Source organism: Streptosporangium sp. NPDC049644, assembly GCF_040675205.1.
GTDB lineage: Bacteria > Actinomycetota > Actinomycetes > Streptosporangiales > Streptosporangiaceae > Streptosporangium > Streptosporangium fukuiense.
In genome coordinates, this window is sequence record NZ_JBFAOJ010000029.1 from 43723 (window position 1) to 91629 (window position 47907).

44 protein-coding genes are annotated in these 47907 nt (G+C 67.9%); 26 read left to right on the forward strand and 18 right to left on the reverse strand.

Going from position 1 to position 47907, the window contains the following annotated elements:
• On the reverse strand, positions 1-667 hold a 667-nt coding region (locus AB0J58_RS18655), incomplete at its 3' end, for a leucine-rich repeat domain-containing protein (RefSeq protein ID WP_364217102.1).
• Between the two features lie 503 nt (positions 668-1170).
• Between AB0J58_RS18655 and AB0J58_RS18660 the strand changes: the two genes are divergently transcribed.
• The 5 genes from AB0J58_RS18660 to AB0J58_RS18680 all read left to right on the forward strand — a co-directional run bounded on the left by AB0J58_RS18660 (position 1171) and on the right by AB0J58_RS18680 (position 4108).
• The gene (locus tag AB0J58_RS18660) at positions 1171-1827 is read left to right on the forward strand and encodes a GNAT family N-acetyltransferase (RefSeq protein ID WP_364217105.1); all 657 of its coding nucleotides are present in this window, start codon (positions 1171-1173) and stop codon (positions 1825-1827) included.
• A 134-nt stretch (positions 1828-1961) separates the two neighbouring features.
• Positions 1962-2567: a DUF1707 domain-containing protein gene (locus AB0J58_RS18665; protein ID WP_364217108.1), complete on the forward strand. Its 606-nt coding sequence runs from the start codon at positions 1962-1964 to the stop codon at positions 2565-2567.
• Positions 2568-2738: 171 nt separating this feature from the next.
• A complete protein-coding gene (locus AB0J58_RS18670) occupies positions 2739-3134 on the forward strand; it encodes a metalloregulator ArsR/SmtB family transcription factor (RefSeq protein WP_364217111.1) in 396 nt (131 codons plus the stop codon).
• The gene (locus tag AB0J58_RS18675; RefSeq protein ID WP_364217114.1) at positions 3067-3549 is read left to right on the forward strand and encodes an SRPBCC family protein; all 483 of its coding nucleotides are present in this window, start codon (positions 3067-3069) and stop codon (positions 3547-3549) included. Before AB0J58_RS18670 ends, AB0J58_RS18675 begins: the two co-directional genes overlap by 68 nt.
• Positions 3536-4108, forward strand: coding sequence for a TIGR03086 family metal-binding protein (locus AB0J58_RS18680; protein WP_364217117.1), 573 nt, complete (start codon positions 3536-3538; stop codon positions 4106-4108). Before AB0J58_RS18675 ends, AB0J58_RS18680 begins: the two co-directional genes overlap by 14 nt.
• A 56-nt stretch (positions 4109-4164) precedes the next feature.
• Here the strand turns inward: AB0J58_RS18680 and AB0J58_RS18685 are convergent, their stop codons facing one another.
• The 3 genes from AB0J58_RS18685 to AB0J58_RS18695 form a co-directional block, all read right to left on the reverse strand.
• Complete coding sequence (locus tag AB0J58_RS18685; protein ID WP_364217120.1) at positions 4165-4887, reverse strand: VOC family protein; 723 nt, start codon at positions 4885-4887, stop codon at positions 4165-4167.
• Between the two features lie 367 nt (positions 4888-5254).
• Complete coding sequence (locus tag AB0J58_RS18690) at positions 5255-5833, reverse strand: DUF1707 domain-containing protein (protein ID WP_364217123.1); 579 nt, start codon at positions 5831-5833, stop codon at positions 5255-5257.
• A gap of 64 nt (positions 5834-5897) precedes the next feature.
• Entirely contained in the window at positions 5898-6533 is a 636-nt protein-coding gene (locus AB0J58_RS18695) for a helix-turn-helix domain-containing protein (RefSeq protein WP_364217126.1), read from the reverse strand.
• 234 nt (positions 6534-6767) lie between these two features.
• On the opposite strand from AB0J58_RS18695, the gene AB0J58_RS18700 reads away from it, so the two are divergent.
• Positions 6768-8462: a ricin-type beta-trefoil lectin domain protein gene (locus AB0J58_RS18700; protein ID WP_364217210.1), complete on the forward strand. Its 1695-nt coding sequence runs from the start codon at positions 6768-6770 to the stop codon at positions 8460-8462.
• Positions 8463-9929 (forward strand): sigma-70 family RNA polymerase sigma factor, encoded by a 1467-nt coding sequence (locus tag AB0J58_RS18705; RefSeq protein ID WP_364217129.1) that lies wholly within the window; start codon positions 8463-8465, stop codon positions 9927-9929.
• A gap of 32 nt (positions 9930-9961) precedes the next feature.
• Here the strand turns inward: AB0J58_RS18705 and AB0J58_RS18710 are convergent, their stop codons facing one another.
• Complete coding sequence (locus tag AB0J58_RS18710) at positions 9962-10195, reverse strand: hypothetical protein (protein WP_364217131.1); 234 nt, start codon at positions 10193-10195, stop codon at positions 9962-9964.
• A 121-nt stretch (positions 10196-10316) separates the two neighbouring features.
• Between AB0J58_RS18710 and AB0J58_RS18715 the strand changes: the two genes are divergently transcribed.
• Positions 10317-10922 carry a response regulator transcription factor gene (locus AB0J58_RS18715; RefSeq protein ID WP_364217134.1) on the forward strand — a complete coding sequence of 202 codons (606 nt, stop codon included), beginning with the start codon at positions 10317-10319 and terminating at the stop codon, positions 10920-10922.
• On the opposite strand, the gene AB0J58_RS18720 is transcribed toward AB0J58_RS18715, so the two are convergent.
• Positions 10891-13047: a histidine kinase gene (locus AB0J58_RS18720; RefSeq protein WP_364217137.1), complete on the reverse strand. Its 2157-nt coding sequence runs from the start codon at positions 13045-13047 to the stop codon at positions 10891-10893. The two genes, AB0J58_RS18715 and AB0J58_RS18720, sit on opposite strands and share 32 nt — an antisense overlap.
• A 175-nt stretch (positions 13048-13222) precedes the next feature.
• Here AB0J58_RS18720 and AB0J58_RS18725 point away from each other — a divergent pair, with 175 nt between their 5' ends.
• Both AB0J58_RS18725 and AB0J58_RS18730 read left to right on the forward strand, forming a co-directional pair.
• Complete coding sequence (locus AB0J58_RS18725; RefSeq protein ID WP_364217140.1) at positions 13223-14380, forward strand: epoxide hydrolase family protein; 1158 nt, start codon at positions 13223-13225, stop codon at positions 14378-14380.
• 690 nt (positions 14381-15070) lie between these two features.
• Positions 15071-16582 (forward strand): S1 family peptidase, encoded by a 1512-nt coding sequence (locus AB0J58_RS18730; RefSeq protein WP_364217143.1) that lies wholly within the window; start codon positions 15071-15073, stop codon positions 16580-16582.
• 26 nt (positions 16583-16608) lie between these two features.
• On the opposite strand, the gene AB0J58_RS18735 is transcribed toward AB0J58_RS18730, so the two are convergent.
• The 3 genes from AB0J58_RS18735 to AB0J58_RS18745 all read right to left on the reverse strand — a co-directional run bounded on the left by AB0J58_RS18735 (position 16609) and on the right by AB0J58_RS18745 (position 19102).
• On the reverse strand, positions 16609-18159 hold the full coding sequence (locus AB0J58_RS18735) for a S1 family peptidase (RefSeq protein ID WP_364217146.1): 1551 nt from the start codon (positions 18157-18159) through the stop codon (positions 16609-16611).
• 308 nt (positions 18160-18467) lie between these two features.
• A complete protein-coding gene (locus AB0J58_RS18740; protein WP_364217149.1) occupies positions 18468-18788 on the reverse strand; it encodes a hypothetical protein in 321 nt (106 codons plus the stop codon).
• Positions 18785-19102: a hypothetical protein gene (locus AB0J58_RS18745; RefSeq protein ID WP_364217152.1), complete on the reverse strand. Its 318-nt coding sequence runs from the start codon at positions 19100-19102 to the stop codon at positions 18785-18787. Before AB0J58_RS18745 ends, AB0J58_RS18740 begins: the two co-directional genes overlap by 4 nt.
• Positions 19103-19193: 91 nt before the next feature.
• Between AB0J58_RS18745 and AB0J58_RS18750 the strand changes: the two genes are divergently transcribed.
• The 3 genes from AB0J58_RS18750 to AB0J58_RS18760 all read left to right on the forward strand — a co-directional run bounded on the left by AB0J58_RS18750 (position 19194) and on the right by AB0J58_RS18760 (position 20807).
• The gene (locus tag AB0J58_RS18750; protein WP_364217155.1) at positions 19194-19460 is read left to right on the forward strand and encodes a hypothetical protein; all 267 of its coding nucleotides are present in this window, start codon (positions 19194-19196) and stop codon (positions 19458-19460) included.
• 584 nt (positions 19461-20044) lie between these two features.
• The gene (locus AB0J58_RS18755) at positions 20045-20335 is read left to right on the forward strand and encodes a winged helix-turn-helix domain-containing protein (RefSeq protein WP_364217158.1); all 291 of its coding nucleotides are present in this window, start codon (positions 20045-20047) and stop codon (positions 20333-20335) included.
• A gap of 268 nt (positions 20336-20603) precedes the next feature.
• Positions 20604-20807 carry a DUF397 domain-containing protein gene (locus AB0J58_RS18760; RefSeq protein ID WP_364217161.1) on the forward strand — a complete coding sequence of 68 codons (204 nt, stop codon included), beginning with the start codon at positions 20604-20606 and terminating at the stop codon, positions 20805-20807.
• Positions 20808-20968: 161 nt separating this feature from the next.
• Here the strand turns inward: AB0J58_RS18760 and AB0J58_RS18765 are convergent, their stop codons facing one another.
• A complete protein-coding gene (locus tag AB0J58_RS18765) occupies positions 20969-21205 on the reverse strand; it encodes a hypothetical protein (protein ID WP_364217164.1) in 237 nt (78 codons plus the stop codon).
• A 358-nt stretch (positions 21206-21563) separates the two neighbouring features.
• Between AB0J58_RS18765 and AB0J58_RS18770 the strand changes: the two genes are divergently transcribed.
• From AB0J58_RS18770 to AB0J58_RS18790, 5 genes are all read left to right on the forward strand, one after another.
• A complete protein-coding gene (locus tag AB0J58_RS18770; protein WP_364217167.1) occupies positions 21564-23513 on the forward strand; it encodes a hypothetical protein in 1950 nt (649 codons plus the stop codon).
• 20 nt (positions 23514-23533) lie between these two features.
• Positions 23534-24106: a hypothetical protein gene (locus AB0J58_RS18775; RefSeq protein ID WP_364217170.1), complete on the forward strand. Its 573-nt coding sequence runs from the start codon at positions 23534-23536 to the stop codon at positions 24104-24106.
• Between the two features lie 7 nt (positions 24107-24113).
• Positions 24114-24416: a hypothetical protein gene (locus AB0J58_RS18780; protein ID WP_364217173.1), complete on the forward strand. Its 303-nt coding sequence runs from the start codon at positions 24114-24116 to the stop codon at positions 24414-24416.
• Between the two features lie 429 nt (positions 24417-24845).
• Entirely contained in the window at positions 24846-25589 is a 744-nt protein-coding gene (locus tag AB0J58_RS18785) for a dienelactone hydrolase family protein (RefSeq protein ID WP_364217176.1), read from the forward strand.
• Positions 25590-25603: 14 nt separating this feature from the next.
• Positions 25604-25876, forward strand: a complete 273-nt coding sequence (locus AB0J58_RS18790; protein WP_030905835.1) for a DUF6295 family protein — start codon at positions 25604-25606, stop codon at positions 25874-25876.
• A 159-nt stretch (positions 25877-26035) separates the two neighbouring features.
• Here the strand turns inward: AB0J58_RS18790 and AB0J58_RS18795 are convergent, their stop codons facing one another.
• Positions 26036-26494: an Lrp/AsnC family transcriptional regulator gene (locus AB0J58_RS18795; RefSeq protein ID WP_343979301.1), complete on the reverse strand. Its 459-nt coding sequence runs from the start codon at positions 26492-26494 to the stop codon at positions 26036-26038.
• A 148-nt stretch (positions 26495-26642) separates the two neighbouring features.
• Between AB0J58_RS18795 and AB0J58_RS18800 the strand changes: the two genes are divergently transcribed.
• Positions 26643-28991 (forward strand): pyruvate dehydrogenase, encoded by a 2349-nt coding sequence (locus AB0J58_RS18800; RefSeq protein ID WP_364217178.1) that lies wholly within the window; start codon positions 26643-26645, stop codon positions 28989-28991.
• Positions 28992-28995: 4 nt separating this feature from the next.
• Here the strand turns inward: AB0J58_RS18800 and AB0J58_RS18805 are convergent, their stop codons facing one another.
• Positions 28996-29952 carry a cysteine synthase family protein gene (locus tag AB0J58_RS18805; protein ID WP_364217180.1) on the reverse strand — a complete coding sequence of 319 codons (957 nt, stop codon included), beginning with the start codon at positions 29950-29952 and terminating at the stop codon, positions 28996-28998.
• Between the two features lie 87 nt (positions 29953-30039).
• On the opposite strand from AB0J58_RS18805, the gene AB0J58_RS18810 reads away from it, so the two are divergent.
• Positions 30040-30717 (forward strand): winged helix-turn-helix transcriptional regulator, encoded by a 678-nt coding sequence (locus AB0J58_RS18810; protein ID WP_364217182.1) that lies wholly within the window; start codon positions 30040-30042, stop codon positions 30715-30717.
• Positions 30718-30882: 165 nt separating this feature from the next.
• Here AB0J58_RS18810 and AB0J58_RS18815 read toward each other — a convergent pair whose 3' ends face one another.
• Complete coding sequence (locus AB0J58_RS18815; protein WP_364217184.1) at positions 30883-33051, reverse strand: transglycosylase domain-containing protein; 2169 nt, start codon at positions 33049-33051, stop codon at positions 30883-30885.
• A 518-nt stretch (positions 33052-33569) separates the two neighbouring features.
• Between AB0J58_RS18815 and AB0J58_RS18820 the strand changes: the two genes are divergently transcribed.
• A complete protein-coding gene (locus AB0J58_RS18820) occupies positions 33570-33917 on the forward strand; it encodes a hypothetical protein (RefSeq protein WP_343979317.1) in 348 nt (115 codons plus the stop codon).
• A 143-nt stretch (positions 33918-34060) separates the two neighbouring features.
• On the opposite strand, the gene AB0J58_RS18825 is transcribed toward AB0J58_RS18820, so the two are convergent.
• Both AB0J58_RS18825 and AB0J58_RS18830 read right to left on the reverse strand, forming a co-directional pair.
• Entirely contained in the window at positions 34061-35005 is a 945-nt protein-coding gene (locus AB0J58_RS18825) for a right-handed parallel beta-helix repeat-containing protein (protein WP_364217186.1), read from the reverse strand.
• Between the two features lie 399 nt (positions 35006-35404).
• Entirely contained in the window at positions 35405-36859 is a 1455-nt protein-coding gene (locus AB0J58_RS18830) for an RICIN domain-containing protein (RefSeq protein WP_364217188.1), read from the reverse strand.
• A 547-nt stretch (positions 36860-37406) separates the two neighbouring features.
• Between AB0J58_RS18830 and AB0J58_RS18835 the strand changes: the two genes are divergently transcribed.
• Positions 37407-38309 (forward strand): hypothetical protein, encoded by a 903-nt coding sequence (locus tag AB0J58_RS18835; protein ID WP_364217190.1) that lies wholly within the window; start codon positions 37407-37409, stop codon positions 38307-38309.
• A gap of 166 nt (positions 38310-38475) precedes the next feature.
• On the opposite strand, the gene AB0J58_RS18840 is transcribed toward AB0J58_RS18835, so the two are convergent.
• Together AB0J58_RS18840 and AB0J58_RS18845 are read right to left on the reverse strand one after the other, a co-directional pair.
• Complete coding sequence (locus tag AB0J58_RS18840) at positions 38476-40095, reverse strand: protein kinase (protein ID WP_364217192.1); 1620 nt, start codon at positions 40093-40095, stop codon at positions 38476-38478.
• An 870-nt stretch (positions 40096-40965) separates the two neighbouring features.
• Positions 40966-41304 carry a hypothetical protein gene (locus AB0J58_RS18845; protein WP_364217194.1) on the reverse strand — a complete coding sequence of 113 codons (339 nt, stop codon included), beginning with the start codon at positions 41302-41304 and terminating at the stop codon, positions 40966-40968.
• Between the two features lie 1398 nt (positions 41305-42702).
• Between AB0J58_RS18845 and AB0J58_RS18850 the strand changes: the two genes are divergently transcribed.
• The gene (locus AB0J58_RS18850) at positions 42703-43467 is read left to right on the forward strand and encodes a maleylpyruvate isomerase family mycothiol-dependent enzyme (RefSeq protein WP_364217196.1); all 765 of its coding nucleotides are present in this window, start codon (positions 42703-42705) and stop codon (positions 43465-43467) included.
• 257 nt (positions 43468-43724) lie between these two features.
• On the opposite strand, the gene AB0J58_RS18855 is transcribed toward AB0J58_RS18850, so the two are convergent.
• A complete protein-coding gene (locus AB0J58_RS18855) occupies positions 43725-44144 on the reverse strand; it encodes a hypothetical protein (RefSeq protein ID WP_364217198.1) in 420 nt (139 codons plus the stop codon).
• Positions 44145-44892: 748 nt separating this feature from the next.
• Between AB0J58_RS18855 and AB0J58_RS18860 the strand changes: the two genes are divergently transcribed.
• The 3 genes from AB0J58_RS18860 to AB0J58_RS18870 form a co-directional block, all read left to right on the forward strand.
• Entirely contained in the window at positions 44893-46572 is a 1680-nt protein-coding gene (locus tag AB0J58_RS18860) for a hypothetical protein (protein ID WP_364217200.1), read from the forward strand.
• Positions 46573-46692: 120 nt separating this feature from the next.
• Entirely contained in the window at positions 46693-47103 is a 411-nt protein-coding gene (locus AB0J58_RS18865; RefSeq protein WP_364217202.1) for a hypothetical protein, read from the forward strand.
• The coding region (locus AB0J58_RS18870; protein ID WP_364217204.1) for a DDE-type integrase/transposase/recombinase at positions 47100-47907 on the forward strand (808 nt) is incomplete at its 3' end. The genes AB0J58_RS18865 and AB0J58_RS18870, both read left to right, overlap by 4 nt.

A 47907-nucleotide genomic window follows, 5' to 3' on the forward strand; every position in this document is an offset into this window, starting at 1 on the left:
CGGGCAAGGAGGTCAACGCGTTCTCGTGCAGAAGGAATGTGGTGAGGCTGGTGAGACCGCCCACCGATTCCGGCAGAGCGGTCAGCTGGTTGCGTGACGCGCGCAGTTCGGTGAGTCTGGTGAGACCGCCCAGCGACGTCGGTAAGGCTGCCAGCTTGTTCACCTGCAGTTCCAGTTTGGTGAGGTTGCTGAGGCCGCCGAGTGACTCGGGCAGGGCGGTCAGCTGATTCTCGCTCAGGTCCAGCGTGGTGAGGCTGGTGAGACCGCCCACCGACTCCGGCAGGACGGTCAACCGGTTGTGTGACGCGCGGAGCCAGTCGAGGCCGGTGAGATCACCCAGCGACTCAGGCAGGGCGGTCAGCTGGTTGCTGCCCGCCAGGAGCTGGGTCAGTTTCGTGAGGTTGCCCAGCCACTCGGGCAGGGCTGTCAGCTGGTTGAAGCTCAGATCCAGTTCGGTGAGGTTGGTGAGGTTGCCCAGCCACTCGGGCAGGGCTGTCAGCCGGTTGTGGCTCAGGTCCAGTGCAGTGATATGGGTGAGGTCGTCGTTCACCGACTCGGGTATCACGTCGATGTGCTGCCAGGACAGGTCGAGTACGGTCGACCCGTCACTCAGGCACCTGCTGATCCCGTCTCTGACAACTTTCTCGTCATAGCCGACCCTGTCCAAGGTTGTTCCTCCCCGTGTCACGCGCATGTCCGGATGCCGTTTCGAGCGCGAGGGCGAGGTTAGGCGCCGGTAATGGGGAATGGCTTGGAAATCGCTGACAGGCCGTGGAGGCGTCCTCCAGATGGAGACGGGAATTGATACCGGTGGTCGGTCACGGCGGTCCGGCCCCAGATGCTGGGTTCGGTGGTCACCGGTCGGCGCAGGAGCGCGGTCGACAGGTGGACGTCACCGGTGGCGGCGTTGCGCACCATGCTGTCGGGGTCGGCGGTCGGCGCGACCAGGAGTCGCGGATGACGTCGGGGTTGGACGCGGCCTGCACGCGACCAGTGGGAGGTGTCGGTGACTGCCTGGTCGATCGGCCAACATGCCGCGCTCACACACCCGTCAATGTGACAGGGGCTCTCGCCTGCCCTGGTGGAAGAGACGTCGAGAAGGCGCGAGCTTACTGCGACTTATTTGCAATAAACTGTCGAGGGCAGGAAGCCGCCCCTCGGGAGGACGCCATGAGCGTGATCGGTCAGGAGCAGCCCACGACCACACCCGAGGTGGTCCGGGCCTGGGTCGGCGGCTGGGCCGTTTCCCGTTCGGTGCGGCCCCCGGTCGAGATGGCCGGTGGATTCCGGCTGGATGTCGGACTGCCCGGACATCGCGTCCGCCACGTGCTCTTCGACCTCGACCAGGTGGCCGAGCTGGCCGTCACCCTGACTGCTCCGGGCACCTGGATCAAAGCGTCCGCGCCCGCCGAGCGGGTCGCGCCCCTGCTCACCTCGGCCTGGACCGTCGGCGAGCCGGAGTACCTGATGACCGTGCCGCTGCGCCGGGCCACCGCGCTCGCTCCGGACGGCTACACGCTGCGTACCGCGACAAACGGCGGGATCACGACCGTACGGATACACGACGCCGATGGAACGACGGCCGCGAGCGGGCAGATGGGGGTGGCCGGCCCGGCGGCCGTGGCCGACAGGATCCTGACCGATCCGGCACACCGCCGCCGGGGCCTGGGCAGCGTCCTGATGACCGCGCTCGGCGACGCCGCCGCCAAGCGGGGCGCCGCGACCGGCGTCCTGGTGGCCACCCGGGACGGCCTCGCGCTCTACCGTGCCCTGGGATGGACCCTGCGGGAAGCGATCACACCCGCGTACCTCCCCGAAAACGAGTAGGCGATACGCCTGCCTGTTTCCCCGGGCGTGGAAACCACACGTGACCCGCGGCTACCGTCTCATCCTCGGCCCACGCGATTCACCGCGATCGGCGGTGGCCGCGTTCGTCCTCATATCTCCGTATCATCGACTACATGACCGCTGAATACCCGGAATCCTTCCACCGTGGTGAGCTGCGCGTCTCCCATGCCGAGCGCGAAGCGGTGGTGGCACGGCTGAACGAGGCGGCGGCCGAAGGCCGTATCGACCTGGCCGAGCTCGATGAGAGGCTGGAACAGGCGCTGACCGCCAAAACCTACGCCGATCTGGCGCCCCTCACCGCCGACCTGCCGCCCGTGGTTTCGCTGGACCCGGGACAGCCGCTGGTCCTCAAGGGGGGCCTTCACGGCGCGGCGCGCGTCGGGCGCTGGCAGGTACCCGCGAAAGTAGTCGCGTACGGCGGCATGGGCGGTGCCAAGCTCGATTTCACCCAGGCCGACTGCCGGCTGCCCGTGGTCGAGGTGGAAGCACACGGCCAGATGGCCGGGGTCACGATCGTTCTCCCCGACGGCTGGGCCGTGGAGACCGGCGGGATGGATCCCGGCCTCGGCGGTCTGAGGGACAAGACCACTTCCGACCGGCTGCCGGGCACGCCACTGATCCGTCTCACCGGCACCGGCGGCCCGGCAGGCGTGGTCGTCCGCCATCCCAACGGCTTTGAACGTCGCAGGCTGAAGCGCATATCTGCGCAACGTCCTTGATCTCATCCTGACGGCCTGGTGCGGCGGGCCCGCGGCGGGGTGATTCACCAGAGGATGGTTCGGGATTCGGTCTCCACGCTGCGAGGGGATGCGCACTTTCAACCAGTGGGTTGACCGGTGGGTGACCTACGGCCTACAGTCCTTTCAACCATTGAGTTGAAAGGGGAGGGGATGACCACGGACGCGCTGTCCCGGGTCTTCGCCGCCCTCGCGGATCCGACCCGGTGTGACATGGTGGCCCGGCTCGCCGAGGGCGACGCGACCGTGAGCCAGTTGGCCGAGCCGTACCGGATGACGCTGCAGGCCGTCTACAAGCACCTGCGGGTGCTTGAGGACGCCGGGCTCGTCAGCCGGCCGCGGGGGCCGCAGCCCCGGCCGGTGCGCCTGGAGGTCCAGGCCCTCGACCTGATGGACACCTGGATCGAGCGCCACCGGGACCGTGTCGAGCGGCGCAACCGCCGCCTTGACGCCGTTCTGGCGGAGATGAACGGAGACGAACATGAACAGGATCACGGAGACGGTCATCGAAGCCGACCCGAGGCTGCCGGTCATCCGGATGACTCGTGACTTCGCGGCCACGCCCGAGCAACTGTTCCGCGCCCACACCGATCCCGCGTTGTTCACCCGCTGGGTGGGCCCCGATGCCACGGCCACCCGGATCGAGCACTGGGACGCGCGTACCGGTGGCAGCTGGCGGTACGTCTCAATGCACGACGGCACGGAGTACGGGTTCCACGGCTGCTTCCACGAGGTACGGCCGGACCGTATCGTGCAGACCTTCACGTTCGACGGCGATCCCGACGGAGTCACGCTGGAGACGTTGTGGTTCGAGGACCTGGGCGACGGCCGTACGCGACTGCGGACACAGTCGCTGGTCGACAGCTTCGAAGGCCGCGATGCGTGGCTGCGCAGCGGTATGGAGATCGGTGTCAACGAGGGTTACGCGAAGCTGGAGAGGATGCTCACCGATGGCGCTGTCTGACCACCCGGCCGAGCGACACCTGCGGGTCGCCGGGCTGTTCACGGACCGGGTTCGCGGCACCAGGTCCTGGGACGCGCCATCCCCGGTCGCCGGCTGGGCCGCCCGCGACGTCGTGCGTCACCTGACCGAATGGTTCCCCGGGTTTCTCGCCTCCGGTGCCGGCATCGAACTGCCCCGCGGACCGTCGGTGGACGAGGACCCGGTCGCCGCGTGGCGGGTTCACTGCGACGGCGTGCAGGCGGTGTTGGACGATGCGGGGACGGCGCATCGGGAACTCGTCAATCCACACGTCGGCAGCCTGCCGGTGGAGACCGCGATCGACCGGTTCTACACCGCCGACGTGTTCATGCACACCTGGGATCTCTCCAGGGCCACCGGCCAGGACGACCGACTGGACCCCGACTTCTGTGCCCGACTCCTCGGTCAGATGGAGCAGATGGAGCAGGTCCTTCGCTCTTCCGGCCAGTACGGCGCCCGGGTCGAGGTACCCGACGGTGCGAGTACTCAGACCAGACTGCTGGGTTTCATCGGCCGGGACCCGTTCTGGCCGGGGCGGTGATCGGGACAGCTCGCTGATCCGCATGTCCGTCACCACCGGCCCCGGGTCCGGTGACGCTATCGGGGGGTCAGCACACAGAACTCATTGCCATCGGGATCGGCCATCAGCACCCGACCGACCGCGCGTCGGCCGATGTCGATTCGAGTCGCTCCGAGGGAGACGAGACGGTCGACCTCCGCTTGCTGATCATCGTGCGCAGGTGGAGCCAGGTCGAAGTGCAGCCTGTTCCTCCCTGTCTTCGGCGTTACCGGCGGACCGCCCCATGTGATCTTCGGACCGCCGTGCGGCGAGCGGATCGCGGTCTCCTGGTCCTGGTCCCAGACCAACGGCCAGCCCAGCGCCTCGCTCCAGAAGTACCCGACCTCCTGCGAACCGTCACACGCGAGCGCTCCGACGAATCCGCAGTCGGCGAGGAAGTCGTTGCCCGGTCCGATGACGCAGAACTCATTGTCCTCGGGGTCGGCGAGCACCACATGACCCTCCTCCGGGCGTTGCCCGATGTCGATGTGCCGCGCACCGAGTTCGAGCGACCTCGCCACCGTCCGCTGCTGGTCCTCCAGGGACGTGCTCGTCAGATCGAAGTGCATCTGGTTCGGACCGGTCCTCTTCTCCTGGGTCGGAAGGCATCGGATCCGGAACCCGGTGTCATCGCTCGGCAGGAGCGCGATGCCGTCGTGGGGGTCGTCGACCGTCTCCCAGCCCAGGACCCCGGCCCAGAAGCGCGCGAGACGGAGTGGATCGTTCGCGTCGAAACAGAGCGCGACGAGCTGAGAGGTCATCCCGCGTCTCCGATCTGCTGGACTCGCACCCGCGTCCTGGCGCATGACGGAAGCAACGCTAGCCCGCACGAGGACTGCGACGCCAATGCTTATGAGTCAGAAGGCGACGCTTCCGGCGCACGATCCGCGATCGGTGACTCAGCCGCCTTCGACACCGTCGACGAACAGGAGGCGCCGGGCCGGTGCGGTCCCGCGGACGGCGATTCGTCCCCGGCCAAGGTCGGCAGATCTCGCGGGGGACCGCGTCGAGTCGTACGAGCAGGAGTCCACCGGTGTCCCTGTTCTGGTTCCAGATGTAGGCGAAGGTTCCCCCGCCCCGGCCCCGGTGAAGGGTGGTGGTGTCCTTGCCCTTATGCCCGGGTTCTGGTCAGGGCGTCTGCCGTGCCGGCTTGGCCCTCGTGCCGACGCCGCCGAACAGGGCGAGGCCGCTGATGACGATCCGCGGCGCCCCACGCTTCCTGCGCGCGGCGCCTCTGCCGAACCCGCCGAACAGGCCGAAGCCCTTGACCTCGACTTCGACGTCGTCGGGAACGACGACCTCCGTGTAACCCCATAGGGCGAAGACCCGGATCCGGATCTCGCGGTCGGTGAAGCGGGCGTCGCGCAGATCGATCTCGCCGCCGCCGAACATCGACAACGACGTGAACTCGCGCGGGGCGACCCACTGACCCTGGCGGGTGAACCAGCCGAACACGCTCACCGCGAAGCGGGAGCTGGGCGCGTCCTCCACCACCAGCGTGTCCGTGCGGCCGGGCTCGGGGAGATCGCGGCCCGCGCGCTCCAGCTCGCCCCTGGTCTTCGCCTCATAGATCTCGGTGAGCCGCCGGTCCAGCTCGGCCAGCTCGATCCACCCCATGGCGGCGGCCGTCCGCAGTCGTTCGGCCGCATGCTCACGGTCCTCGCCGGAGGCGCGCACCTGGTGGTCCGCACGGGGATGCTCGGCCATGCCTCAGTCCTGTTCCGTCGATCAGCGTGACTGACGACATCCTATTATCCAAGTGGACAATAACTCATTCAGGGGGCTCCAACCCGGATTCCTCCACCATGTGAGCCCCCATCATCGCGGCCAGCTGGACACGGAACTCCGCCTCATGCGCGGGATCGTCGGGATCGCGTGCCATGCCCGCCAGCCACGACCGCCCGCCGATGGCGAACCCGTACGCCGCCGACAGCCCGATCAGCGCCACCGCCTCGATACGAGACCGGCTCGGAGCGCGCCGCCCGGCCAGCGCGGCGCGGATCCCCGCCTCGATCGCGTCCATCAGCTCCACCAGCTCCGGCCGCGCGGCCCCCCGATAGTCGGCATGCATCTCGGCCCAGACGAACAGGCGCAGATAGCGCTCGTCGGCCAGGGTGTCGAACAGCACTCTCGTGATCCCCGCTGCGGTGGGTACGCCCCGCTCGGCGCTGATCCGCTCGCGTACCCGTTCCTCGATCCGATCGTTCTCGGCCATCAATACCTCGCGGACCAGGGCGGCGTAGGTGCCGAAGTAGTGCGTCACGAGCCCGTGGGCGACACCGGCGGCCGCGGCGATCTGCCGCAAACTGACATTGTCCGGGCCTCGTTCTCTGATCAGCCGGGCTGCCGCCGCCAGCAGCTCCGCCCGTGATTCCTCGGGACTGCGCCTACGCCTTCTGGATGTCATGCCCGGCAGCCTATTGTCCATTGGACAACAGGCCGTCACCTGCACACCATCGTCACCCTGTGCCGTGGGCGCCGCGCCCTAGACCCCCCGGCGTCCTCCACGGTGATGGGCCGGGTCAAGGCCTCGAACACCACGGAACCGCGGCGAGACCAAAAGAAATTTCCGAAGTCGCGTAATCCGGGCGAGTGGCCGGACTCCTTCCTCGGTGAGTGAAAGGAGCTCGGATTGAGCAAGATGAGATCTGCCCTCGTGCTGCCGCTGTCGGTGTCGCTGATGATGGGCGGGGCGGCGCTGGCGGCGCCGTCGCCCGCCGTGGCGGCGGCCCCGGCGGCCCAGTCGCGGTTCGCCTGCGACGAGGTGGATGCCAAGGACAAGGGCTGGGTGCTGCCGATCTACGTCCACCAGCCTGGGCAGGACAGCTGGGAGGACGACGGCGCCGCCCTGCTGAACACCATCTGGGAGACCGACCAGACGGTCGATTCGAGCGCGGAGCGGTTCGGGGTCTCCCGGCGGCTCCGGTTCGTGCAGGACGGTGACTGCCGTCCGGTGGTGGCGAAACTGCCGTTCACCAAGGGGCGCAACCGGGCCGAGATGGGCAAGGCGATGGCGGAGAACCTCGCCTCCCAGCCGGCCCTGGTGCGTACGCTCTGGCAGACCAACCGGGTCAAGCCGTTGTACTTCGTCAGGGACAACGAGATCACCGGCTCCTGCACGGGCGGCGGCGCCAACGCCGGCCTGAGCACCGGCAACGTCATCCTCCCGCGCTGGTGCTGGAGCGAGGCCGGGCTCACCCACGAGCTGATCCACAGCTTCGGGCTCTCGCACTGCGACGGGGGCGGCGTGAACGGCAACGACCCGGTCTGCCGGAACATGGGCACCCGGAAGGAGTGCACGAGCGACCTCGCGGCCAACTACCACCTTGACTCGTGCCGGATCGACGACTTCCGCTACTTCGAGCCGACGCCGGTACGGCAGCCGGAGCTGGAGAAGCTCAGGAACGTCGCGTTCAGCCCGTACCTGATCCAGGACCAGCCGAGCCCGGTGTGGCGGTTCCGCATCAAGGTGGTGGACGGCGGCAGATGCCTCGACGCGAGCGCGGCGCAGGTCGTGCAGCGCGCGTGTACGGACGGCTCCGCGCAGACGTGGCAGCGCAGCATCGACGACGACGGGTACCTCACGATCCGCAACGCGGCGAACGGCCGCTGCCTGACCATGGCGGACACCGTGGTGACCGGCCCGTGCGCGAAGAAGGACAGGTCGCAGCAGTGGCTGCCGCAGGCCGGTCAGGACAGGACCAACTTCACCGCCCGCTCCGGCGGGCAGCTGTCCGTCAAGGACAACCGTGACGGCGGAGCGGTGGTGCGCGACGGCAAGGGTGAGTTCGTGGCCGAACCGCTGGACGGCCTGGCCTCCTCGCCCACCCGGCCGAGCACCCCGGCTCCGACCGCTACCTCGCAGCCGACCGCCGGGCCGACCGCGTCACCGACCTCTGCTCCGGAGCCGGCCGGCACGCCGGGCCCGGTCGAGTCACCCGCCCCTGATCCCGCGGAGACTCCCGCACAGGGCCGGAACGTCCAGTTCAAGAGCACGTACGGCACCTGCCTGACCGCCTCCGGCACCAGGGTGCGCCTCGGTGCCTGCGGTACCAGGTGGAACGTCGCGACGGTCGGCAAGCACGTGCGGATACGCCACCAGAACCGCTGCATGGCACTCGGCAAGGTCAGCGGTGGCAAGCGCTCGGTCGTCCTGGTCAAGTGCGCCGAGGCCGGCAAGGGACAGCACTGGCTGCTCGAAAAGGCCGGCGGCTCGATCACGCTGAAGGCGGCGACCACGAAGGCCACCCGGCTCATCGCCCTCACCGCCAAGCCCGCCGGCGTCTACGCCAAAGCCGCATATCAGAAGAATTCCATCAAATTTATAATCAGATAAATGACCGAACCGGAAAGCGCGGACCCGGCCCTGACCCGGCTGGTCAGGACCGGGGACGACCGCGCCGTCTCCGAGTTGTACGAGCGGCACCACCCGGCCGTCATCGCTTTCGCCCGCCGGCTGTGCCGGGACCCGCACACCGCCGAGGACCTGGCAAGTGAGGCGTTCGCGCGGACCCTGCGCACCGTCCGGAGCGGCCCGACCGGCCCGACCGGCGACTGGCGTCCCTACCTGTACGCGGTGGTCCGCAACACGGCGGCGGAGTGGGCGCGCTCCGATCAGCGGTTCGTGCCGACCGACGAGTTCCGCGAGGACGATCTCACGACGGCCGCGCCGGAGCCGCCGGACGATCTCGTGACCCGCGCCTACCGCTCGCTGCCGCCACGCTGGCAGACCGTGCTCTGGCACACCCTGATCGAGGACGAGGAGCCCGAGCGGGTCGCGAAGATCCTTGGCATCACTTCCGGCAACGTCGGCGTGCTGGCCTTCCGCGCCCGCGAGGGGCTGCGCGAGGCGTACCTGGCCGCGCACGTGTCCAGCGCGTCACCCCGCTGCCAGGAGTACGCCGAACCGCTGGCGGCGATCGTGCGCAAGAGAAGCGGCCGCCCTCCGCGGGCACTGCGCGCGCACCTGGAATCCTGCGCGAGCTGTGCCCGGGCACACACGGAGCTGCTCGACCTCAACGCCACACTCCGCGCGGCGCTGCCGATCGCACTGTTCCCGCTCGCCCTGGAGGCGAGGAAGGGGATACCGGCCATGGCGGGGGCCGGGAAGTCGGCCGCCGCGTCGAAGGGGGCCGCGATGCCGGGCTGGGCGATCCCGGTGTCGGGGGCGGCTGCGATCATCGCCGCCGCCGTGGCCGTGTTCGGCCTGTCATGGGACCCGGCCCCCTCCCCGCCCGCGCAGGTCGCCGCTCCCGCGCCGAGCGCGTCACCCACCCCGAAGCCCACCCGTGTGAAGACCCGGGCGCCCGCCCCGGTGAAGACCCCGACCGTCCGCGCGACGACGCCGAGACCCGCGTCGAGGTCCCCCCACAGGCCCACTCCCCAGCCGGGCACCCGGATCGCCTACGCGGGCCGGTGCGTCGGCGCGGTGGGCGGGCTGGTGGCGGCGCTGCCGTGCGCCGACCCGCGTACGGCCTGGCGTACGCGGGGCGGTGCCCAGCGGTTCCAGCTCGTCCACGTCGCCGGTGGCCGCTGCCTGGCCGCCGGCGAGCAGTACGACACCGTCGCCTTCAACGGCGGCGGCATGCTCGCGGTCCGGCTCAGGCCCTGCTCCTCCGCCCCGGCCCAGCGCTGGCACCGCCCGGCCTTCAGCGACGGCGTGCGCCGACTGGTGAGCGTCCCTTCCGGCAAGGCGCTGTCCATCGGCAAGGAGTTCGTCGGCAAGCGTCCGCCGACGGCGTTCATCCTCTACGGCCCCTACACCGGCTCAGCCGATCAGCGCATCACCCTCGTGGACGGCTGACCCGGCCTGCCGGCAGAACGAACCAGCAAGTCCTACCGGCGGGGTGAGGGGATGCGGCCCCGCGTGAGGTAGGCGATCGGACCGAAGGGCTGGACGAACAGCAACGGCCACCACAGCGCCTTACGTCCCCGGATCTGTCCGGCCGGCCTGCGCCACAGGTCCGCGGCCGCCGTGGCGGTGAGCGACAACTCTATGGAGACCAGCGTCAAAATCGCCGCCCGTTGCCGGTCGGAGAGGTCACGCCAGCGCTTGTGCGAACGTGCCATGAGTGCTCCTTGGTTGAGAACGGCGCGCGCTCGATGCGGAACAGTGCGGTGGTGATGTCGGAGAGTCTCCATGGACCTCCCTATCCTGACAGCGAAGGATTCATCACCGTACGGGGGCCGAGTGATCCGCGTTCTGCTGGCCGAGGACATGACCATGTTGCGCCAGGCACTGGCCGCCCTGCTGTCGCTGGAGGACGACATCGAGATCGTCGCCGAGGTCGCGGCCGGTGACATGATCGTGGCCACCGCGCTGCGCACCCGTCCCGACGTGGCCGTGATCGACATCGAGCTGCCCGGGACGGACGGGCTCAGTGCGGCGGCCGAGCTGCACGAACTGCTGCCCCAGTGCCGGACCCTGATCCTCACCGGCGTGGGGCAGCCGGGCAACCTGCGGCGGGCGCTGTCCGCGCACGTGGCGGGGTTCATGGTCAAGGACTCCCGGCCGAAGGAGCTGGCCGAGGCGATTCGTACGGTCGCCGGGGGCGGCAGGGTGGTGGATCCACAGCTCGCCTTCGCCGCTCTCGACCTCCCGGCCAGCCCGTTGACCGAGCGGGAGACCGAGGTGCTGCGACTGACCGCCTCCGGCGCCGAGCCGCCGGAGATCGCCGCGCAGGTCGGTCTCTCCTACGGCACGGTCCGTAACTACCTGGCCTCCTGCGTCACCAAGCTCAACGCGCGCAACCGGGTGGACGCGATCAGGATCGCGACCGAAGCGGGCTGGCTTTAGGCCCTGTCCCCCGCCCTGTCCCCTGGATCTTCCGCCCGGCAGGATCCGCGGGACCGGGCCCGAGATCGGCGGTCAGGGTGAAACGGTCGCCGTCGCGCCGTACGGTCAGGCTCCCGCCGGCCTCCTCGGTCCGCGCCGTGAGGTTGAGCAGCCCGTTGCCCGCCCGGCCGTGCCTCTCGGGGAGCGCGCCGTCGTTCGACACCCGCAGCCAGACGCTGCCCGCCTCCGGCGACGTCTCGATCTCGCAGGTCCGGGCACCGGAGTGCCGCACCACGTTGGTCACCGCCTCGCGCAGCACGATCGCCCCCAGCGAGCCGGTCGGTGTCGCGCCGAGCCGTACCCGCGCGTCGATCCCGGCGGCCGAGAGCATGGAACGCGCCGCCTCCACCTCCTCGCCGAACGCCGGCGCGGCCCCCTCCTCGGCGATCGACCGCACCGAGGAGAGCGCCTGTTCCGCGACCGTGACCAGCTCGGCCAGGTGCACTCGCGCCGCGCCGGGGTCGGCGTCGGCCAGCCGTACGGCCAGCTCGCCCTTGACGGCGATGGCGGAGAGCTGGAACCCCAGCAGGTCGTGTACGTCGCGGGCGATCCTCAGCCGTTCCTTGACCACCGACATCCGGGTCAGCTCCCGGCGGGCCTGTTCCAACTGCGCGGCGATGACCGGGAGGCGGCAGAGCGCGTACACCATGACCATTGACACGAGGCTGAGCAGCACGGTCACGTGCACGACGGAGCCGGGCGACAGCAGCAGGGGCAGGCAGACGAGGAGCGCGGCGAACACCCACGACCAGGGGGCTCGCATGTGGAAGAGCACCACGCCCGCGACCAGCCCGGCATAGGACGGGGGCACGAGGTCACCGACGAAGGCCATCGGGGTGAAGACCAGAACGATCTGCAGGAGCAGTGTCCCCCGCCAGGCCAGGTGTTCTCGCGGGAGCACGTGGCGCAACTGCAGCACGGCGACCAGCGGCAGGCAGACCACGACCACGATGACCTGGATCATGCTCGGCGCGGCGAGCGCCAGGTCGCGGGCGCCGAACAGTTTCAGCGCCACCGTACCGATGTGATCGATCTCCAGGACCAGCAGGACCACCCAGGCCAGCCAGCGGGGGGTGTAGATCCTTTCCCTGGCGCGCGGGCCGAGCGGGATCCGTGCCTCCAGCGACACGGTGCCGCCGGCTTCGGTGACCTCGGCCTCGACCGGCATCGCGGCCTCGCGCAGCGGTGCCCCGGGCAGGCCGGTGAAGACGATCCTGAGCCGGCCGGTATCGCCCACCTCGATCAGGCAGTGCTCGGGCGTGCCGTGCCGCAGCGCGGCGGTCACCGTACGCCGGAGCAGCGCGGCGAGGACGGCGTCGGCACGGTCCGGGAGGCGGAGCTCCGGAGTCTCGATCGAGGCCGGCACCCCGGCCGCGCCCAGCACCGACCGTGCGGCCGCCACCTCGGCCGCCAGCGACCTGTCGCGGTAGTCGTCGGCCACCGACCTGACCCGGTCCAGCGCCTCCCGCGCCACCTCGGCGATCTCGTCCGGCCGGTTCCGCGCCGCCCGGATGACGACGGCGAGCCGCTCGCCCAGGACCGCACGCAGTTCGTTCGCGATCCGCAGCCGCTCGCGCTCCACCTCGAACGAGGCATGTTCCGCGCGGGTCGCGCGCAGCTCTTCGACCAGGTGGGCCAGGCGCGCCATGGCGAAGAAGCCCAGCCCTATCGCGCCGGTCGCGAGCGTCGCCCAGGCCGCGTACACGAGCCCACCTCCGGGCAGCCACCACACCCTGATCAGGAACTCGGCGAGCGCGACGAGCGCCGCCGGCAGCCAGGAGACCCGGCCGGGGAAGCCGAGCAGTACGGAGGCGAGCAACAGCGCCGAGATCGGACCCCAGGAGTCGCCGATGACGGCGTACGGCCCGAAGGTCAGCAGCGCCTGGACCATCATGATCCAGCGGGATGGGACCCGGAGCACGACCAGCGCGTACAGGCAGCCGAGGGCGACCACGACGGCCGTGCCGAACGCGAGGACCGCCGCGTCCGGCGGCCTGCCGAACGATGTCCCGACCGTCAGGACGCTGATCCGGAAGGCGCCGTACATCAGAAGGCAGGCGAACGACGGCGACAAGGCCCACCGCATGCGCCGCCCCCTCATCGAATGCCCGGAATGGACATTATGTCCGCCGCATATGACGGATGTGCGATTCGCATGGCGGGGCATGCGAACCCCATCGGAGCCGGTGCTGGAGGCACTACCGGCACGATGACGCTCCTTGCCAGGATCGTGCAGGTCAGAACCTGTCAAGGAGGCGTTCATGAGCACTCACGAGAAGATCGAACCGTTCCGTGTCGAGGTCCCGCAGGCCGACCTGGACGACCTGCGGGACCGGCTGGCCCGCACCCGGTTCGCCGAGGCACTGCCCGAGTCCGAGGTGACCGACGGGGTACAGAAGGGACCGGTGTCGCCCGGCTGGGAGTACGGCGTGCCGGTGTCCTTCGTCCGTGACCTGGTGGCACGGTGGCGTGACGGCTACGACTGGCGGGCGTGGGAGGCGAGGATCAACGCCTTCCCGCAGTTCACCACCGAGATAGACGGGCAGAGCATCCACTTCCTGCACGTCAGGTCACCCGAACCGAACGCCACCCCGCTGATCCTCACCCACGGCTGGCCCAACACGTTCGTGGAGTACCTGGGCATGATCGGCCCGCTCACCGACCCAGCCGCGCACGGCGGCGACCCGGCCGACGCCTTCGACGTGGTCATCCCGTCCATTCCGGGTTTCGGCTTCTCCGGGCACACCGCGAGCAAGGGCTGGAACATGGCCCGCATCGCCGACACGTGGGCCGAGCTGATGCGCCGCCTGGGCTACGAGCGGTTCGGCGCGCACGGCAACGACGCCGGCGCGATGGTCAGTCCCGAGCTGGGCCGCCGCCACGCCGACCGGCTCATCGGCGTGCACGTCAACCAGATCTTCTCCTTCCCCTCCGGCGACCCCGCCGAGTTCGAGGGCCTCTCCCCGGAGGACATGGAGTACCTGGGCTTCCTGCAGTCGTTCGTCGCACACTCCGTCCACGACATCGCCCAGCAGGCGCAGCCGCAGACCCTCGCCCACGCCCTGGCCGACTCACCGGCCGGTCAGCTCGCCTGGATCGGCCAGTTGCTGGCCGGGGTCCCGGACCCGGACCTGATCCTCACCAACGCCACGATCTACTGGCTGACCAACACCTCCGCGTCGTCGGCCCGGCTCTACTACGAGAACCACCACGCGGAGCAGGACACGTCGCGGACCACCTTCCCGATCGGCCTGTCCTCCTTCGCCTACGACTTCCGCCCGCTGCGCCGGTTCGCCGAGCGCGACCACGCCGACATCGTGTTCTGGAAGGAGCACGACCGTGGCGGCCACTGGGCCGCCCACGACGCCCCCGACCTGCTCATCGACGACCTCCGCGAGTTCTTCCGCATGTTCGCCTGACGGTGCCGGGCCCCCTGGGCGATCACCGATCACCCGGGACCGACCAACCCGGCGAGCCCCCGAAATCACTGGCAGGGCCCATGGCCAGCTGCAGCGACTGTTCGACATCCATGTGTTCGCCGCGCGGGACATTCTGGCCGGCCTGCGCGAACGAGAACTCCTCAAAAAGATCGGAGACGCCCAGGGCGGAACCGGAGTCCGCTATGGCCCCGGCCCGAAGTTCCCCGGGTGACTCTGTTTCAGTGCCCTTCCCGAGGTCATCTCAGCCGGCCGCGGGAAGGGCCACGCGGAATCTGAGCGGTCCTTACGGACAGGACGACACTCTTTTCCATGGCTCTCCACTGAGGGTCAACTGAGAACCGTCGCTCAGATACCACTTCTCAGTTGCCCTCAGTGGAGACCCGTCCGGCGGAGCGAGACCACCGTGGCAGCGTTGACCGGAAAGCTCAGCCGTGGCGCGGCGGTTCGGAGCGTCGGTGAACCGGAGCGGATGAGCGAGGACACTACCGTTCAGTGCTGATGGCACGATCGTTGGCGGCACCTCAGATTCCCGCCCGCGTGGCGTGCGGCTTTCGCGACCTTGACCGGCGACGGCTGTATTAGGGTGGCGTTGCCCATATCGCATGATCAACCAGTGATACGAGGCGATCTCCCCCTCATGCTTTGAAAGCCGAGGCCGAGGAGAGACCCATGTCCCGTAGACATGCCATTACCACGGGATATGTCCTAGCAATCACCGCACTCACCCTGACCGCGGTCCCGGCCGGCGCGGAACACCAGGCAGCGAACCCCACAGCCGCCGTGACCGCCTCGGCCGCGCTGAAACCGCCGCCTGGCATGCTGGAGGCACTCCAGCGCGACCTGGGTCTCACCCCGGCCCAAGCTCAGACCCGCCTGCTCAACGAGGCCCGCCTGACACCGATCGTGCCGCAACTTCAGAAAGCGCTCGGGGAGCGTTTCGGCGGCGCCTGGTTCAGGGGAACCACCGCACAGAACCTGGTGGCGGCCACCACCAGCACCGCCGACATTCCCCAGATCCTCGCTGCGGGCGCCCAAGCCGAAGTCGTCACCTGGCCGCTGACACACCTCGCCTCGATCAAGAAGAAGCTCGACCGGGCTCTGCCCGTGCGGCCGGTAGTGGCCAGCGTGCGCTACGTCGATGTGAAGACCAACAAGGTCGTCGTCCTCGCCCCGAAACCCGAGGCGGCCGAGACCCTCGTCGAGAGCGCGGGGGTGGATAAGTCCGCGGTGGTCGTGCTGCCGTCCAACGAGCAACCCCGGCCCCTGTACGACCTGGTAGGCGGGCAGGCCTACTACGTCGGCGACACGACCCGCTGCTCGATCGGCTTCCCCATATTCAAAGGCACCCAGAACGGTTTCATCACCGCCGGCCACTGCGGCACACCGGGCCAGACCACCGCCGGCTTCAACCGGATCGCCCAAGGTGTCTTCCAGGCATCCTCCTTCCCGACCAACGACTACGCCTGGGTCGCCGTCAACGCCAACTGGACGTCGAAGCCGGCGGTGGACAACGGCGAGGGCGGCACCGTGCCCGTCGTCAGTGCCAAGGTGGCCGTCGAGGGTGCCTCGGTCTGCCGGTCCGGCTCCACCACCGACTGGCACTGTGGCCTCATCCAGCAGCGTGATGCCAGCGTCACCTACCCACAGGGCAACGTCTTCGGGCTGACCCGCACCAACGTCTGCGCCGAACCCGGCGATTCGGGCGGCGCCTTCATCTCCGTCGACCAGGCCCAGGGAGTCGCCTCCGGTGGCTCAGGCGACTGCAGCCTGGGCGGCACCACCTACTTCCAGCCGATCATCCCGATCCTCGCCGCCTACGGCCTGTCCCTGCAGACCACCGTGGGCAATCCCCCCGCTTTGAGCACGGGCACCTGCACCGGCTACCCGAGGGCCGCCACCGGCACCCTGATCAGCGGTCAGACCGCCGCCCAGACGCCCGCCCTGGGCTATCGATCGACCGCCAAAGGTATCCACTCCGGCTGTCTGGCGGCCAATGCGGGCGTCGACTTCGACCTGTACCTGCAAAAGCGGATCGGCTCGACCTGGAGAACCGTCGCCACCGCTGAGGGCGTGACTCCCAACGAGCAGATCGCCTACACCGGCACGGCCGGCCTCTACCGCTACCAGGTGGTCTCCTCCAGCGGCTTCGGCCCCTACACCCTGGGGTTCAACGCACCGTAACCGGCACGGGTTCTTCCCAGTGCCGGTTACGGCGTCGTGTAGCCCAGCCTGTAGGGGCCGGCGCCGCTGGAGAATAGCACCAGGTAGCGGTAGTCGCCGGGCGGGCCCCAGTAGCCGAGCTCCTCGAAGGGGTTGGGGCTGTTTGAGGTCGCGACGGTGCTCCAGCTGGAGCCGGTCCGTTTTTGCAGGTAGAGGTCGAAGTCGCCGCCGGCGTTGCTCTCCAGGCAGCCGTAGTGGTCACCGGTGACGGTCGTGCGGTAGTACAGGCCACCGGGCTGGTAGACGGCTTGGGCGTTACTCAACGTATCGGTGAGGACCGTGGAGTAGCCGCCGCAACTGCCCGTGCTGGCCAGAGGGGCCACGTCGTTGGTCACCAGGGTCAGGTCGTAGGCGGTGAGGATGTCGCCGACCGGCTGGACGTAGGTGACGCCGCCGGTGGCGCAACTGCCGGAGCCGCCCGAGACGACCCCTTGGGCCTGGTCGACCGAGAGCATGGAGGCGCCCGAATCACCGGGGTGGCCGCAGGCGCTGGTGCGCATCAGGTGGCCGACGACCCCTTCGGGGTAGGTGACGTCGGCGTCGTGCTGGGTGATGGTGCCGCAGTGCCAGTTGAGGCCGGTGGTGGAGGATCCGGCCAGGCAGACCGAGGCGCCCTCGATGGCCTGTTTGGAACCGTAGACACACATGGTGCCGCCGGTGTCGTTGCCCACCAGCGGCCGGGGTATCCAGCTGTCGTTGACCGCGATCCAGGAGTGGTCGCCGCCCGGGAACGTCGAGTCCCGTACGACGCCCTGGGCGAGCCGGTTGAAGCCGACGGTGGCGGCGCCCGTGGTGCCGCAGTGCCCGGCGCTGATGAACCCCTTCTGGTCACCGTGGATCACCGGGAAGCCGACCGAGCAGCGGGTCGTGGCGCCGACGTAGTAGGCCTGGCCGCCTACCAGGTCGGTCGGCAGGTCGGCCCGCAGGAGCCGGGGGCGCTCGGCTGAGGCGATCACTCGCACCGCGGCGGAGGCGAGGTGGGCGGCCCTGACGGTGTTCTCGGTCACCTTGGGCGTGTTCGACAGGACGACGACCTTGTTGGTTCTGACGTCGATGTAGCGCACGCTGCTCACTTCCGAAAGGGCGGGCCAGGTGGTGTCGAGCTTCTTCTTGACTTCCTGCAGTTCCGTCAGCGACCGGCGGACGAGGAAGGGGCGTGCGCCCTGTGCGGTGATCTGGGCGGCGTCGGCGCGGCTGGTGGTGGCCACCGCGAGGGTATGCGCGGTGGGTCCCAGCAGCCAGGAACCAGCGAAACGGGTGCCAAGCCGCCTGCGGAGCTGCACCGCGATCGGGGCCAGACGGACCTCGTTGAGCAGACGGCTCTGGGCTTGGTCCGCGGTGAGACCCAGATCGCGTTGCAGGGCCACCAGCATGCCCAGGGGAGGTCTCCGCGCTGCCGAAGACCGCTCGACAGCCTTCCCACCCGGAGCGGCCAAGGTCGCCTGGGCCGGGTGGGCGGCGACGGCCGGGGCCACCATCGGAGCAAGGGCGGTGATCGCCAGGAAACATCCCAAGGCGGCGACACACGTGCGGGACATGATGCTCTCCTTGACCTCGGCTCTGTAAGCGTGAGGGGGAGATCGCCTCGCGGCACCGGTCGATCCGGTGCACCGGCGAACGTCACCTTAATGCAGCTATTCCGCTCAACGCCCCGAAAGCTCCGCGCCACACCAATGACGACATGCGGGCGCCGGTGTCAACCTCAGGTCGTGGTGTTGAGCCTGCAACGGTCAGTCAGCGGTACTGAGATCGCTTGAGCCTGACGCGGAGGGGCCTTGTCGCTCCGCGCGGTACGTGATGACGACACGGCGGCCCGGACCGGGGAAGGGAGGGCCGCCGTGCCCGCTCAGAAGCGGCCGATACCGGCCGAGCCGGAGGTGAGGGCCCAGCGGTGCAGCAGCCCGGTCGTCTCGGCCTCGCGCATCTGTGCCTTCAGCCCCTCGACGGTCCGGTCGCAGAGGAGCAGCGGTTCCGGGGTGGGCCAGGTGGCGATGGCGTGGAAGAGACGGCTGCCGGTACCGTACAGCACGGCCCAGCCGGGCCAGGTGATCTCCAGCATCGCGGCCTCGGCACGGGCCTCGTGGTCCCAGGTGTACTGCGGGACCGGGGCGGCGGCTTGACCGTCGCGGTGACGGCCCCGGGCACGGGTCAGGCAGCGGCGGATCATGAGATCACCTGCCCGGCTCGCGTCTTCGGCCCCTGCGCCCCCGGGGCGGGAGCCTGCTGTGCCTCCTCTGTCCGTGCCGCCTGCTCCTTCGCTGCCTGCTCCTCGGCCTCACGGGCGAAGGTCTCCTGGCGATCGGTCTCGGCGCGCAACGCCTCCAGGCTGTCGCCGTCGACCGTGCGTTCGGCTCCGGCGTGGGTGGCGGCCGGGGAGAAAAGCTTCTCCCGGCTGGCCCAGAGCCGTCCGGCGTCGCTGAGAATGAGCCGCCAGCCGGGAATGGTGGTGGATTCCGGGGTGGTGGACCTACCATCGTTCATTGATTGGACCTCGATCCGATCAAGGGCCCGTCTGTTCGTTGGTCGCGGAGGACGGGCCCGCTTCATAGGTCGGGGAAAGACACGGAGGGGTGTGCCGCACCTGCCGGACGGCCGGTACGGAGGCAGGGCGGGCATCGCCCGGGGTGGAGCGCAGATCCTTTGGCCGGTGCCCGGAACGCGGCGGCCCCCTCCGCCGAGCCGGGGCGGTCCGGTACGGGCGCTCCTGGACGAGGGCCGGAGACGGCAGCGCGCCCGGCGGAGTGGTGACACCGGTACGGCGGCCGGGGCCTGCTCGGGACGGCGCGGGACGATCATCGGCAGGGCCGTCTCACCCGCGGCCCGCCCGGCAGAGCACTGACCGGCCACCGGCGCGACCGCCTCGGCCGGGACCCGCTCATCGGGCCACCGTTCCGTCACCGGTGCGGTCGTCTCCACCGGGACCTGCCGGGCGGGCCGCCGGGCGGACTGTTGAGCGGACTGTTGGGCGGGCACCAGCGGGATCATCTCGGCCGGGGCCGCCAGGGCGGGCGGCTCGAAACAGGGCAGTTCAAAGCAGGGCAGCGAGCGGTCCCCGGTCCGGCGGACCCGCAGGCGGGTGTCCATCAACGCGGCGGACGGCTGGACGTAATCATGGTCGACGGGCCGATTAGGACAGCCGTGCACGTAGGGGGCATGCCCGCAGACGGCACAGCCCATCGGCATCGGCGGCACCTCGGCGAAACAGCCGCAACCACCGACCGCCTGCCTGTCGAGAACGGGAGCACTAGGGTTACTCACGGATCAGGAGTGCCTTCCTGGTCAAGGGGCCCGTACGGCGTCGCGAGCGCCTGCGGGTCCCGTTTTTGTACTTGGCCAGAGGCTACGCGATTGAGCATAGCCATGTATAGCAATGCATGGCTTCCCATAGATTTCAGCAGGTCACCATAGCCATACGGTGAAGTCATGAGCAGCGTCTCGCCGTTCGATCCAGAAGAGGACAGCCCGGAATACGTGTATGTCCGGCTGGCCAATCACATCCAGGCATTGATCGATGCCGGCGACCTACGGCCGGGTCAGCGGCTCCCAGCAGAGCGTGATCTTGCTTCCGAATACGGGGTGGCATACCTGACGGTGCGGCGCGCGATGCGGGAACTACGTGGGCGTGGCCTGATCAGGACCGTGGTCGGAAGAGGGACGTACATCGACCCGCAAGCAGAACCCTCGCGTCCGGAAGACGTTCCGCCCGCCGACTGATCAGCTCTCTGAGAGGTTCATGCGGGCCGAGGTCGACGTCGGGACATTTGTCCGTCAGACGAGCGGGAACCGACCAGAGGCCGAGCCCACTGTGACTTTCTTGAACAGGTGAAACCATCGCGTGGATCGGTCCGCAAGTGTCATGACATCCTCACCTTGAGCCAAGGAACCACGTCGCAGGTAACCAATGGGCGGCTGCGGTGCCGGTCGGACACCCTTGCACTTCTGTCACTCTAAGTATCCGATCGGCTCCTTGCGAGGAGTGAGCATGATCTCCCCTGACCTGTCCGGCGCCGAGTTCCGCAAGTCCGGCTACAGCGGCCCTAACGGAGATGACTGTGTGGAAGTAGCCACCGACCTTCCGGGCCTCATCGCCGTACGCGACAGCAAGAACCCATCCGGCCCGATGCTGACCTTCTCCCCGATGGCCTGGAACAACTTCCTGACGGGCATCCGCAGCGGAGAAATCTGACCCGACCACGAGTGTCGCACGGTCAGAATCCTTGAGAAGCCATCTGGTCGTGCGGCAACTTGTGCCGACATGACATGGAGTCCCGCCTTCGTTAGCCGGGAACGCCCTGCCCAGGCGTACGGAGGGATTGTCTGAAGCAGGGGGCCATCGCACGTTCCCTGTTACACGTCGTAGACCTGGAGGACCTCGTCGCCGTAGTGGTTGGTTATCTTGACGGCGATCTTCCCAGTGGTCGGAGCACGGAACGGTTGTGAGCGGGTGGTGTGGAGGGTCGCCCAGGCGTCCTCGTTGATATCCGCTTTGAGGGCCTGTCGGAGCCGCTTGTACGGGTCGTGGCCACCGATGAAGGAGCAGTGCCGGACGGAGAAGGACTCACCGTCGTAGTCGGTGTCGAGCATCCAGAGGGCGATCCTCGTTCGTACCGTTCGAGCGGATCGACGCTTTGATTTCGTTTATCAAACCCGGCCGTTTAGCCAAATATCAGGTCGCAGCCAGCATATTTATCAACTATGCCCACTTTAATGGAGATCTTTACGAGGCGGACGGATTGAAATTAATATGTTCGCTGGAGCCGTCACCTTCACGGACCGAGCCGGAGTCAGCGTCCTCATGAGCCATCCGTACCCCACGCCCTCGCCGTCCCCCCAGTCCGCCCCTGACCCGCGGCCCTCCTCCCCGCCGACCGGCACCGCTCAGCCGGTCCCTGCCGTACCTTCCCCCGATCCGCAGAGCTCTCCCGCGGCTCCGGCGCGAAGTGTGAACGGCGAGTACTCGGGGATCGATCCCGAGCGGATGGACGACTTCGAGCGAGGGCTTGGCCGGGCACAGGACGCACTCGGCCGGAACGAACCGCAGATCCACCGAACCCTGCAGCGGCTCGACCTGGACACCTCGGGGCTGAGCGCGCTCCGCGAGATGCGGAGCTGGATCGGGACCAGCCGTCCCGACCTGCGACGCCGCAACGAGACGATCCGCACCAAGCTCAGCGAGTGGGGTGCCACCACCAAGACACCCAGCGGGCTGGCCGCCTTCGACGAGACGCTGTACGGCAAGGCCGGCCACAATCCGGACGTCTACGCGGCGACCCTCGGCCTCGGCATGACCGCCGAAGACGGCAAGATAGACGAGAGACTCCTGAAGGGACTGGAGAAGCGGACGGGGGACGCGGCGTTCACCGCCGCGCTGATGAACACGCTGGGCACGGCGAGGTTCCGCGAGCTGATGATCGAGACCGCGAACCGCAAAGACGACAAGAAGTACGAACGCCTGCAGGCCGCCCTCGGAAAAGCCCTCGGTACGGCGAGCCCACGGCTGGGTGACACCTGGCACAAGGAACTCCTGTCCGACCTCGAAGTCGGCCGGACGACCGGCTACATCGGCTGGGAGAAGGGCTACGCCATGGCGGCGGCCCTCAAGCACGGCACCTTCAGCACCGCCTTCCTCCTCGCCACCGCCAGGAAGATCGAGTCCGCCGATCGCGGAAGGGTGCTGTTGGATCCGCGTGTCATGGTGGCCCTGCTGGAAGGGCTCAGCCGCGATCCGGTGGCCGCCCAGGACTTCTTCGCGGGCGACCCGACCATGCTGAAACGCTTCCTGACCGAACGGCGCCTGGGCAACGACGGCGTGGCCCTGGGCAAGGCGCTGGAGGCCGCGACGCTCACCTTCCGCGACCACGACGGCTCACCGCAGAACCCCTCACGCGGCTTCCTGTCGGCCAAACTCGCCTCAGAGTCGGTGCACCTGGAAGCCGTACGAATCAAGGACGGCAAGCTCACCGACTCCTTGGTGAACGCGGAGTCGATGGGGCGCATCCTGGCGGGCTACATCAGCGACATCAACCATGTCGCTCAGAAAAACAGTGACTTCATCGTGCCTGGAGTTCGGAGTGCTGACTATTCCCACCTACCTGGACAGGATCCCTGGGGAGCACAGTTCAAAATATGGGAGTTGCGCTCGGTTATGAAGAAGTCATTCGCGGATTCCAAAGCATTCGCCTCCGTCCTGGCCGCCCAGACGGCATACACCGGCTGGCTCCTCGACCATGGCGCTGCGGAGATGGCAGCAGGGCGGGGCGATCGTGGGCTTATGACCAGCGCGAAACGGTTCGGATCGGGTTTTGGAATGATCACCGATGCAGCAGGGCTGGCCAAGATCGAGGAAGGCAAGGATCTGGACGAGGCACAGCAGCGCAATATGAAGGCGCTCCTGGCGGTGGTCAATACCGGCCTCGCCATCCCCCAGTCGGGGACCTGGCCGATCACCGCCGGTGTCATCGGAGCCTGGACCGGGCTGGCGGAAGAAATAGCCAAGGGCAATGCGGAGGACAACGCCCGCAGCGATGCCAGCACTGCTGTCGATCAGACTCGGGATCTTGTCTACGATCTCACAGCTCAGGCCATGCTCCGACATGGCCTTTTCGGCTCTGCTGAGCCCGCAGCCAGAGACCATCCCTGGGCCACACTGGAGGGTTTGAAAAAGGGGCAGGACCCACGCGACAACCCCAATAACTTTCTCAAGGATGATGGCCGAACGCTCATGACCATGGATGAGATGAGCGGCAAAGCCACTATCGACGATCCTGACAAGGATCAACGGTTCGAGGCATACCGAAGATGGCTCCATGAGGAGTCCGGACAACCCTGGCAGAAGATTGAAGAACGCTTGGATGCGGGGTTCTCCAATGCCTTCGCTGAATACGGATCATGATGAGAAGACTCTTCGCCGCGATGACGGTACTGGCCTGCGCTCTGGCCGTGTCAGTGGCGTGCCAGAACGAGGAAGTGAAGGTCGACCTCAGTCCGTTGCCGACGGTGGCCGCCCCTCCGTACATCTGTGAACACATCCCGCTCAAGGCGGTGGAGTTGATGACTGGGGTGCGAAATCCTTTGGTTCGCGGATCATTCGACCTCACGCTTGCCGGGGGTCTAGGCGATGGAAGTTGTGGGGTCTATCAGCGCGAGGGTAATCGGCTGAAGGTACTACTGATCAACCTCACACCAGGGGGAGACCGAAAGGTGGTCGAGGAGCAACTTGAAGACGGTGCTCCACCGCTGCCGGAAATCCTCCCCGGAGTCACCGGCTACTACTTCAAAGACACCGGAAGTCCGACCAATATGGCATACGCACTGCTGGTGCGGGGCGAGGCAGAGATCAATATTCAGCTGGAGATCGGGGCCGAGGGGCGGGACAACGCCGCTGATGTGCTGGCGTTGATGAAGCTGATCGCACCGAAGCTGCTCACCGACGCCAGTGCGCCGTCCGCGAAGGCAAAGACCTCCCCCACCCCGAAGAAGGACTGATCGGATCATGGCCAAGCTGGTGCCCAATCCGCTCCACGCGGCATTGGGGGATGCCCTGCGGACGGTCGAGCCGCTGGTCCAGGAGATCGAGAACGGTATCGAGGCCCCGTACCGGGACTTCCACGAGGGCAAGGTGTGGACGGGGCCGACCGCCAAGCAGTTCGACGCCCAGCTCGTCCAGCACCGCGCCCGGGTCCGGGGCGCGGGCGAGAAGATCATCTCTGACCTGCGGAGAACCCTGGCCGTCACCCCCCGCCAGGTGAGCGAGGAGGAGGCCAAAATGATCAAACAGCGGTACGGCCTCCCCTGACGAAACCAGGACGGCTCCGGAGCAGCGCCCGGCAAGTTCCCGAGTCAACCTGTTTCGCTGCCATGGCGAGCATGACCAGAACCGGATCGAGGCGCACTTCACCGCACCGCGTGAGTCCACCCGCAACGGCACCGATCACGTCGGCCACCGCGAGATGGACAGCCCACCTTTCGTTCAGCCGGCACGCGAGCCGTACGAGCCGGGCATCTAGCATCTGTTCTGAGTTTTGGTGCAGGTGTGGCGGTAGAGGCGGATGGTCATCGCCGATGATCGTGATTGACGGGAGCGCGGTCGGCCACCATCCCCACCGATGAGGAGATGGCCCGATCACGCGAGGCCGCCGAGCAGGATCGTAGACAGGGGCGAAACAGTGGCACCTGACGGATCCGGCTCCGCGTCCGTTCCGGTGGAGCACGAGGAGGCAACGACATGAACGATGCGATGTGGGCCGGGACGGTCACGGTCGCCGGGCACGAGCAGGCCGAGTTGGAGGCGTACCTGGCCCGGCCGCTCGGTGACGGCCCGCGCGGCGGTGTGGTGGTGATCCACCACCTGCCCGGGTACGACGACGCGACCAAGGAGATCGTCCGCAGGTTCGCGGCGCGCGGGTACGCGGCGATCTGCCCGAACCTGTACTCCCGCGAGGGCGCCGGGGTCAGCCCCGACGACCAGGCCGCCGCCGTACGGGCCAAGGGCGGGGTCCCGGACGAGCAGCTCGTCGGGGATGTCGCCGGGGTCGCGGCGTACCTCAACTCCCTCGACCACGCCAACGGCAGGATCGGTGTGATCGGATTCTGCTCGGGCGGGCGGCAGACGTTCCTGGTGGCCTGCTCGCTCCAGATCGACGCGGCGGTGGACTGCTACGGCGCCTTCGTGGTGAACACCCCGCCCGCGGAGTTCCCGCTCCAGCACGAGCCGCTGATCTCCAAGGCCGCCGACCTGTCCTGCCCGCTGCTTGGGTTGTTCGGCGCCGAGGACAAATACCCGGGGCCGGAGGAGGTCGCGACGCTGGACGCCGAGTTGGAGAGGCTGGGCAAGGAGCACGAGTTCCACACCTTCGAGGGCGCCGGGCACGCCTTCTTCGCCACCGACCGGCCCGCCTACCGGCCCGCCGCCGCGGTGGAGGGCTGGAAGAAGATCTTCAATTTCTACGGCCACCACCTCGGCGCCTGACCGGAGCGATCAGTATGTGCACCTATCTCACCGAGAAGATCGAACTCGACGGCGCGGGCAAGGGCGGCAACGGCTGGTTCACGCTCAGCCAGGGCGCGGTCTACGTCGACCACCCCTACCATGCCTGTCACGAGCACACGGTGAACATCGACTTCACCAACCCTGCTGAGGGCCCCTCGGCGCGGGTCGCGGTCGAGCTCACCGAGGAGTCGGCGCTGGCACTGATCGACGCCATCCAGAAGGCCCTGGCCGCGGCGCCTCCGGGACTCGCCTCCGGCCGCCGCTGAGGCGGGTCTCGCGGGTCCCGCCGCGGCCGGGATCGGTCGGGGTCCGACCCGCCCGGCGCGGTACGTCATGTGGGTGGGCACCGCTCGGGCACCCCGACGCCGTCCGCTACCACCTCGACGACCCCGACGACAGGGTGGCGCTGGACCTGCCCGCGCGGGTCAGGACGGTCGCTCGACCCGGCGCCAGGAGTCCAGCACCATGAGGGTCTTGGTGCCGATGACGTTCTCGTCGCGGCGGATCTGGTCGATCAGCCGGTGCAGGTGCTGGAGGCTGTCGACCCGGAAGTGCACCAGGGCGTCGGGGTCGCCGGCCACCGTGAACACCTCGGTGACCCCGGGGATACGGCTGGCCGAGGCGGTGATCGACTCGACGTCCGTGTTGCCGCTGAAGCGGACCTCCGCGAAGGCCTCGATGGTGTCGCCGAGCAGGCCCTCGTCGACGAGTGTGGTGTAACCGACGATGACGCCGAGTCTTTCCAGCCGTTCGATCCGCCGCTTGACCGGGCTCGGCGAGAGCCGCACCCGGGTGGCGATGTCGCGCACGCTCCGACGCCCGTTCTCGACGAGCAGGTCCAGAATCCGGCGGTCGATCGAGTCCAGTTCGGCGTTCGGAGGCATGGGTGGATGGTAGCGCCGAGGGGGTGGAAGAATGCGTGCTCCAGGCCGCCTGACCGCTTGAACATGCGCCAAGGGGCGGGTTCCTGCGTCTTTCTTGCCCTGCAGGACACCTCCGGGTGCAATGAACGTCTCCGCAGGAAAGAGACAGATGATGGCGATCCCCCTGCCCCCGCCCGCCGACGAGCGTGCCGGGGCGTCCGCTCGGACCGAGGTGCTGCGGCAGGTCGCGCAGCGGGTGCTCTGGCTCTCCGCGGCCATCGTCGACGCCGCCAACCGCGGACGGCCCAACGACACCGGCGTGAAGGTCGGCGGTCACCAGGCCTCCAGCGCCTCGATGGTCGACATCATGGTCTCGCTGTACCTCTCCGAGCTGACCCACCTCGACCGGGTCTCCGTCAAACCGCACGCCTCGCCGGTGCTGCATGCGATCAACTACCTGCTGGGCGATCTCGACGTCTGCTACCTGCCGAGGTTGCGCGAGCTGGGCGGGCTGCAGAGCTATCCGAGCCGGCTCAAGGACCCCGACACCGTCGACTTCTCGACCGGTTCCGTCGGCATCGGCGCGACCGCGCCGTTGTGGGCCGCCGTCTCCCACCGCTACCTGCGCTCGCGCTTCGCGTCGACTCCGGCGGCGGGACGCTTCGTCAGCCTGCTCGGGGACGCCGAGCTCGACGAGGGTGCGATCTGGGAGGCCGTCGCCGACCCGTCCGTCGCCCGGATGGGCGAGCTGCTCTGGATCGTCGACCTCAACCGCCAGTCGCTCGACCGGGTGGTGCCGGACGTGCAGATCCACCGGTTGCGGGCGATGTTCGAGGCGGCCGGCTGGCAGGTCGTCACCCTGAAGTGGGGGCGCGCGATCACCGCCCTGTTCGAGCGGCCGGGCGGCGACGAGCTGCGGCAGCGGCTTGAGCGGATGCCGAACGAGGAGTACCAGCGCCTGCTGCGGGTCGACGCCGCCGAGGTGGGTCCGCGACTTATCGGGGAACACGGCGGCGCGGCACTGCGCGCCCTGGTCGCGTCCCTGCCGGACGCCGAGCTGGCGCGGGCGATCCGCGACCTCGGCGGCCACGACCTCGACCTGCTGCTCGACACCTACCGGGAGGTGGACGACACCCGGCCCACGGTGGTGTTCGCCTACACGGTCAAGGGGCGCGGCCTGCCGACCGAGGGGCACCCGAACAACCACTCGGCGCTGCTGACCGAGGCGCAGATGCTCGCGCTGGCCACCTCCTGCGGCACCGACCTCGCCGACCCCTGGCGCGCCTTCGGGCCGGGCACCGCCGCGTCCGACCTGTGCGCCGCCCGAGGCGCGGCGTTGCGCCGCCCCCGGATCACCGGCAGGGCCCTCGGCCCGCTGCCGAGGACGCTCGGCCGCTCGTACCGCTCGCCGATCTCGACCCAGGCCGCCCTCGGCCGCTTCCTCGTCGACTTCCTGCGCGCCGCCCCCGAGGCCGGCGCGCGGGTGGTGACCTGCAGCCCGGACGTCGCCTCCTCGACCAACCTCGGCGGGTGGATCAACAAGACCGGGGTGTGGTCGATCGAGGACCGGCACGACTGGTTCGCCGACGACACCGAACGCCTGCTCCGCTGGTCGGAGGGGACCGGCGGCCAGCACATCGAACTCGGCATCGCCGAGGTCAACCTGGTGGGTCTGCTCGGCGAGCTCGGCGCCACCTGGAGTCGCTGGGCCGAGCGTCTCATCCCGATCGCCACGCTCTACGACCCGTTCATCTCACGCGCGCTCGAACCCTGGTCGTACGGCATCTACGCCGGTGGGCAGTCGATCATCGTCGGCACGCCGTCCGGTGTGACGCTGTCGTCCGAGGGCGGCGCGCACCAGTCGATCACGACCCCGTCCATCGGCCTGGAGCAGCCGGGCTGCATCGCCTGGGAGCCCGCGTTCGCCCGGGACCTGGAGTGGACGATGCTGGCCGCCATGGAACGGGTCGGCGTCGAGGGCGGCACCTCCTCGTACTTCCGGCTGTCGACCCGGCCGCTGGACCCCGCCCTGGCGCGGGTGCCGGAGGACGAGCTGCTCCTCGAACGGCGCCGGCGGCACGCCGTCGCGGGCGGCTACCGCATCACCGACCACGACCCCGCGACCGAGCAGGTCACCCTCGTCGGCGCCGGAGCCGTCATGCCCGAGGTGATCGCCGCCGCCGAACACCTGGCCGAGCGCTCGATCGTCGCCGGCGTGGTCTGCCTGACCAGCGCCGACCTGGTGTACCGCTCCTTCCAGGCCCGGGGCTCCCTCGGCGCGTCCGGCGGCGGCATCGTCGACGTCCTCTTCCCCGCCGACCACCCCGCGCCCCTCGTCACGGTGCTCGACGGACACCCGCACACGTTGTCCTTCCTGGCCGGCGTGCGCGGCGACCGGATTCGCAACCTCGGGGTCTCCGGTTTCGGCCAGTCCAGCGACCTGCACGACGCCTACCGCGTGCACGGTATCGACACCGCCTCCATCGTCGACGCCGCCCTGACGCTGCTCGGCCGCTGAGTCGTCAAGGCCTGTCACGGCGTCGGTACACCTCGGTGCTGAGGTACTTCAGCCCCGAGTCCACGAGCAGGGTGACGACCCTGGCGGTCGGCCCGAGGCGCTGTCCGGCCCGGATCGCGGCGAGGACGTTCGCCCCTGACGACGTTCCGGCGAACAGGCCCTCCTCCCTGGCCAGGCGCCTGGCCATCTCCTCCGCGTCGGCGGTGGGGATCGGCACGATCTCGTCCACCAGGGTGGGGTCCCACATGGGCGGGAGGTAACCGATGCCGATGCCTTCGATGCGGTGGGCACCGGGCCGGCCTCCGGACAGCACGGCGGACTCGGCCGGTTCGACGGCGACGACCCGAAGCCCCGGATGGCGGCGCCGGAGCGGGGCCGTCGCCCCGCGCAGCGAGGCCGCCGTACCGATCGACTGAACGAACGCGTCGATCCGCCCACCTGACTGCTCCCAGATCTCCTCGCCCATCGGGTGGTAGCCGGCGATGCTGTCGGCGTTGTTGAGCTGATCGGTCCAGTAGGCGCCCGGCCGGCGACCCAACTCCCCGGCTTTTTCGATCATGCTCAGGATCAGCGCCTTGGTGATCAGGCCCCCCTCACTGGGAATGACGGTGAGTTCCGCGCCGAACGCCGCCATCTGAAGGAGTTTGTCGGCACTGAAGGCATCCGAACTGACGATCCGCAGCCGATATCCCTTCGCCGCGCAGACCAGGGCGAGGGAGGCGCCTGTGCTGCCGCCCGTGTACTCGACAACGGTGTCGCCGGGCCTCAGCCGCCCGTCGCCTTCGGCCCTGACGATCATCGCCTGCGCCATGCGGTCTTTCATGCTGCCTGTCGGGTTCTGTCCTTCGACCTTGACGAAGATCTCCGCACACCCGGGCGGCACGACCCTGCGCAGCCTCACCAGCGGCGTGTTTCCGATCGTCCGCAGTACGTCGCCGGTCCTTTTGATGTCCTCGCTCATGACCTCGATCGTCGAGCCGACCAGGCCGCCACCACCAGTTCAACTTCTGAACCAGCGCCTCCGGTGCCTGGTGCGTACCATGCACCGGTGAACGGATACGGGCAGTTCTGCGCGGTGGCGCGCGCTCTGGAACTTCTGGGTGAGCGGTGGACGCTGCTGATCGTGCGAGAGTTGCTGCTGGGCGCCTCGACCTTCACCGACATCCGCCGTGGTCTGCCTCGCATCCCGCGAGCGACGCTGTCCGCACGACTACGCGCACTGCGTGCCGCCGGCGTCGTCGACGACGACTACCGGCTCACCGAGGCGGGCGCCGCGCTGGCTCCGGTGGTGCGGGAACTGGCCCGGTGGGCGGTCGCCACCGACAGCGCCGCCCTGACCGAGGACGATCTCGACACCGCCGCACTGACCTGGGACATGCGACGCCGGGTGGACGCCGCCGCCCTGCCCGAGCGCACGGTCGTGCTCGCGATCGAGTTCACCGACCGCAGGCCGGCCGACAGCAGGTACTGGCTGCATCTGTCCCGGACCAGCGTCGACCTGTGCCGGCAGGACACCGGGGCACCCGTCGACGTCTGGCTCACCGCCCCGACGGCAGCGGCGACCCGGTGGTGGCTCGGTGACCTGTCCTGGGCGCGGCTGCTACGGCAGCAGGGAGTACGCGTACACGGTGACCCGGTCCTGCAGCGCCAGATGCACCGCTGGTTCAAACGCTACGTGTTCACCCCGGAAGCCCTCGGCCTGAATCCAAGCTCTTCCCAGCACTGATCGTTTCCGACGTCCTCCCGTTCGGCGCCATGTTCCCGGGCGTCCGACGACGACGGTACCGACGCGTCCGGAGCGCCGCCCCGGAAACGCGGCTCCCGCCGGTAGACCCGACCTGCGACAAGGGCCCGCACCGATCACCGGATCGGTGCGGGCCCCCGCGCCGCGTCAGTCGCCGTAGCCGCCGAGGGGAATGTTGATCTGCTCCTGACCGTCGGGGGCGTCGTCGTTCGACGGGGGCGGCGCCGGCCGGCAGCTCTGGCCGCAGCCGCCGAACCGTGCCGGGTTGATCGGGGTGAACGACGTCGGCTCGACGTTCCGCAGCGCCGCCAGCATCGTGTCCTTCCAGATCGGGCCCGGGATGCTGCCGCCGAAGACCGAGCCGTAGTAGCGTCCGCCGATCGTGACGCCGGTCAGCTTGTACTTCTGCGAGCCGCGCGGGTCGCCGATGCTGACCGCGCCGGCCAGGTCCGGGGTGAACCCGGCGAACCAGGCGGTGGCGTAGCCGTCGGTGGTGCCGGTCTTGCCCGCCGCGTCGCGGCCGATGCCGCCGACGCTCCGCATCGTGCCCTTGGTGAACACCCCGGACAGCACGTCGGCCGCCGCGTCGGCCACCTCGGGGTCGAGCGCCTGACGGCACTTGGGCTGATAGTCGGTGACCTTGCCGTCCCGATCGGTGATCCGGCTGATCGCCATCGGCGCGCAGTACTTGCCGCGCGCGCCGATCGCGGCGTATGCGTTCGCCACGGTCACCGGGTCCATCTCGTTGATGCCGAGCGTGAACGTCTCGTACTCCTGGAGCTTCAGCCCGTCGGAGCGGTGGATGCCCAGCGACTTGGCGACCTTGACCGTGTCACAGAGCCCGACGTGCTGCTCCAGCGTCATGAAGAAGGTGTTCACCGAGCCCCAGGTGCCGGTCTGCAGGGTCCGCCAGCCGGGGCTGCCCTCGTCGTTGGTCACGGTGTGGGTCGGGTCGCCGATGTTCTCGCCCTTGCAGTTCTTGAACGCCGAGTAGCCCGGGGCGAGGTAACCGGCGCCGACGTTGAAGCCGTCGTCGACCTTCATGCCCTTGTTCAGCGCGTTGAGCAGCGTGAACGTCTTGAAGGTCGAACCGGCCTGGAAGCCGACGCCACCGCCGTGCGCGGCGTCCGCGACGAGGTTGTAGGAGATCTCGTTCCTGGCCTTGTTCTGGCCGTACGTCCGGCTGGCCGCCATGGCCTTGATCGCCCCGGTACCCGGCTGGACCAGGGCCTCGGCCGCCACCGGGTTGTCGGTGGGGTTGACCCACTTCCTGATCGCCCGGTCCGCCGCCGCCTGCATGGTCGGGTCGATGGTGGTCCTGATCGTCAGACCGCCGCGGTTGAGGAACGCCAGACGCTCCTTGTCCGTCTTCCCGAAGTCCGGATTTTTCAGGATCTCGTTGCGGACATAGACGCAGAAGTACGGGTAGTCGCTGACCTCGCAGCCGCCCGGCAGCTTCGTGCCCTTGTAGCCGAGCCTGGTGGCCTTCGCCTTGGCCGCCTCAGCCGGAGTGATCTTGCCCAGCTCGGCCATCCGGTTCAGCACCACGTTGCGCCGGTTCAGCAGCCGCTCGCGCTGCTTCTTACCCAGGTTGGGATCGGTGGCGTTGGGGTCCTGCACCGCGCCGGCCAGCGTCGCCGCCTGCGGCAGGGTGAGCTTGTCCGCCGACACCCCGAAGAACCGCTTGGCCGCCGCCTCGACGCCGTAGGCACCCGCGCCGAAGTAGGCGATGTTCAGGTACTTCTCCAGGATCTCGTCCTTGGAGTACTTCTGCTCCACCGCCATCGCGTGGCGCAGCTCGTTGAGCTTGCGCGCGTAGCTGGCCTCCAGCGCCTTGTTCTTCTCCGCGTCGGTCTCGGCGGAGTTGAGCAGCACCTGCTTGACGTACTGCTGGGTGATGCTGGAGCCGCCCTGGCTCACCCCGTCCGCCTGAAGGTTCTTGGCGAACGCGCGAATCGTGCCCTCGATGTCGATCGCGCCGTGCTCGTAGAACCGGTAGTCCTCGATCGAGACGATCGCGGTCTTCATGACCTCGGCCACCCTGTCGAGCTTGACGACCTCGCGGTACTCCTCGTAGAACCGTGCGATCTCCTTGCCCCTGGCGTCCTGCACGACGGTGACCTCCGCCGGCGGAGGCTCGACGAGATCCTCGGGGTTGAGGTTCAGCCCGTTGGTCGCCGACACGATGCCGAGCCCCGCACCCCCCACGGCCGGTAATGCGATCCCCGCGACCAGCACGCCCGCCGCCGCCCCCACCGCGGCAAGACGCATGATCTTCGACGCGGCCCCTGACTGCTCGTTACCCCGTTCCGACATAAGCGTAGATTCTAGACTTTAACCCTGTTCTATGCACATAAAGCGCTTTCTACTACGTAGGGCACAGCGCCGGCCATCCGGCGGGAAGAGGGTTCTAGATCATCTGCGGACACACAGCCTAGGGGAACTTCCCGACACTGTGGGCGAGGATGACGGTGGCGCCCCGGGAGCACCGACCGCCCGGCGGGAACCTCGGCGATCCCGCCCGAAGACCCCTGCGCATCGTGGCGGAACTGCGCTCCAAGCGAGACCCAAGATACATCCAAGACGCCGGAAGCAGACTCCTTCACGAGATCTCGTGGGGGGGAATTGCAAAAAGTCGTCTTTCAGCCCGGATATCACATTCGCCATCCGGTCGGTGAGAAGAAGTCCGGAGGCCCTCCGGGCGCCGCGGCGAGAACGTGATGGTCCGCACCGCCTCATCGTGCATTCGCATGACAGGCCGCTTACCACGCCCGTTCCCGCCATTCCGGTACGACTTTCCGCACCCCAGGAAACACAGCACAAGGAGAAATGTCATGAGAGTACGCAGAATCGCCGGTGTGGCGGCCGCCGCCGCCCTGGCCGGTGGGCTTCTCACCACCGCGCTCCCGGCCTCGGCCGCGACCGAACCCGACACGGTCACCATCACGAACAGCAAGCTCCTGGCACCGTGGGAGGGCGCCTCCCTGTGGCTCAAGTGCCCCGACTCCCACCCGTACTTCAAGAGGATCTGGTGGGAGGGTCCCTACGTGCGCTCGGTGTCGCCGCCCGCCGGATTCCCGGGATACAGGCAGCAGGCGACGTTCTTCTTCAACAACTCCGGGACCACACAGTCCAAAATGGCCTCGATATGGATGGAGTGCACTCCGGTGATGCCGTCCTAGTCTCGGCATGGGACGGCACCGGCGCAGCCACCGTGAGCGGTGACCCGGTGCCCGCTTCGCACTGACCGATTGTGCCGCCTTGTCGGGAGCGCCTTCTGGGGGAGGGCGCTCCCGCGGGTCACGGCGGACACCGGCGGTGGGCCTCACAGTCCGATCTTGCCCACTCCGGCACCCGCGATGACGGTCGTCTTCACCGAGCAGTTGCACTCGGGGGTGTAGGAGTAGGGGATCGCGGCCACGCTCGACGAGTTGCGTGACAGCGGCGTTCCGGAGTTGACGAGGTAGTTGTTGAGCAGCTTGATGTTGCCCTGCAGGGAGGTGCCCTCGGCCAGAGAGGTGGGCCTGGACACGTTCTCGAAGTGGTTGCGCTCCACGTAGACGCCCGCGTTCGTGGTGGAGGCCACCCCGTAGCCGCCGATGTTGGAGTAGTAGTTGTTGAGTACGTGCACGGGGTTGCCGAACCGCACCCGCGGGTGGCGCTGATTGGTGCCGTCGAACCAGTTGTGCACGTACGTCACCCGCAGGTGGCCGATGTCGCCGGTGTTGCCGTCGTCGGAACCCAGGAGCGCGGACTTGTCGTGGTTGTAGAAGCGGTTCCAGGACACCGTGATGAAGTCGGAGGCGAGCCGGATGTCCACCAGGCCGTCGTAGGCGCGGGTGAAGTTGTTGTGGTCGATCCAGATGTTGTGGGATCCGTTCTGGACATTGATCGCGTCGTCACCGGAGTTCTGGACGGTCAGGTTGCGGATGATGATGTTGCTGACCCCGCTCATGGTCAGGCCGCCGCCGTTGAGGCCGGAGCCGGACCCGACACCGAGAACGCTCTTGTTCGAGGCCACCCGGTACATCCCGGAGATCGAGATCATTCCGGAGACCCGGATGGTCAGCGCGCCGCTGGAGGTGAGCGCGGCGGCGAGCGCCGAGGCCGTGGTCACGGTGACGGTCGGGCCTCCGGAGCCGCCGGTCGTACCGCCGTTCATACTCGCGAATCCCACCGGGCTCGACTCGGCCGCCAGTGCGGGTTCCGCGTTCATCACCACACACGAAGCCAGTGCGAGCGCCGCGGCGGTGGTGCTCAGACGTCCCATGGAAACCTCCTGCTCTGATCCTGCCCGCCGACGAGGCCGATCAGCTGGTGGCGGGCAGTCATCAGCTCGGCGAGGTGGTCGAGAACCTGCCGGTGACGGCCAGGTTCAACCAGCTCAACTCAACCTGACGTTCCATCCAGTTGACCTCGCAGCGCTGGCCTTCGAGTCAGTCGCGCTGGAGCAGGCGCACGCCGAGGCGCTCGGCGTGCTGATCGAGCTGCGGTGCATCGGCCCAGGAGACCCGGTGGTCCACAGCTCATGGTCCTCCTTCATCGACAAGGGCCGGACGAACACTTCCGGTCGACGAGCCACGACCACCTCCCATTGGGTATGGAGGCAGCCAGCCTGACGGGTTCACGTCGGAGATCAATTACCAGGTCAACGTTCAGAAATGGGCCACTAGAGGCCGATGTCATCCTGCGGGCCGGCGTAGGCGCGCAGCAGCGCCGGGACGTTCGCCGCCGGGTCGAGCGTGTAGGGGTAGAACGAGCTCGGCGTGAAGGCGGATCCACCGCTCTCCTGCCGGCCGGTGGAGTTGACGACGATGCTGCCCGACTGCCGCAGCTGGGCGGCGGCGTCCCGGTAGTACGGGTCCTTGACGTTCTCGAAGTAGCTGTTCTCCAGCACCATCTTGGTGGCGCCCCTGGCGTAGTTGCCGTAGGAGGCGATGTTCTGCAGGTAGTTGTTGTACAGGTGCGCGTAGGCGACGTTGTCGGTGCTGGGGTTGCGCTGCTTGTTGTCGTGGATCCAGTTGTGGTGAATGGTCATCCTTGAGGTGACGTTGTCGGTCCAGCCGATGCCGAAGGACTTGTTGTTCTCCGACAGGACGTTCCACGACACGGTCAGATAGCTGGTGTCCAGGCGGCTGTCGATCAGGCCGTCGTTCATCCGGGTGATCGTGTTGTGGTCTATCCACACGTGGTGGGCGGTGTCCATCTGGATGCCGTCGTAGTCGAAGTCCTTGTCGTCCGGGTCGTCGGAGGCCATTCGGGTGTCGCGGATCGTCAGGTTGCGGATGATCACGTTGTGCACGCCGTTGCCGAGGAAGAACCCGCCATTGACGATGTGGCCGCTGGTCCCGACGCCGATGATGGTCTTGTTCGAGGCGACCTTGATCTCCGTACCGTACGGCGTGACCGTGATCGCGCCGTTGACCCTGATGACGTGGGGAGCACTCGCCGTGGCGTACCTCACCAGGTCCGCGTACGTCGAGACGGTCACCGTGGTTCCGGCCGCACCACCCGTCGTGGTGGCGTCGCCCATCCCGCTGGTCGAGGCGAATCCGTCGGCCGCGTTGGACCAGTCGCGCCCGCCGCCTGCCGGGGTGAAGAGCCACTGCTTGTTGGTGTTGGCGGTGCAGGTCTCCTGAATGATCGCCGCCCCCGAGTCGGTGGAGGCACCCTGATCACTCATGCACAACCCGCTGACCACACTGACGACCTGGTACGTGCCACTGCCGGACGCCACCAGACGCCACTGCTGGTTGACCTTGGTACCGTCACCGCACCCCCACTGCTGCAGCCGCACCCCGGAGACCGTCGAACCACCGGGCACGTCCACACAGCGCCCACTGTTGACGTTGACGATGGTGTAGACCCCCGAACCGGCCGACCGCAGGGTGAACCGCTGCCAGGCGTCGGCGGTGCAGCCCCACTGCTGCAGCAACGCACCGTCGACCTTCGAACCGGCCACCACGTCCAGGCACTTACCGCTCTTGGTGACACTGATCTGGTAGGTCCCGCCGACCACGGGCACCACCGCCCGCGCCGGGACCGCGAGAACGACCGAGACCGCGAGGACAGTGGTGATCAGCAGGACCATGCCCCTGGTGACACGCCGGACCGTTCCGACCATCCGTGCTCCCTGCGACGGGCGTTGTTCGGGGGTGGATCTGCCCTGTTGGGGCGACATCGGCATGACGGCCGTTCTCCCTTCTGCACGCGGACGCGCGGTGGTCAGGGTCAGCGCCAACCGCCGTCACGGTGACAGTGTTGTTAGCGCTAACACCTCTCGTTTCACGTACCGGCCGACGGTGTACGGGTGTCGATCGGTGGCCGTACCGCGGAGCTAACACGAGTTAATTGGGGTAGTCAACAAATAAACCTGCGGCCCTCCCGGGCGGATCGGGCTCCGGGGCGGCTCATCTGCGGTTTCATGCGAGGAGCAGGCGTCCCATCCGTGACGGCCTGGGAAACGTTCACGCCCGAGGCCGCTGTCGAAACGCCTCGGTGCCGCACGAAGTCCGGCATGCCTACGTTCGCCCTCGGGTCGCGACGCGCATCACAACGGTTCGGCAACCGGCTGTGGCAGGACGAATCGGCGCGAGTGGTCGACCTGGTCTCGAAGACCGGCCATCCACGACGGCAAGCCGACTGCAAGCGAACCTCACACAATGACTGGCATGAAAGCCTCCCTCACCGGACACCCCAGTGCCCCCCTCCGGCTTGCCGCCGGCGCGGCCCTCGTGCTCCTGACCGTCGCCGGATGCGGTGCCGGCGTTGACACCCGCCGGAGCGATCAGCCCGTTCCGGAACGCGTGACCAGCACGGCGACCGCTGAGACCACCGAGATCGCCGAAACCGCCCCGACCACCGAGCCCACCGAGAACGCCCAGCCCACCGAGAACGGCGAACCGGCCCAGGCCCGGACGGTTGTGCAGCCGGGTGGGACTCTCGTCGACGGCGGCACCGTCTCGGCCGAACTCACCCGCGCCGGGCAGCGGGACAAGTTCACCCTGGACCTGGGCGGCGCCAGGGAGTTCTACGTCACCGACATGTCCGGCGACGACATCCAGCTCCAGGTGTTCTCCGAGGTCGACGGTAAGCCGGTCGGCCCGTCCGACATCGCTCTCAGCTGGGGCACGTCGGTCATCAAATTGACCAAGGCGGGCAAGTACCGGCTTGAGGTCTTCGGGAGCACGAACGTCATCGGCCCGTACAGCCTCAGGATCGCGACGGTGAAGGTCCGCACGTTCCCGGCGACGCTCGGCCTGCAGATCGGCGAGGGCAGCCCGGACGGCGCGGGGCGGCTGGACGTCCCGGGACGCATCGACCGCTTCGAGTTCGACGCGGACGGCGCGTCGGCCATCAAGATCCTCGGCGGGGCCGGGGCGTGCACGGCCATCGAGTTGGAGCTCACCGACGCCGCCGAGAAGAACATCGCCGGCCCGCGGCAGCCCGTCCCACTCTGCGGATACGAGTTCGACATCCCACTCTCCAACGGAGACGGCCGGTATGCGCTCGTGGTCAGATCGGGTACGGCGAAGACCGGAGCCTACTCGTTCCAGATCGCGCGGGCGGGCTGAACGTCGGCCGGGCTTCCGGTCCTGGTCACCAGGTAACCGTCGCCCGATTCGCTTCCGATCTCCGCGACCTGCGTGTCCGGCACCGGACAACGACGCTGGACATCGACCGGAGACAATTGAGTCCTTCGGGCCGGGGAGGATGTCACGTGCCTGTGCCGGTCCCGGGTCAGGACCGGCTCAGGCTCCCGCGATACTCCAGCCCACTGGCACCCTCCTGGCCCACGAAGTCCAGCGTCGCCGGGTCCTTCAGCGTGAGAGTCATGTCTCCCCCTATGCACTGGTTCCGCTGCACGCGGGTCAGGTCGAGCACGTTCCCGGCCCTGACCCGGGTCAGCATGACCTGCTGCTCGCACCCATCGGCCCGCCACGTCCCGGCCGGCCGGTCACTCGGCAGGACGAGCGTGACCACGACGGTCTCCTCCCGAGCGTCCTGCGAGACGACCTGGCCCGTCCACGTTCCGGCGAAAGCCTCCGGGACTCCGCCTCCCGGCTGGGCCGAGGGCGGCGTCGCCGGCGCTTCAGAAGACGGCGCCGTGGAAGACCGTGCCTCAGAAGACTGTGCCTCAGCAGGCGGCGCCCCGGAAGACGATCGTCCGCCTGCGACAGAGCGTGGCCCGGAGTCCCCACCGGTGCCGGTGCCCACCTCCGGCCTCGCCGAGCCGTCACCGGGTGAGCCGCCGAGCGTTCCCGTGGCGTACAGGACCGCTGCCGTCACGAGCACCGCGACAATGCCGGTGATCGTGATCAGTACGGCGGCGGGCCCCCGCCGCCGTCGGGTCACCGGCTCACCATGCCGCGGCACCGTTTCCCGCACCGCCGTGTCGGAAGGGCCGAGATGACGGGTGGGAGGCGGGCCGTACGCGGATCCGGCCGGCCCCTGTACCCCAGTCGAACCGGCCACGACCGGAACCTGATCCGCCCGGTCGCTCCAGTCGGCGGGAAGGTAGGCGGTGGGCACCGGGCCGATGTCGGGAACCGTGACGGTGGGGGCTCCGGAGTCGACCAGGCGGATCATGAGCGCCCGGGCGGAGGGGCGTCCCCCGGGGTCCTTGGCCAGACAGACGGCCAGCGTCTCCCGCAGCGGCGATGAGATGTCCGTGAGGTCGGGCTCGGCGTTGAGTATCCGGCCGAAGACCGCGGCAACGGTGTCGCTGCCGAACGGCGGCCGGCCGGTAGCGGCGTAGACCATGGTCGCGGCCCAGGAGAACACGTCGGCCGCGGGCGATCCGTGCACACCGCTGAGCTGCTCGGGAGCCATGTACGGCGGGGTGCCGGACATGGCCGAGGGCATCGTGCTCGCGTCGAGCAACTGGGCGATGCCGAAGTCGACCACCCGTGGGCCGTCCGGGCCGAGCAGCACGTTGGCCGGTTTGAAATCCCGATGGATGACTCCCGCACTGTGGATGGCGGCGAGCGCGGTAGCCGTGGCGACCGCCAGACGGTCGAGGTCGCCGCCACGGAGGGGACCCTCGTCACGCACCCGATCCTGCAGTGCGGGACCCGCGATGAACTCGCTCACGACGTAGGGGTCCGGCCGGTCGGTCTCCGCCGCCAACACCCGGGCCGTGCAGAAGGGGGCCACCCGCAGTGCCGACTGCAACTCCCTGGCCAACCGGCGGCGCGTGGCGGGATCCGAGCCGCTGCGAAGTACTTTGATCGCCACCCGCTCGCCGGACCGGCTCCACCCTTCGTAGACGATCCCCTGCCCGCCCTCGCCCAGACGCCCGACGACCTCGAACTCCCCCAGCAGGCGCGGGTCTCCCGGCTGCAACGGGCCAGCGGGCATCGGCTCCTCCAAGCGGTGATCTCCTCACAGTAGCGATGTGAGACCCGACCCACCATGGTCCTCCATCAGGGCGATGGCCAAGGAAGCCGAATGGTAGAGGCTCGGGCTACTGGAGCTTCACCGAGGCGACCGCGAGACACGGGAGCCACTGTGTTGGCAAGCGATCGAGGCATTGATCTGATCACCCACCGGGCCGCCCATGAACGCTGGACCAAGGTCTGCGACTGAGGATGATCGGGAAAGTCCGCGCGTGGGCATGCGGACCGAAGGTCACGCTTGTTTCCTATGGCTGATTACTGCAACGAGGTCCCGGATCCCGTAGGAACGGAATCCGGGACCTCGTCGGCGATCAACGACCACCCCTATCGCCTATAAACGTGTCCGGCGTAAGCGTAACCACGGGGTCCTGTCGTCCAGGTACACGATGTGTAATCCCAGTCGTTTAAGGCTGCGTATCTTGCCGTTTCGGATTGACAGCTCCTTGCCGCCTCGGCCTTAGCCTGTTCCCAGGTACCTCCGCCGGGCGGGTAGAAGTAGCCAATGAACCGGATCGATGCGGCGTTGGCCGGAGTCGCACCGATTGCGACAGGCCCCAGCAGGGCAGCGCTCAACACTGCCACCAGGCCAATCTTTCTTGCCGTTTTCACTTTTCTGACCCCTGACTTCCTATCGCTCCTGTGTTGCCTGAACAGCTGAGGAAATTATCTTGAACGGTGGTGACATACCGTGCACACCGAAGCCTTTCTCGGTGCTACCCAGTCTCGTTGCGGCCTCGGGGCGCCGCCTCTCGCCTTCTAATCGCCGACCTGTCTGGAGTCCAACAGGTGGCATCCGGTGAGTGCCTTGCCGAACCCCACACAGTGGGCGATTTCAGCAAAGATTTACTCCATCGAAGCGGCGTGGCTCTATGGCCACCCGGCTTCCTATGGTCCCTTGATGCTCCACCCAGGAACATGTTCCGTCCGCGCCGTACGCCCAGATGATTTTCAGACGCATTCCGTGTCCGCATTGGTTCTGCGCGTATGCGGTTTGGGTGATTGTGCCTCTGTTCACCCACCCGGCGACACAGTCCGGCGCGCGCGCCAGGATCTCAACCTGTTCGCTGTCCGGAGCGGGAGAGGGTGTGTCCTGGGCGGCGAAGGCGGGGCCGACGTGCAGGAGGGTTGCACTTAATCCTGCGCCGATGGACGCCATGATCATCTTCTTCATTGAAACTCCTTCCCATCGTATTGAATTTATGGTGCTCATGAAGGTGCTTCCATAATTAGATACGGCCCAACCTTCGAGGGGCCGGGCGAACGGAAACCAAAGGAATTCGAAGATCTCATTCACCTGCGACCCACCGGGCCAGGATTCAGCTACGGAGTGGACGTAGCGCCCGCCCACCTGCAAGCCTTCCGCGTACGGCGGCATCTCAGCACGGACGGCCGGTCAGCAGCCCCGGTTTCCGAAAAGAACGGGAATATTCATTTCGCCGCACATGCTTCGATTACAGCGATTCTTGTAATACGACTTACAGCCGGTGGGAGCAGGGATCGACAAGGCACCGACGAACGGTGCGAACACTGCGGAATGAGCCGAAGGCACCTGGACCATTAATGCATCCAAAGCAACCATCGACGCCCCTACCCCCTCTTTGTAGTTTACGGAAAATCCGCTTGGTCGATGAGTTGCATTCTTAATATATCGACACAGGCAGCGGATCGACATACTGCGCGAAGCTGATTCTCTCTGCACCCATAGCGGTAGGCCGCCTACAACTTCCGCGGTACGTGAACCGGGAGAGACGGCGGCATTGTCCGATAAGTGTTGAAGGGGAGCAGACCAGGTAGGCCGGAAAGGGTCCTGCCGCGGCTTAGAGGTTCTTTCCTCGGGTGCGAGGTGACGGTTCGGGTTCCTGCGTGGGCGGCAGGTTCGCCGGGACGGATTCCGGCGTCTCAGACTCCGATGTCGTCTCAAGGCCGGCCCGAACGGGCCGGCTGTCTCGGTGTTGACGCCGACGACCCGGCAGGCCTCCTTGTTACTCCAGCCTTGTTGCATGAGTGCAGGTATGCCGCCCGCTCGCGGGCGGCATACCTGCACTCATGAGCGCGTTCCCGGTCCTTCCGAATCTCGAAGTCCATCGCATCCCCTCAACTGGGGTGTTGCGACGGCCACTGGAACGGAAGCAGATTCTTCGTCGTCTGGCCGGGTCGTTCGGCTTTTCGGCCTCCTGGGCGGAGGGGGCCACGCTGTCCCACACGTCGCCGGTACCCTGCCCATCATCGGTACAGGTGACGGAGAACGGGATCTTGTTGGAAGTCTTCTTCACCGGGCTGGCCAGGCGAACCGCGCCCCAGCCACGGGCGTTGCCGGTGGCCTTGATCGACGTGGACAGCCGAACGGTCTTGAGGCCTTTGCCGCCGACCTTGTAGACCTTGGCTCTGTTCTTGTCCCCGTCGCTGAAAAAATGACAGCGGGTGGACGGGCCGCGCCCTTTTCGTGCCAACGTGGTCTTCGCCGGGTGCGGCCGGCTCGTAACGGAGGTTGTCGACGCAGGCTGATGATGGTCGGTGATGGCTGCCGGGCTGGCTGAACGAGCCGTGAGCGTATGCTGAACTGTTCGGCATGGAATATCCCCGACTCCTTGACTGCCTCGCGGCCGACTTCGGCCGCCTGCGGGCCGTCGTGCCGACCGACCCCGGCGCGATGGTGCCGAGCTGCCCCGACTGGACCGTCGCCGACCTGACCCGTCACGTCGGCGAGGTGTACCTGCACAAGACTCTGGCCATGCGCGGGGGCGCCGAACCCGACCCGTGGCCGCCGAAGGAGCTCGCGGACGAGGAGCCGATCGCGCTGCTCGACCGCGCGTACGCCGGACTGCTCGACGAGTTCGGCGCCCGTAAGCCGCGGGATCCGGCCGGCTCCTGGTACGCCCCGGATCAGACCGTCGGCTTCTGGATCCGGCGGATGGCGCAGGAGACGGTCATCCACCGCATCGACGCCGAGCTCGGCACCGGCCATCCGGTCACGCCGGTCCCGGCGGACCTCGCCATCGACGGCATCGACGAGCTGCTCAAGGTCTTCGCGGCATACAGCGTCGCCGAGTGGGGCGACCACTTCACCGACATCCTGGCCGGCTCACCGGGCCGGACGTACACGGTGCGGACCGACGGCGCGGCATGGCGGGTGCGGACCGGCCCGGGGCTGTTCGCCGTCGAAGACGGCGCCGGCGACGACGCGGCCGACGTGACCGTGAGCGGCCCGCCGACGGCCGTGCTGCGCTGGGTGTGGAACCGGGAGGGTGCCGGCGAGCCGAGCGGCGTGACGGTCGAGGGCGCCCCTGAGGCGGTCGAGGAGCTGCGACGCTGCATCGTCATGGCGACGCAGTAAGGCCGGTCGGTCGGCACGGCGTACTGAGCGACCCGGCCACCTGACTCGGCGGTCCGATCCGCACCCGGCTCAAGCCGATGCGATACCGCCCAGGCCTCCTGACGCTCTCGTAGCTCACACCAGCCTGATCACCCATCCGGCACACATTTCGTGGAGGGCTCTGCCCGTCCTGCGGGCGAACCGCCCTGATCCGCGCTGGCAGCCCTGCCGACCGTCCAGCCCCGCCGATTTCACGGAATGTGTGCCTGAACCGGTTTTCAGGCGGCGTCGACACGGTCGAACCAAGCCCTCGCGGAGGGGAGAAGCAGTAGAACGACCACGATGATCGGCAGAACCACGTTGAGATTCAGCAAGCTACGCATGCTGAGATCGGAATCCAGAGCGAGCATGGAGACGAAGCCGAGCGCCATGAGGCTTTCGAACGCGAGCACGGCGACTCGGTCTCGCCTGTCACGATAGATCCACCTACTTGCCAACCAACCGGCCAGGACTGCGATAACGATGCAGAAGCCAACGAGCAACAGCGCAAGCCCGGAGTTCACGTCGCCAGCCGAGCTCACGAGGAGAAAGACGAGCAGCGCACCACCCGCCAGCGCCTGTACTGCCTGAAGCGACACGATGAACTCGGCGATCTTCATCACGCGCGGCATGCGTTGGGCCTTGTCCGTCTCAACCACGGGAACCCCTTGGGGGTAGGAGATCACCGGCAATCTCCCTAAGTGTATGACCAAGGCCCTCATAGGGGTCTTCCCGTAAGAAGCGGAACTTTCTCCGATCAACGGAAGGAAGCCGTACCGGAGTCCCACTGCGCCGATAGCACGTTGCCGTGTTTCGCTGTCGCACGAATACGACAGAGGCCCTCCGGGATCATCCCGGAGGGCCTTTCGACCTGGAGCCGCCTCGGGGAATCGAACCCCAGACCCATTCATTACGAGTTAGAACACGATCGTCCAGAACCGTCCACGGCCGTCTTCCGGAGCTGGTCGAGCGGGCTCCACAAGGTCCCTCAGTCCATGGTCGTCCAGGTCCGTCCAGAGCCGTTGCCGGCATCCGCGTTAGCAAGACCAGGGTTCACGCTGCCCGAACTCCTAGTCGTCACCGCCCCGTCTAACGCGGTGTCCACCCACGTTCACCGGGTTCGACGGCGCGTCGCTTCAGAGATGAATCCGGACTGGGTCGGCCCCGGAAGCCCGGCCAACGTTTATGGTCAGCGCACTCCATTGAGCTGCGACTCCCCACTGACGATCGACCACGCCCTGACCGGCCACTGACGACGCGACCTGTCTTTTCTCGCATACGTGGCCTGTTGTACGCCCTCAGTGGCTTGGAGAAACTCTCGGTTGATCACCTTGTGAACGGTTCGCGCACAGGCGCCGCCAGGTGAGCGCTACGATCAGCCCTTTCGCGCGAAAAGGGCGGCATGCGGTGCAGAGATACCGTCTGGGGCGGTTAGCGGCAATCGTCAACATGGTGGCCGTGGTGGTCGCGGTCGTCATCAGCCTGGTCCGAGATTCCCTTGATCCGGCCTGGACAGTGGTCCAGTGGTACCCGCCCTCCCGCTTCGCCGACGAGACCTCGCTGCTCGCGGTGCTGGGTGGGTTGCTACTGGTCGGCGCGGTCAATTCGTGGATGTTCTGGCAGGTGCTCCAGGGACCGGCCGATGCTGCGCCGTTGCCGCGACGCGCGCTGTGGCTGCGTCGATTGCTCTACGTCTACGTCGGCTGGCTACTGATCCCGGTACCGCTTCCCGACGAGGTGGGGACCGCGTTCGACGTGGTGCTGTGGGTGCCCATCGTCATCCTCTTCGCGCAAACGCTGACGCGCTCGGGACCGACCTTCCGCCTGATCCTGGTCACCACCGCTCTGCTGAGCACGGCGCTTCCATGGGTGCTCGAAGCCGTGCCCCCGGACAGCTACGCCGACTGGGCCGCACCCGTGCTTTCCGCGGTGAGCCTGGCACTCGTAGCGGCGGGGTTGGCCTGGTTTCTGATGATCCTCATCGCCCAGCGACGCGACGGCCGCTGGACCCGGACCACGATGGTCCTGGGAGCGTGCCAACTGGCGGTCATCCCCGTCACCGTCGTCCTGAACCAGCTCGTCGACTTTCCGGAGAGCGTGGTCCTGTCCGACCTCCTGGATGTGCTGGTCGTCTTCCAGCTGGTCTGGCTCGCCCGGACGGCCCGCGAGCTCAACCGCCCCAGCACCGCACCGGATCCCGAGCCCCTGCGCTCGCCCCGGCTGCTCCTCGCGCTGATGGTCCTGGCTCCGCTGGCGGTCATCGCCCCCGAGGCCAAGCCCCACATGACCTACACCTGGCTCGATGCCGACTGCTCGTCGATCCCTCTGTTCGCCGACACCCCTCCGCAGGATCGCCGGCGCGTTTACCTGTGCCTGGCCGGAAACGGGCGGTCCTTCGAAAACGTGCGGTTCTGGAGCGGAGGCGGGCGCACGGTCACGGACCAGCAGCTCCTGGGCAAGGGCTGGAAGAGCTGCGCGGCAGGCGACGGCAAGGTGAGAGCCGAGGCGCTGGTCTACCTGTGCCCGGAAGTCGTCGCACGTGACCAACCCGACCTCCTGCTCACGGCGGCTCAACTCAGGCAGCGAGACGCCAAGGAGCGAGCCCGGCGGCGGCAAGAGGTGGCGGATGAGGCCGCTCAGTACGTGAGCAGCTGCCGCGATCCCTGGCCCGCGCTGCGGACCTCCCGCCAGGTCACAGCCGTCCACCTGCCCACCGATTGGGACGGCTACCACATCTTCAACGGGCGTGCGGCGAGCCTGGAGGCACTTTATGACGAGAACATCGAATCCGACAGCCCGCTTGTGGCCCACGGGGGTGCTGCCATGGTCAGCACGACGCTGGAGTACGGCGCCACCTGCGTCACTGTGAAGGTCCTGCGTACGGCCCCGCCGACCCGGCGCAAGGGCTGGGACGACGTGGTCGACGCGGATCTGGTTCTCGGCTCGGGACGGGTGCATCTGAAGGGCAGGGGCATCAAGGTCGCAGTCGCCCTTCCGAAGGCGGGGAAATACCGGGTTCGCCTGCATACCCGAACGTTGGACGAGGGGGTGGGAGAAGACCTTGTGGTGGTGTTTCCCACTTCCTAGTGTCATGCGCCTGAAATTCGCCGCATAAGTTCCTATGCTGATCCCTCCCTGCCAAACTAGACAGAGGTAACAAAAAGGTACATAACTCTGTATCGAGGGCGGGGAAGGAGACATCCCTTCGTGGGAGCACGACAACCAGACCCCGAGACCCCTGACCCGCAGGTACATGAGCGGGCCACAGCCCGCCGGTACTCCGCGGCGTACAAGGCTCGGATCCTGCAGGAGTACGAGCAGCTCGACAAGGCCGGCAAGGGCGCGCTGCTGCGCCGCGAGGGACTGTACTCCTCGCTGATCTCCAGTTGGAAGACCGCCCGAGACCATGGGGCGACCCAGGCGCTGGCCCGGCCGGTCGGCCGCCCCAAAGCCGACCCGCGCGACAAGCAGATCGACACACTGGAAGGCGAGGTCGAACGGCTACGCGCCGAACTCAACAAGACCCGCCAGGTGATCGAGGTGCAGGGAAAGCTCTTCGCGCTGCTGGATCAGCTCGCCACCGGCAGCGAGAACTCGACGGCTCGGGGCGAGCAGTGACCGAGATCATCCAGACCGCGCAGGCCGAGGTGATCGAGGCACTCACCCCACTGCTCGGCCGCCGCAAAGCGTGCACGGCGGCCGGAGTGCCGCAGGCCAACTGGTACCGAAACAACCGCCGCAGCCCGGCTCCGGCCCGTCCCCTCACCCCGCGCAAGCCGCACCCGGCCGCGCTGTCGACCACCGAGCGTGACCGCGTCCGAGCCGTGCTCAACGAGCGCTTCGCCGACGCAGCCCCCGCCACGGCGTACTTCACGCTGCTGGACGAGGGCACCTACCTGGCCTCAGAGTCCACGATGTACCGGATCCTGCGTGCCCATGGTGAGGTCGGCCGTGATCGGCGCCGTCAGGCCACCCACCCGCCCAAGACCATCCCCGAACTGTTCGCCGATGCCCCTAACCGCGTATGGGCATGGGACATCACCAAGCTACGCGGCCCGGACAAGGGCCTCTGGTACCACCTGTACACGATCATCGACATCTACAGCCGCTGCGTGGTCGGCTGGATGGTCGCCTCCCGCGAGTCGGCCGCGCTGGCCAAACGACTGATCCGGCAGACCACGCTCAAGCAGAAGGTCAACCGCGACACCCTCACCCTGCATGCCGACCGCGGCTCCTCGATGAAGTCCAAGACCGTGGCCGAACTGCTCATCGACCTCGGCGTGGCCAAGTCTCACAGCCGCCCCAAGACATCGAACGACAACCCCCACATCGAGGCGAGCTTCAAAACCCTCAAATACTGCCCGGCCTTCCCCGGCCACTTCGGCTCGATCGAGGACGCCCGCGCCTTCTGCCGGACCTTCT

Excerpts from the sequence above, each read along its gene's own strand:
- AB0J58_RS18660 (WP_364217105.1), top strand. The coding sequence starts at position 1,171 with ATGAGCGTGATCGGTCAGGAGCAGCCCACGACCACACCCGAGGTGGTC.
- AB0J58_RS18665 (WP_364217108.1), top strand. The coding sequence starts at position 1,962 with ATGACCGCTGAATACCCGGAATCCTTCCACCGTGGTGAGCTGCGCGTC.
- AB0J58_RS18670 (WP_364217111.1), top strand. The coding sequence starts at position 2,739 with ATGACCACGGACGCGCTGTCCCGGGTCTTCGCCGCCCTCGCGGATCCG.
- AB0J58_RS18675 (WP_364217114.1), top strand. The coding sequence starts at position 3,067 with ATGAACAGGATCACGGAGACGGTCATCGAAGCCGACCCGAGGCTGCCG.
- AB0J58_RS18680 (WP_364217117.1), top strand. The coding sequence starts at position 3,536 with ATGGCGCTGTCTGACCACCCGGCCGAGCGACACCTGCGGGTCGCCGGG.
- AB0J58_RS18685 (WP_364217120.1), bottom strand. The coding sequence starts at position 4,887 with ATGACCTCTCAGCTCGTCGCGCTCTGTTTCGACGCGAACGATCCACTC.
- AB0J58_RS18690 (WP_364217123.1), bottom strand. The coding sequence starts at position 5,833 with ATGGCCGAGCATCCCCGTGCGGACCACCAGGTGCGCGCCTCCGGCGAG.
- AB0J58_RS18695 (WP_364217126.1), bottom strand. The coding sequence starts at position 6,533 with ATGACATCCAGAAGGCGTAGGCGCAGTCCCGAGGAATCACGGGCGGAG.
- AB0J58_RS18700 (WP_364217210.1), top strand. The coding sequence starts at position 6,768 with ATGAGATCTGCCCTCGTGCTGCCGCTGTCGGTGTCGCTGATGATGGGC.
- AB0J58_RS18705 (WP_364217129.1), top strand. The coding sequence starts at position 8,463 with ATGACCGAACCGGAAAGCGCGGACCCGGCCCTGACCCGGCTGGTCAGG.
- AB0J58_RS18710 (WP_364217131.1), bottom strand. The coding sequence starts at position 10,195 with ATGGCACGTTCGCACAAGCGCTGGCGTGACCTCTCCGACCGGCAACGG.
- AB0J58_RS18720 (WP_364217137.1), bottom strand. The coding sequence starts at position 13,047 with ATGCGGTGGGCCTTGTCGCCGTCGTTCGCCTGCCTTCTGATGTACGGC.
- AB0J58_RS18725 (WP_364217140.1), top strand. The coding sequence starts at position 13,223 with ATGAGCACTCACGAGAAGATCGAACCGTTCCGTGTCGAGGTCCCGCAG.
- AB0J58_RS18730 (WP_364217143.1), top strand. The coding sequence starts at position 15,071 with ATGTCCCGTAGACATGCCATTACCACGGGATATGTCCTAGCAATCACC.
- AB0J58_RS18735 (WP_364217146.1), bottom strand. The coding sequence starts at position 18,159 with ATGTCCCGCACGTGTGTCGCCGCCTTGGGATGTTTCCTGGCGATCACC.
- AB0J58_RS18740 (WP_364217149.1), bottom strand. The coding sequence starts at position 18,788 with ATGATCCGCCGCTGCCTGACCCGTGCCCGGGGCCGTCACCGCGACGGT.
- AB0J58_RS18745 (WP_364217152.1), bottom strand. The coding sequence starts at position 19,102 with ATGAACGATGGTAGGTCCACCACCCCGGAATCCACCACCATTCCCGGC.
- AB0J58_RS18755 (WP_364217158.1), top strand. The coding sequence starts at position 20,045 with ATGAGCAGCGTCTCGCCGTTCGATCCAGAAGAGGACAGCCCGGAATAC.
- AB0J58_RS18760 (WP_364217161.1), top strand. The coding sequence starts at position 20,604 with ATGATCTCCCCTGACCTGTCCGGCGCCGAGTTCCGCAAGTCCGGCTAC.
- AB0J58_RS18765 (WP_364217164.1), bottom strand. The coding sequence starts at position 21,205 with ATGCTCGACACCGACTACGACGGTGAGTCCTTCTCCGTCCGGCACTGC.
- AB0J58_RS18775 (WP_364217170.1), top strand. The coding sequence starts at position 23,534 with ATGACGGTACTGGCCTGCGCTCTGGCCGTGTCAGTGGCGTGCCAGAAC.
- AB0J58_RS18780 (WP_364217173.1), top strand. The coding sequence starts at position 24,114 with ATGGCCAAGCTGGTGCCCAATCCGCTCCACGCGGCATTGGGGGATGCC.
- AB0J58_RS18785 (WP_364217176.1), top strand. The coding sequence starts at position 24,846 with ATGAACGATGCGATGTGGGCCGGGACGGTCACGGTCGCCGGGCACGAG.
- AB0J58_RS18790 (WP_030905835.1), top strand. The coding sequence starts at position 25,604 with ATGTGCACCTATCTCACCGAGAAGATCGAACTCGACGGCGCGGGCAAG.
- AB0J58_RS18795 (WP_343979301.1), bottom strand. The coding sequence starts at position 26,494 with ATGCCTCCGAACGCCGAACTGGACTCGATCGACCGCCGGATTCTGGAC.
- AB0J58_RS18800 (WP_364217178.1), top strand. The coding sequence starts at position 26,643 with ATGATGGCGATCCCCCTGCCCCCGCCCGCCGACGAGCGTGCCGGGGCG.
- AB0J58_RS18805 (WP_364217180.1), bottom strand. The coding sequence starts at position 29,952 with ATGAGCGAGGACATCAAAAGGACCGGCGACGTACTGCGGACGATCGGA.
- AB0J58_RS18815 (WP_364217184.1), bottom strand. The coding sequence starts at position 33,051 with ATGTCGGAACGGGGTAACGAGCAGTCAGGGGCCGCGTCGAAGATCATG.
- AB0J58_RS18820 (WP_343979317.1), top strand. The coding sequence starts at position 33,570 with ATGAGAGTACGCAGAATCGCCGGTGTGGCGGCCGCCGCCGCCCTGGCC.
- AB0J58_RS18825 (WP_364217186.1), bottom strand. The coding sequence starts at position 35,005 with ATGGGACGTCTGAGCACCACCGCCGCGGCGCTCGCACTGGCTTCGTGT.
- AB0J58_RS18830 (WP_364217188.1), bottom strand. The coding sequence starts at position 36,859 with ATGGTCGGAACGGTCCGGCGTGTCACCAGGGGCATGGTCCTGCTGATC.
- AB0J58_RS18835 (WP_364217190.1), top strand. The coding sequence starts at position 37,407 with ATGAAAGCCTCCCTCACCGGACACCCCAGTGCCCCCCTCCGGCTTGCC.
- AB0J58_RS18840 (WP_364217192.1), bottom strand. The coding sequence starts at position 40,095 with ATGCCCGCTGGCCCGTTGCAGCCGGGAGACCCGCGCCTGCTGGGGGAG.
- AB0J58_RS18845 (WP_364217194.1), bottom strand. The coding sequence starts at position 41,304 with ATGAAGAAGATGATCATGGCGTCCATCGGCGCAGGATTAAGTGCAACC.
- AB0J58_RS18850 (WP_364217196.1), top strand. The coding sequence starts at position 42,703 with ATGGAATATCCCCGACTCCTTGACTGCCTCGCGGCCGACTTCGGCCGC.